58 protein-coding genes, 3 pseudogenes and 1 riboswitch (1 of these 62 cut by a window edge) are annotated in these 57,292 nt (G+C 40.0%); of the genes and pseudogenes, 47 read left to right on the forward strand and 14 right to left on the reverse strand.

The window, feature by feature from the left end; all coding sequences use genetic code 11:
• Window positions 1–286: the start of a GntR family transcriptional regulator gene (locus tag ACQKNS_RS10365; protein ID WP_427642633.1), read on the reverse strand. It extends 380 nt beyond the left edge of the window; the window shows 286 of its 666 coding nt (coding positions 1–286); it begins with the start codon at window positions 284–286; its stop codon lies off the left edge, out of view.
• Window positions 287–857: 571 nt separating this feature from the next.
• Between ACQKNS_RS10365 and ACQKNS_RS10370 the strand changes: the two genes are divergently transcribed.
• The 9 genes from ACQKNS_RS10370 to ACQKNS_RS10410 all read left to right on the forward strand — a co-directional run bounded on the left by ACQKNS_RS10370 (window position 858) and on the right by ACQKNS_RS10410 (window position 10,733).
• Window positions 858–2,300, forward strand: coding sequence for an aldehyde dehydrogenase family protein (locus ACQKNS_RS10370; RefSeq protein WP_427642635.1), 1,443 nt, complete (start codon window positions 858–860; stop codon window positions 2,298–2,300).
• An 18-nt stretch (window positions 2,301–2,318) separates the two neighbouring features.
• Complete coding sequence (locus tag ACQKNS_RS10375; RefSeq protein WP_427642637.1) at window positions 2,319–3,524, forward strand: hydroxyacid-oxoacid transhydrogenase; 1,206 nt, start codon at window positions 2,319–2,321, stop codon at window positions 3,522–3,524.
• Between the two features lie 98 nt (window positions 3,525–3,622).
• A complete protein-coding gene (locus tag ACQKNS_RS10380) occupies window positions 3,623–4,867 on the forward strand; it encodes an iron-containing alcohol dehydrogenase (protein ID WP_427642639.1) in 1,245 nt (414 codons plus the stop codon).
• Between the two features lie 126 nt (window positions 4,868–4,993).
• Entirely contained in the window at window positions 4,994–6,289 is a 1,296-nt protein-coding gene (locus tag ACQKNS_RS10385) for an MFS transporter (protein ID WP_427642641.1), read from the forward strand.
• Between the two features lie 58 nt (window positions 6,290–6,347).
• Window positions 6,348–7,811, forward strand: coding sequence for an NAD-dependent succinate-semialdehyde dehydrogenase (locus ACQKNS_RS10390; protein ID WP_427642643.1), 1,464 nt, complete (start codon window positions 6,348–6,350; stop codon window positions 7,809–7,811).
• A 199-nt stretch (window positions 7,812–8,010) separates the two neighbouring features.
• Window positions 8,011–8,469: an SRPBCC family protein gene (locus ACQKNS_RS10395; protein ID WP_427642645.1), complete on the forward strand. Its 459-nt coding sequence runs from the start codon at window positions 8,011–8,013 to the stop codon at window positions 8,467–8,469.
• 668 nt (window positions 8,470–9,137) lie between these two features.
• The gene (locus ACQKNS_RS10400) at window positions 9,138–9,635 is read left to right on the forward strand and encodes a matrixin family metalloprotease (protein WP_427642647.1); all 498 of its coding nucleotides are present in this window, start codon (window positions 9,138–9,140) and stop codon (window positions 9,633–9,635) included.
• A gap of 19 nt (window positions 9,636–9,654) precedes the next feature.
• On the forward strand, window positions 9,655–10,332 hold the full coding sequence (locus tag ACQKNS_RS10405; protein ID WP_427642649.1) for a cell surface protein: 678 nt from the start codon (window positions 9,655–9,657) through the stop codon (window positions 10,330–10,332).
• A 62-nt stretch (window positions 10,333–10,394) separates the two neighbouring features.
• Complete coding sequence (locus ACQKNS_RS10410) at window positions 10,395–10,733, forward strand: hypothetical protein (RefSeq protein ID WP_427642651.1); 339 nt, start codon at window positions 10,395–10,397, stop codon at window positions 10,731–10,733.
• 163 nt (window positions 10,734–10,896) lie between these two features.
• On the opposite strand, the gene ACQKNS_RS10415 is transcribed toward ACQKNS_RS10410, so the two are convergent.
• Together ACQKNS_RS10415 and ACQKNS_RS10420 are read right to left on the reverse strand one after the other, a co-directional pair.
• On the reverse strand, window positions 10,897–11,880 hold the full coding sequence (locus tag ACQKNS_RS10415; RefSeq protein ID WP_427642653.1) for an ornithine cyclodeaminase family protein: 984 nt from the start codon (window positions 11,878–11,880) through the stop codon (window positions 10,897–10,899).
• Window positions 11,881–11,912: 32 nt separating this feature from the next.
• Complete coding sequence (locus ACQKNS_RS10420) at window positions 11,913–13,211, reverse strand: MFS transporter (protein WP_427642655.1); 1,299 nt, start codon at window positions 13,209–13,211, stop codon at window positions 11,913–11,915.
• 172 nt (window positions 13,212–13,383) lie between these two features.
• Between ACQKNS_RS10420 and ACQKNS_RS10425 the strand changes: the two genes are divergently transcribed.
• From ACQKNS_RS10425 to ACQKNS_RS10480, 12 genes and pseudogenes are all read left to right on the forward strand, one after another.
• Window positions 13,384–13,896 (forward strand): helix-turn-helix domain-containing protein, encoded by a 513-nt coding sequence (locus ACQKNS_RS10425; RefSeq protein WP_427642656.1) that lies wholly within the window; start codon window positions 13,384–13,386, stop codon window positions 13,894–13,896.
• Window positions 13,897–14,131: 235 nt separating this feature from the next.
• Complete coding sequence (locus ACQKNS_RS10430) at window positions 14,132–14,881, forward strand: methionine ABC transporter ATP-binding protein (RefSeq protein WP_427642658.1); 750 nt, start codon at window positions 14,132–14,134, stop codon at window positions 14,879–14,881.
• Window positions 14,874–15,536, forward strand: a complete 663-nt coding sequence (locus ACQKNS_RS10435; protein WP_427642660.1) for a methionine ABC transporter permease — start codon at window positions 14,874–14,876, stop codon at window positions 15,534–15,536. The genes ACQKNS_RS10430 and ACQKNS_RS10435 overlap by 8 nt, the downstream gene beginning before the upstream one ends.
• A gap of 18 nt (window positions 15,537–15,554) precedes the next feature.
• The gene (locus ACQKNS_RS10440; RefSeq protein WP_427642662.1) at window positions 15,555–16,382 is read left to right on the forward strand and encodes a MetQ/NlpA family ABC transporter substrate-binding protein; all 828 of its coding nucleotides are present in this window, start codon (window positions 15,555–15,557) and stop codon (window positions 16,380–16,382) included.
• Between the two features lie 763 nt (window positions 16,383–17,145).
• Window positions 17,146–17,385, forward strand: a complete 240-nt coding sequence (locus ACQKNS_RS10445; protein WP_427642664.1) for a hypothetical protein — start codon at window positions 17,146–17,148, stop codon at window positions 17,383–17,385.
• 114 nt (window positions 17,386–17,499) lie between these two features.
• Window positions 17,500–17,922: a hypothetical protein gene (locus tag ACQKNS_RS10450; RefSeq protein ID WP_427642666.1), complete on the forward strand. Its 423-nt coding sequence runs from the start codon at window positions 17,500–17,502 to the stop codon at window positions 17,920–17,922.
• Between the two features lie 129 nt (window positions 17,923–18,051).
• On the forward strand, window positions 18,052–18,447 hold the full coding sequence (locus ACQKNS_RS10455; RefSeq protein WP_427642668.1) for a DUF4367 domain-containing protein: 396 nt from the start codon (window positions 18,052–18,054) through the stop codon (window positions 18,445–18,447).
• Window positions 18,448–19,103: 656 nt separating this feature from the next.
• Window positions 19,104–20,984 carry a ribonuclease YeeF family protein gene (locus ACQKNS_RS10460; protein WP_427642669.1) on the forward strand — a complete coding sequence of 627 codons (1,881 nt, stop codon included), beginning with the start codon at window positions 19,104–19,106 and terminating at the stop codon, window positions 20,982–20,984.
• Between the two features lie 11 nt (window positions 20,985–20,995).
• A complete protein-coding gene (locus ACQKNS_RS10465) occupies window positions 20,996–21,385 on the forward strand; it encodes an immunity 22 family protein (RefSeq protein ID WP_427642671.1) in 390 nt (129 codons plus the stop codon).
• Window positions 21,386–21,824: 439 nt separating this feature from the next.
• A pseudogene (locus tag ACQKNS_RS10470) lies at window positions 21,825–22,010 on the forward strand (ankyrin repeat domain-containing protein); the annotation flags it as partial.
• 68 nt (window positions 22,011–22,078) lie between these two features.
• On the forward strand, window positions 22,079–22,510 hold the full coding sequence (locus ACQKNS_RS10475; RefSeq protein ID WP_427642673.1) for an SMI1/KNR4 family protein: 432 nt from the start codon (window positions 22,079–22,081) through the stop codon (window positions 22,508–22,510).
• 48 nt (window positions 22,511–22,558) lie between these two features.
• Window positions 22,559–23,019, forward strand: a pseudogene (locus tag ACQKNS_RS10480) (YrhA family protein).
• A 193-nt stretch (window positions 23,020–23,212) separates the two neighbouring features.
• On the opposite strand, the gene ACQKNS_RS10485 reads toward ACQKNS_RS10480, so the two are convergent.
• The gene (locus tag ACQKNS_RS10485; protein ID WP_427642675.1) at window positions 23,213–23,548 is read right to left on the reverse strand and encodes a DUF5655 domain-containing protein; all 336 of its coding nucleotides are present in this window, start codon (window positions 23,546–23,548) and stop codon (window positions 23,213–23,215) included.
• Window positions 23,549–24,330: 782 nt separating this feature from the next.
• Here ACQKNS_RS10485 and ACQKNS_RS10490 point away from each other — a divergent pair.
• Both ACQKNS_RS10490 and ACQKNS_RS10495 read left to right on the forward strand, forming a co-directional pair.
• Window positions 24,331–26,061 (forward strand): MrcB family domain-containing protein, encoded by a 1,731-nt coding sequence (locus ACQKNS_RS10490; RefSeq protein WP_427642677.1) that lies wholly within the window; start codon window positions 24,331–24,333, stop codon window positions 26,059–26,061.
• Entirely contained in the window at window positions 26,033–28,486 is a 2,454-nt protein-coding gene (locus ACQKNS_RS10495; RefSeq protein ID WP_427644159.1) for a DUF2357 domain-containing protein, read from the forward strand. The genes ACQKNS_RS10490 and ACQKNS_RS10495 overlap by 29 nt, the downstream gene beginning before the upstream one ends.
• A gap of 98 nt (window positions 28,487–28,584) precedes the next feature.
• Here ACQKNS_RS10495 and ACQKNS_RS10500 read toward each other — a convergent pair whose 3' ends face one another.
• Window positions 28,585–30,543: an FAD-dependent oxidoreductase gene (locus tag ACQKNS_RS10500; protein ID WP_427642679.1), complete on the reverse strand. Its 1,959-nt coding sequence runs from the start codon at window positions 30,541–30,543 to the stop codon at window positions 28,585–28,587.
• A gap of 333 nt (window positions 30,544–30,876) precedes the next feature.
• On the opposite strand from ACQKNS_RS10500, the gene ACQKNS_RS10505 reads away from it, so the two are divergent.
• The 3 genes from ACQKNS_RS10505 to ACQKNS_RS10515 all read left to right on the forward strand — a co-directional run bounded on the left by ACQKNS_RS10505 (window position 30,877) and on the right by ACQKNS_RS10515 (window position 34,482).
• A complete protein-coding gene (locus ACQKNS_RS10505; protein WP_427642681.1) occupies window positions 30,877–32,643 on the forward strand; it encodes a sigma-54 interaction domain-containing protein in 1,767 nt (588 codons plus the stop codon).
• Window positions 32,644–32,739: 96 nt separating this feature from the next.
• The gene (locus ACQKNS_RS10510) at window positions 32,740–32,880 is read left to right on the forward strand and encodes a hypothetical protein (protein WP_214793556.1); all 141 of its coding nucleotides are present in this window, start codon (window positions 32,740–32,742) and stop codon (window positions 32,878–32,880) included.
• On the forward strand, window positions 32,881–34,482 hold the full coding sequence (locus tag ACQKNS_RS10515; RefSeq protein ID WP_427642682.1) for a sodium:solute symporter family protein: 1,602 nt from the start codon (window positions 32,881–32,883) through the stop codon (window positions 34,480–34,482).
• A 114-nt stretch (window positions 34,483–34,596) separates the two neighbouring features.
• Here the strand turns inward: ACQKNS_RS10515 and ACQKNS_RS10520 are convergent, their stop codons facing one another.
• Together ACQKNS_RS10520 and ACQKNS_RS10525 are read right to left on the reverse strand one after the other, a co-directional pair.
• Entirely contained in the window at window positions 34,597–34,824 is a 228-nt protein-coding gene (locus tag ACQKNS_RS10520) for an SMI1/KNR4 family protein (RefSeq protein ID WP_427642684.1), read from the reverse strand.
• A 246-nt stretch (window positions 34,825–35,070) separates the two neighbouring features.
• Entirely contained in the window at window positions 35,071–35,229 is a 159-nt protein-coding gene (locus tag ACQKNS_RS10525) for a hypothetical protein (protein WP_427642686.1), read from the reverse strand.
• Window positions 35,230–35,821: 592 nt separating this feature from the next.
• Here ACQKNS_RS10525 and ACQKNS_RS10530 point away from each other — a divergent pair.
• The gene (locus ACQKNS_RS10530; protein ID WP_427642687.1) at window positions 35,822–37,276 is read left to right on the forward strand and encodes an Msr family ABC-F type ribosomal protection protein; all 1,455 of its coding nucleotides are present in this window, start codon (window positions 35,822–35,824) and stop codon (window positions 37,274–37,276) included.
• A gap of 62 nt (window positions 37,277–37,338) precedes the next feature.
• Here ACQKNS_RS10530 and ACQKNS_RS10535 read toward each other — a convergent pair whose 3' ends face one another.
• Complete coding sequence (locus ACQKNS_RS10535) at window positions 37,339–37,833, reverse strand: L,D-transpeptidase family protein (RefSeq protein ID WP_427644161.1); 495 nt, start codon at window positions 37,831–37,833, stop codon at window positions 37,339–37,341.
• A gap of 198 nt (window positions 37,834–38,031) precedes the next feature.
• On the opposite strand from ACQKNS_RS10535, the gene ACQKNS_RS10540 reads away from it, so the two are divergent.
• From ACQKNS_RS10540 to ACQKNS_RS10550, 3 genes are all read left to right on the forward strand, one after another.
• Entirely contained in the window at window positions 38,032–38,370 is a 339-nt protein-coding gene (locus tag ACQKNS_RS10540) for a hypothetical protein (RefSeq protein ID WP_427642689.1), read from the forward strand.
• 166 nt (window positions 38,371–38,536) lie between these two features.
• Entirely contained in the window at window positions 38,537–39,262 is a 726-nt protein-coding gene (locus tag ACQKNS_RS10545; protein WP_427642690.1) for a ZIP family metal transporter, read from the forward strand.
• A 186-nt stretch (window positions 39,263–39,448) separates the two neighbouring features.
• A complete protein-coding gene (locus ACQKNS_RS10550) occupies window positions 39,449–39,829 on the forward strand; it encodes a hypothetical protein (protein ID WP_427642691.1) in 381 nt (126 codons plus the stop codon).
• 78 nt (window positions 39,830–39,907) lie between these two features.
• Here the strand turns inward: ACQKNS_RS10550 and ACQKNS_RS10555 are convergent, their stop codons facing one another.
• Window positions 39,908–40,789 (reverse strand): 5'-methylthioadenosine/S-adenosylhomocysteine nucleosidase, encoded by an 882-nt coding sequence (locus ACQKNS_RS10555; RefSeq protein ID WP_427642693.1) that lies wholly within the window; start codon window positions 40,787–40,789, stop codon window positions 39,908–39,910.
• A 174-nt stretch (window positions 40,790–40,963) separates the two neighbouring features.
• A riboswitch (purine riboswitch) is annotated at window positions 40,964–41,066 on the reverse strand.
• Window positions 41,067–41,625: 559 nt separating this feature from the next.
• The gene (locus tag ACQKNS_RS10560; RefSeq protein WP_427642694.1) at window positions 41,626–42,552 is read right to left on the reverse strand and encodes an NAD(P)-dependent alcohol dehydrogenase; all 927 of its coding nucleotides are present in this window, start codon (window positions 42,550–42,552) and stop codon (window positions 41,626–41,628) included.
• A gap of 193 nt (window positions 42,553–42,745) precedes the next feature.
• Here ACQKNS_RS10560 and ACQKNS_RS10565 point away from each other — a divergent pair, with 193 nt between their 5' ends.
• From ACQKNS_RS10565 to ACQKNS_RS10580, 4 genes are all read left to right on the forward strand, one after another.
• Window positions 42,746–43,315 (forward strand): dihydrofolate reductase family protein, encoded by a 570-nt coding sequence (locus ACQKNS_RS10565; RefSeq protein ID WP_427642695.1) that lies wholly within the window; start codon window positions 42,746–42,748, stop codon window positions 43,313–43,315.
• Window positions 43,316–43,598: 283 nt separating this feature from the next.
• Window positions 43,599–44,108 (forward strand): DUF6773 family protein, encoded by a 510-nt coding sequence (locus ACQKNS_RS10570; RefSeq protein ID WP_427642697.1) that lies wholly within the window; start codon window positions 43,599–43,601, stop codon window positions 44,106–44,108.
• Between the two features lie 10 nt (window positions 44,109–44,118).
• Window positions 44,119–44,316, forward strand: coding sequence for a helix-turn-helix transcriptional regulator (locus ACQKNS_RS10575; RefSeq protein WP_427642699.1), 198 nt, complete (start codon window positions 44,119–44,121; stop codon window positions 44,314–44,316).
• Window positions 44,317–44,425: 109 nt separating this feature from the next.
• A complete protein-coding gene (locus ACQKNS_RS10580) occupies window positions 44,426–44,680 on the forward strand; it encodes a sigma-G-dependent sporulation-specific acid-soluble spore protein CsgA (RefSeq protein ID WP_427642701.1) in 255 nt (84 codons plus the stop codon).
• Between the two features lie 46 nt (window positions 44,681–44,726).
• Here ACQKNS_RS10580 and ACQKNS_RS10585 read toward each other — a convergent pair whose 3' ends face one another.
• Window positions 44,727–45,374, reverse strand: coding sequence for a hypothetical protein (locus tag ACQKNS_RS10585; protein ID WP_427642703.1), 648 nt, complete (start codon window positions 45,372–45,374; stop codon window positions 44,727–44,729).
• A 658-nt stretch (window positions 45,375–46,032) separates the two neighbouring features.
• Here ACQKNS_RS10585 and ACQKNS_RS10590 point away from each other — a divergent pair.
• From ACQKNS_RS10590 to ACQKNS_RS10620, 7 genes and pseudogenes are all read left to right on the forward strand, one after another.
• Window positions 46,033–46,203: a hypothetical protein gene (locus ACQKNS_RS10590; RefSeq protein ID WP_427644162.1), complete on the forward strand. Its 171-nt coding sequence runs from the start codon at window positions 46,033–46,035 to the stop codon at window positions 46,201–46,203.
• A 172-nt stretch (window positions 46,204–46,375) separates the two neighbouring features.
• Complete coding sequence (locus ACQKNS_RS10595; protein ID WP_427642705.1) at window positions 46,376–46,594, forward strand: DUF1659 domain-containing protein; 219 nt, start codon at window positions 46,376–46,378, stop codon at window positions 46,592–46,594.
• Window positions 46,595–46,631: 37 nt separating this feature from the next.
• Window positions 46,632–46,850: a DUF2922 domain-containing protein gene (locus ACQKNS_RS10600; RefSeq protein ID WP_427642707.1), complete on the forward strand. Its 219-nt coding sequence runs from the start codon at window positions 46,632–46,634 to the stop codon at window positions 46,848–46,850.
• A 51-nt stretch (window positions 46,851–46,901) separates the two neighbouring features.
• On the forward strand, window positions 46,902–47,051 hold the full coding sequence (locus ACQKNS_RS10605; protein WP_144528260.1) for a YvrJ family protein: 150 nt from the start codon (window positions 46,902–46,904) through the stop codon (window positions 47,049–47,051).
• Between the two features lie 152 nt (window positions 47,052–47,203).
• Window positions 47,204–47,401: pseudogene (locus ACQKNS_RS10610) on the forward strand (KGG domain-containing protein); the annotation flags it as partial.
• 164 nt (window positions 47,402–47,565) lie between these two features.
• Window positions 47,566–48,030 (forward strand): KGG domain-containing protein, encoded by a 465-nt coding sequence (locus ACQKNS_RS10615; RefSeq protein WP_427642709.1) that lies wholly within the window; start codon window positions 47,566–47,568, stop codon window positions 48,028–48,030.
• 123 nt (window positions 48,031–48,153) lie between these two features.
• Window positions 48,154–49,536, forward strand: coding sequence for a DUF3238 domain-containing protein (locus tag ACQKNS_RS10620; protein ID WP_427642711.1), 1,383 nt, complete (start codon window positions 48,154–48,156; stop codon window positions 49,534–49,536).
• 83 nt (window positions 49,537–49,619) lie between these two features.
• On the opposite strand, the gene ACQKNS_RS10625 is transcribed toward ACQKNS_RS10620, so the two are convergent.
• A complete protein-coding gene (locus tag ACQKNS_RS10625; RefSeq protein ID WP_137020835.1) occupies window positions 49,620–50,012 on the reverse strand; it encodes a thiol-disulfide oxidoreductase DCC family protein in 393 nt (130 codons plus the stop codon).
• A 345-nt stretch (window positions 50,013–50,357) separates the two neighbouring features.
• Between ACQKNS_RS10625 and ACQKNS_RS10630 the strand changes: the two genes are divergently transcribed.
• From ACQKNS_RS10630 to ACQKNS_RS10645, 4 genes are all read left to right on the forward strand, one after another.
• Window positions 50,358–51,329 carry an acyltransferase family protein gene (locus tag ACQKNS_RS10630; RefSeq protein ID WP_427642714.1) on the forward strand — a complete coding sequence of 324 codons (972 nt, stop codon included), beginning with the start codon at window positions 50,358–50,360 and terminating at the stop codon, window positions 51,327–51,329.
• A 184-nt stretch (window positions 51,330–51,513) separates the two neighbouring features.
• The gene (locus ACQKNS_RS10635; protein ID WP_427642716.1) at window positions 51,514–51,672 is read left to right on the forward strand and encodes a hypothetical protein; all 159 of its coding nucleotides are present in this window, start codon (window positions 51,514–51,516) and stop codon (window positions 51,670–51,672) included.
• Window positions 51,673–52,008: 336 nt separating this feature from the next.
• The gene (locus ACQKNS_RS10640; RefSeq protein WP_427642718.1) at window positions 52,009–53,121 is read left to right on the forward strand and encodes a D-alanyl-D-alanine carboxypeptidase family protein; all 1,113 of its coding nucleotides are present in this window, start codon (window positions 52,009–52,011) and stop codon (window positions 53,119–53,121) included.
• A 231-nt stretch (window positions 53,122–53,352) separates the two neighbouring features.
• A complete protein-coding gene (locus ACQKNS_RS10645; RefSeq protein WP_427644163.1) occupies window positions 53,353–53,865 on the forward strand; it encodes a DUF3189 family protein in 513 nt (170 codons plus the stop codon).
• Between the two features lie 662 nt (window positions 53,866–54,527).
• Here ACQKNS_RS10645 and ACQKNS_RS10650 read toward each other — a convergent pair.
• Window positions 54,528–54,707 (reverse strand): small acid-soluble spore protein H, encoded by a 180-nt coding sequence (locus ACQKNS_RS10650; protein WP_076364174.1) that lies wholly within the window; start codon window positions 54,705–54,707, stop codon window positions 54,528–54,530.
• Between the two features lie 244 nt (window positions 54,708–54,951).
• Between ACQKNS_RS10650 and ACQKNS_RS10655 the strand changes: the two genes are divergently transcribed.
• Window positions 54,952–55,398: a GNAT family N-acetyltransferase gene (locus tag ACQKNS_RS10655; RefSeq protein ID WP_427642720.1), complete on the forward strand. Its 447-nt coding sequence runs from the start codon at window positions 54,952–54,954 to the stop codon at window positions 55,396–55,398.
• A 120-nt stretch (window positions 55,399–55,518) separates the two neighbouring features.
• Window positions 55,519–56,391 carry an AraC family transcriptional regulator gene (locus tag ACQKNS_RS10660; protein WP_427642723.1) on the forward strand — a complete coding sequence of 291 codons (873 nt, stop codon included), beginning with the start codon at window positions 55,519–55,521 and terminating at the stop codon, window positions 56,389–56,391.
• 603 nt (window positions 56,392–56,994) lie between these two features.
• Here ACQKNS_RS10660 and ACQKNS_RS10665 read toward each other — a convergent pair.
• On the reverse strand, window positions 56,995–57,292 hold a 298-nt coding region (locus ACQKNS_RS10665; RefSeq protein ID WP_427642725.1), incomplete at its 5' end, for a hypothetical protein.

The following is a 57,292-nucleotide window of genomic DNA, read 5'->3' on the forward strand; positions in this document are numbered from 1 at the left end:
CCGCATGCGTCTCCAGTAAAATCCGGGCCTCTAACATTTTTGCCATATTTTCAGCATCTAATATGTCACTGACACGATACCCCTTATTCGGTTCCGAAACGACCAAGTTCTCGGAATGAAGACGAGACAATGCTTCTCTGAGAGGTATGGCGCTAATGTTGATTTCCCGGGTTAAATGGCTGATATTGATTTTTTGGCCCGGCGATAAATCCCATTCAAAAATCTTTTCCTTTAATAAATTGTATACATATTCCGTTGTCTCTCCGCGTTCTTTTTCCTTTATCATCGAAATGCCCCTAACTTAAAAAATTCTATGAGAAAAAGTGTTATTGCATATTGATGTAACAACTTAAATATTTGCCCTATCAATAAGATAAGGTGAATCCATATTGATATCAAGAATAGATGGTAATGAGACCGAATCGTCTGCTGGAAAGCTGCAAAAATATATCTTCCTTACTGATAATTATATATGATTGTCGATGGATTTTGGAGAAATTATATATAAAATTATTCAAATAATTATGAAATTTTTAATCTTTATATATGAATTATTGTCAAAAACACTGTAGTATCAATGTTTTTTGATTAGTTGACTGAATCTTTCTAATTTTAAATATTTACAAAATTGTATATTATGTGATATATTTTCGGAAACGATTACATATGATTTTTGGAATGCGATTCTATAAAATAAACAGTTTGCTAAAGAGCATTGATAGGCAGACAAAATCATGAGCATTAAATGAAAGCGCTTTATCTAAAGCGTTTTCCTGATTGGATGTATTCCATCTATTAGCAGAAAAAACTGTGAAATGAAAAAATGTGATCGTAATTTTTCAAAGGAGGAATCTTCAATGAGCACATCTCTTAGCAGGAAAAATGCATTTTATGGCCATTTCATAAATGGGCAATGGATATCCGATCAACATACGATCGCTGTCATGAACAAATATAACAAAGAAGAAATTGCCCAGATTGGAAGGGCATCCCGCGAAATTGTTTCTGAAGCGGTGACCAATGCCTTGGAAACTTTTAATACGAGAAAGCTAGATTCGGATCAACGCTACGAGATTTTAATGCGTGCAGCGGAAATCGCGAAAGAAAGAAAAGAAGAGCTGGCGATGATTCTGGTTCAGGAAGTCGGTAAAGTATTGAAGGATGCCAGAGGGGAAATCGATAGGGGAATACAAACGATGATTGCATCAGCGGAAGAAGCAAAACGGATTGCCGGTACGGGTGTTCCTTTGGGGCAGTCTGGAAACGACAATAAGATGGCTTTCACCATCCGGGTTCCTGTTGGAGTTATCGGTGCGATCACCCCGTTTAACTTCCCGTTCAATCTCACCATCCACAAGGTGGCTCCTGCGTTGGCAGCGGGAAATACAATCGTGTTGAAGCCGGCTGAAATGACGCCGCTCATTGCATGCAAAATAGCGGAAATCTTTTCCGAGGCTGGATTGCCCGCAGGTTTCCTCAATGTGGTCAACGGGTTTGGGCAGGAAACAGGTCAATACCTTTTGGAGGATGAACGAATTGCGATGTTCACTTTTACAGGGAGTCCCGGCGTGGGCAGGCACATTAAGAGCAGTACGGGAATTCGTAAGGTTACCTTGGAATTAGGGAATAACTCCCCAAATATCATCCATAAGGATGTCCCTGATTTAGACAGAGCAGTTGAGCTCTGTGTCACGCGGGGGTATGTGAATGCAGGGCAAGCCTGCATCTCTGTGCAGCGCATCTACGTTCATAGAGATATCTGCGATGTGTTTGTGGAGAAGGCAGTCAAGGTGGCGCAGGGCTTGAAGGTCGGAAATCCTGCAGATCCTTCCACGGACATTGGTCCCATGATTTCCGAGAAGGAAGCAATGCGTGCGGAAGAATGGATTCAGGAAGCTGAGCGTCTAGGGGCCAAAGTGGTATATGGAGGGAAAAGGAGGGAATCGATCCTGGAACCTACTATATTAATAGATGTGAAACCGGAAATGAAGGTAGTCTGCCAGGAAGTGTTCGCACCGGTGATCAGCATCATTCCTTTCGATAGCATCGAGGAAGCTTTCTGTCAGGCCAATGATACTAAGTTCGGCTTACAAGTTGGTTTATTTACATCCGATATCACTTTAGCCATGCGGGCAACACAGGAACTTCATTTTGGCGGAGTGATCATCAATGATGTTTCTACATACCGTGCCGACATCATGCCGTATGGCGGCGTGAAGGACAGCGGAATTGGCAAAGAAGGACCGCATTATGCCATGCAAGAGATGACAGACGAAAAACTTGTCGTCATCAATCTATAGATTTTGGAGGTAAGGGATATGAGAAACACATGGGATTTTTATTCTACCGAAAGAATCGTATTTGGAAACGGGGCGATCGGGCAATTGGATTCAATCCTGCAAAGGGTAAAGGCGAAAAACATTTTGCTCGTTACTGACCCAGGGATCAAAAACGCTGGTATCGTGGACAGAATTTCATCGTTGTTGGAGCAAGCGAATTACGAAACAGTTATCTATGACCAGGTCGTACCGGAGCCGCCTGTAGATTCGGCGATGGACTGTTATAAGTTTGCGCAATCTCAAATGGATATTGATGCAGTAATTGGCCTTGGCGGAGGAAGCAGCATTGATATGGCCAAGATCGTCGCCTTGTTGGTCGCCCATGGAGGACATCCCCTGGACTATTATGGCGGGGAAAACCAGGTTCCCGGACCAATCGCCCCTCTTGTAGCGATTCCTACGACGGCTGGAACCGGTTCGGAAGTGACATCAGTAGCGGTATTGACCGATGTGGAAAATAACCTGAAAGTTGGTATCTCGGATAACTATCTAAGACCAACCGTTGCTCTGCTTGATCCAGAATTAACGTTAGGGCTTCCCGCTTATGTAACAGCTTGTTCCGGAATTGATGCTCTGTCACATGCGATAGAGGCATACACAGCCAAACCTTCTGCGTATATCCAGGCAGAAGGAAACATTTTATTCCAAGGTTCAATCCCCATAAGCGATGCACTCGCCTACAGAGCTATTGAATTGATTGCAAAAAACCTGCCGCTTGCTGTACAGCAAGGAAGCAATCTCGAGGCCCGTTCCAATATGCTAATGGGCAGCCTGCTTGCCGGAATGTCCTTTTCAAATGCAGGTACAGCAGCAGCCCATGCATTGGCTTATCCAATCGGAGGGCTTGTGAAGTCACCGCATGGAGAGGTGACAGGGCTCTTGCTTCCATATGTCATGGAATATAATGCAGCTGTAGAAACAGAAAAAATGGTGAGGATTTCACAGGCATTCAATGTGAACTCGGATGGCCTCTCCGATAAGGAAGCCGCTTTGGCTGCTTCAAAAGCTGTGCTTACCCTGCTTGGGGAAATCGGACTGCCTACAAAGCTGACGGAGATTGGGATCAAAGAAGAGGATATTCCCGAAATTGCTGAGAAGACCCTCCAAATCGATCGCCTGGTTCGGAATAACCCTAGGGTGCCAACCCAGCACAGTTTAGAAGAATTACTTAGAAAAGCTTTATAGATTGCTTGAAGGAATGGTGTTATGCATCATTCATGATGGATCTGCTGAATGGGGCGGAAAGGGTGCCACTATTTAATAGAATATAAATGGAGAGGAAGATGAAAATGTCTCTTATGCCTTTTACATATAGTATGCCGACACGGGTGGAAAGCGGTAACGGAATATCTGAAAAAACGGGGGAACTAATTAAGGATTTAGGTGTATCGAGTGTGCTGATCGTAACAGATAAAGGGGTTAGGGGAGCCGGTCTCTTGCAAGGCATTGAAAAATCCCTTTCTTCAGCAAACCTTTATTTTGAGATTTACGATGAGGTGGAGCCTAATCCATCAGCTCAAACAATCCAACAGGGGACAGTGTATCTTAAGCAACAAAAGATGGAGGCGGTTCTGGCTGTAGGCGGAGGCAGCAGCATTGACACAGCCAAGGGCATCGCGGCAATGGCGACTAATCCCGGCCATATCCTGGATTATGAAGGAGTCGGAAAGATATCCAATCCCCCGCTCCCGATCATAGCAATCCCGACTACGGCTGGAACTGGCAGTGAAGCTACCAATTCGACAGTGGTAACGAATAAGGACACCTCTTTTAAATTAGGAGTACTTAGTTCACTTCTGTTTCCAAAGCTAGCTATATTGGATCCTGCCCTTACATTGAATTTGCCTCAAGAGATTACTGCAGCTACCGGTATGGATGCTCTGACTCATGCAATTGAATCTTACACATCCAAATCTGCCAACCCCATCAGCAAGGCTTTCGCGATGCAGGCGATTAAGATGATCGGTGAACATTTAACACGATCGTACTTTGTGGGAACGGACATGGAAAGCAGGGAAAACATGCTTGTAGCCTCCTTGTTAGCTGGTGCAGCCTTTTCACAATCCCGACTGGGTAATGTACACGCCATTTCCCATACATTTGGAGGGGTCTTTAATATCCCGCATGGCATCGCAAATGCAGCACTATTGCCATTCGTCATGAGATTCAACCTGCCGGCATGTGAGGATCAGTATAGAGATATTGCAATAGCTTTAGGAATGGATGTAAGCGGTTTATCCAAAGCACAAGCAGCCGAAAAAGCAATCGAAACCATCATCGAAATGAATCGGAGCATGAATATTCCGCTTAATATTAAAGAGCTTGGAGTATCATTGGACGTTTTGCCGAAATTAGTGGAAGATTCCATGCGAAGCGGTAACGTGGTCGTTAATCCAAGGCTGACGAAGGCATCGGATATCCAACTGATTATAGAGAAGGCTTATGAGGGGGATTTTGAAGGTTTTAATAATGGTAATCGAAATGCAAGCAGTGCAAAAAATTCAGAAACGGCCATCGTGAATGTATAAAAACCATTCAATTTGAAAATGAATTTCAGGGGATTTCGAATCAATTTTCCCTTTTCAACTTTATCGGGCATATGGATTTCCCGCAGCATTTTTCTACCTGAATATAATTATCTAATGAGGTGACGTATGAAAAAGACCAATGGAAGATGGCTTGTAGTGGTACTCCTTTTCGTCGCAACAACAATCAATTATATGGATAGGGCAATTCTTGGCATTGCAGGACCCTCGATGATGAAGGATCTTTCGCTTTCGGCAGTAGAATTCGGGATATTGGGGTCAGCGTTCTTTTGGTCGTATGCCCTAATGCAAATCCCGGTCGGGGTAATCGTTGATAAATTGGGTGCACGCTTAACATATTCGATAGCCATCGTATGGTGGTCGCTCTGTACGGTGTTTACTGGAATGGGACGTTCGCTTGGCGGATTGATCGGTATCCGCGTTTTAATGGGAATCGGGGAGGCGCCGGCGTTTCCAACCAACACGCGCGTTATTTCTGACTGGCTGCCGTCACACGAACGGGGCATTGCAAACGGGATATTTAATTCTGGTACAGCTATCGGGATTGGGATAACGACCCCCATTTTAGCATGGATCATCCAGACTTGGGGATGGCAAGCATCCTTTGTGGTCATTGGATCCATCGGTTTTGTATGGCTGGCATTCTGGTTATTCTTTTTCAAAAACCATCCAGAGCAAAGTAAGATTGCAAACGAGGCAGAAGTAGCCTATATCAAAGAGGAGCAAACTCAAACCGAAAAGGCGGCGACACTAAACATCTCGCCATTTAAATTCTTCAAATTCAAAAGTGTTTACCCTATGTTATATGGCTTGTTTGCCCATAACTATCTTACTTATTTAATGATGACCTGGCTTCCTACTTACCTTGTAGTCGAAAGGCAAATGACTCTTTTAAAAGCCGGATTCTTCACGATGCTGCCTTGGATCATGTCCTTTCTGGGAAATATTCTAGGCGGGGTGCTGTCGGATTTCTTGATTAAAAGAGGCTGGAATTCCATCAAAGCAAGAAAGACTGTTTTAACTATCGGCATGCTTTTTCCATTAGCCATAATACCGACGATCTATACAGACAGCGCCATAATGGCACTTACGTATATCTCCATAGCAATCGGCGGTGAAGGATTGGCTGCGGGCATTCTCTGGGCCACTGTTTCGGATGTTGCTCCAAAGGGTGCGGAAGGAAAGCTTGCCGGGCTGCAAAACTTCGTGGGGAACCTCGCTGGCTGGATTGCTCCAGTCGCAACAGGGATCTTAATAGCGAAGTTCAATAATTTCAATATAGCCCTGATCATACCTGTAGTCATTTGCCTAATTGCTGCTGTGGGGTATACCTTCGTTCTTAAAAATGAAAGGATTTCCATTAACACGGACATTGACGGGGGAACTAAAGTTTCAGGGCTCTAATCTTTTTGTGTATATAATGAAGCGCTTTGCAAATCCAACAAAAAAAGGAGACATATTCATGCTGAAAACTAGTGGATTAATCAATTTATCTGAACTGAAAATGTATGTAAACGGTGAATGGACTGCAGCACATAACGGAGAAACTTTACCAGTAACAAATCCATCAACAGGGAAAGTGGTGGCAAGGATTCCAAATGGAGGACGCCAAGAAACGCATGCGGCCATTGCAGCTGCTGAGGAAGCGTTCAAATCCTGGTCAAAACTGACGGCACAGGAACGCAGTAAATATCTAAAGAAATTGCATGACCTTATGCATGAATATAAAGATGAATTAGCAGAAATCATGAGTATGGAGATGGGCAAGCCCTTAACGGAAGCCCGGGGTGAAGTGGATTTTGCTGCAAGCTACCTGGAATGGTTTGCTGAGGAAGGCCGAAGGATTTATGGGGAAACGATACCAGCTTCTGCTGCAAATAAACGGCTATCGGTGATTCGCCAGCCGATTGGAGTGGTCGCTTCCATTACCCCTTGGAATTTCCCGTTGGCGATGATGACGCGGAAAGTAGGACCTGCCATGGCGGCTGGATGTACAGTCATTGTCAAGCCTGCAAAACAATCTCCTATTAGTGCGTTAGCGTTTGGTAAATTGGTGGAAATGGCGGGAGTGCCTGCTGGTGTGGTCAGTATCGTAACAGGGAGTGCCGGACCTATCTCGGATGAAATATTTGAAAACCCGGTAGTAAGGAAAATTTCTTTTACCGGATCTACTGAAGTAGGCAAATTGCTGGTTACCAAGTCAGCCCCGCAGCTTAAGAGACTTTCCCTGGAGCTTGGAGGGCACGCGCCGTTCATCGTCTTTGAGGATGCTGATTTGGAAGCCGCAGCAGCTGGTGCCGTTGCAAGCAAATTCAGGAACACCGGACAAACGTGCGTATGCGCCAATCGCATTTACGTCCACCGTTCTGTCATCGATAAATTCTCTGCACTCTTTGTTGAAAAGGTACAAGCTCTAAAAGTCGGAAATAGCATTGATCCAACCGTTGAAGTCGGGCCTCTTGTCAGCAGTGATGGCCTGGAAAAGGTAGAGGAACATGTACAAGATGCCTTGGAAAAAGGTGCCAGCCTTCTTTGTGGCGGACAAAGAGTTGAAGGGGAATTGGCTGATGGATTATTCTATGAACCGACCGTTCTGGGCGGAGTGAACAAAGATATGCTCATCACATACCAGGAAACATTTGGACCGGTCGCACCAATCATCCCTTTTGATACGGAAGAAGAGGTGATCGAGCTTGCCAACAATACAGAGTACGGACTGGCCGCTTATTTTTACACACAGAATATAAGCAGGGGAGTCAGAGTATCCGAAGCTCTGGAGTTCGGCATCATCGGCTACAACGACGCCATTCCCACTGTTGCACAAGCCCCATTTGGCGGCATGAAAGAAAGCGGCATGGGGAGGGAAGGCGGCCATCAAGGCCTTGAAGAATATTTAGAAGAAAAATATATATCGATGGGTTTTTAAAATAGGGCAAGAAAAGGCTTAAGGTGAAGTCGAATCCTTAAGCCTTTCTTTTTTACCAAAGGAAAAATCTTAATTCTTCACACGCCCTTGATAAACAAACCTCTGTTACCAAAATTAACTCCGTACGCATAGACCCTAGGTTGTTAATATTTGGTTTTTTGTTGTAAAGTAACTATTATTATAACTAGAGGTGATTGCATTGAAAAAATGGACAAGAGCAATAGAAATAAACGCCCCGATTGAACAGGTTTGGAAGTTTCTTGATGGTTCTGTAGAAAATATGCAGCAAATCATGCCTCAAGTAGTTGAACACAAGCCCGTTAAAATAACCGAAGAAGTGGTCGGGAGTGTATATCGCCAAAAATATCGAGAAGGAAAACGAACAGAAGAGTATGATATAGAAACATTGGAATATTTGAATGAAACGAATGAGAAAAAGCTAAAAGTGGGCTTTATACTTGCTAAAATGTTTGATATTACAGCTTTTTATGAACTAAATAAAATCAATGACAATCAGACTTCCTTTACATATACAGTCACCAGTCGCCCGTTAAAGTGGTTTTTGAAATTACTTTTATTATTTGCCACCGATAAAGTGGTAGTTGAATTTTTAGAACGTGTCAAAAGGGTAGCTGAAGCAGAAACAAGTGGATCGTGAATGAATGAAGTCAATCTTCCGCATTATAGGGGGCATACAACTTGCCCATGTTGGAGGGGGGCTTTGATCGTTTCATTCCACTGCAGGCACTCGCTTTCCGCGGGCGGTCTTTGCGCCTGTGGCGTCACCCTTGGACACGCTTTTCTAAGCAGGGGCCTCGCACACCCGCTCCAATCAACTCTGCATGAAAACTAAATCGGCACAGCACATATAAGAAAAGAATCCATCTTTATTGAAGGTGGATTCTTTTTATTTGTGGGAAAAAGGCATCACATAAGAGGGGTAACGGGTTCACAGCTTTTTATCCCTCTTACTAATTTAATGGAGTAATTAATTTTTAAACCCTTTTTCGGTGAATCACAGAAACGATTCCATATGTGAAATTCCTGAATTCAATTTTGAGACCTATCAATCTGAATTTATGGTTATTATGCCATTATAGGAATGGAAAACCAAAAATAGGAGGAGGAAAAAAGAAAAAACAGTTGATGATTGTAGGTAGTTTATGTTTTTTGAACAATTGAATGCTGTATTTGCTGAGACAAATTATAAGTGAAGATGTAAAAAGTAGTATGGAAGCATAACTTTTTTTGCAAAAACGTTAATGTTCATTTGATTTTCCTAATATTCAATACTATTAAAATATATAACCTTTGGGGGACTATTTATTGAAGAAGAAAATGGGAATAATAGTAACAGCAGCATCTTTAGTTTTCATGTTTACGATACCAATGAGTGCATCAGCTGCCACAGCTAAAACATTATCTTGGAATCTTGTAGACTCTGGGAAACATATGGATTGGGATGGTAGTACAAAATATCAAACTCAATTTAATGCAGGAGTTAAAACATGGAATGGCTTTAAAAGTGGAGTAATTAGAAAAGATTCGGCAAAGGTAATACAAGATGTTGCGATTTCTGATTATAGTGAAAAATCAGGTGTTGCAGGAGTAACTTCATCTCAAGGGTCTATAAGTTTTAATAAATATGTAATGGATACTTTAAGTGCTACAAAAAAACAAAATGTGGCAACACATGAATTAGGACATGCATTAGGGTTGGCACATAATACATCAAGTGATGTCATGTATAAATATGTTTCTACAAAGACATCATTAAGTGCAAATGATAAAGCTTCTTATACCGCTGCTTATAAGAAATACTAACAGGAAGAGGAGGGGGGAAATGGGTAAGAAAAAAGTTCAGTTGATTGCTTCACTATTATTTATGGTCAGTCTTTCTTTGATCGTTTCAGCTTGTTCTAATTCCAAGAAAGATCTAAGTTCGGAGGATAAAAAAAATCTAAAGGTAATTCAAATGGATGGTACTTTTGCTGTAGATGTGGATGATTCAAAAGAAACTGTAGGTGATGCAGATTACGTTTTTATAGGCCGCGTTGATGAAGATGTTGACACTGTATACAAAAATCCTGTAACAATTGAAACTAGTGACGGTACGAAAGAGGTTTCAACACCGTATACAAATTACAAAGTTACCGTCCTGCAAAATATAAAGGGTGATCTAGTTACAGATACTTCCATACCTATTCAAAAGGCTGGAGGGGTAAATGAAGATGGCTCTTCTGTTGTTTTGTATGAAGATGATACATTACCGGAAGAAGGAAAATCCTATGTGTTTTTAGCGTATGCACAAGATGATGGTTCATTATTAGTATCAGGTCCAAATTCGAATGAATACGTTGAAGGTATTAAGCAAGATGTGACTAGTGAAAAAATGGAAAAAGGTAAAGTTTCTTTGAACGAGGAAGCCACAGAGGTAGTTTCTGAGTATGAAAATGCATATGAAAATGAAATACCTACAGATAGAGACCGTTCAGAATCTGAATTCGATGCTGAGCAATAAAAATTTAAAGAAAAAAGAGTCGTTTTATAGGCTCTTCAGACTGTCGATAGAAGGGGCATAAGATGCTAATTGATAGTATGAGTGATTTTTTTTATGAGCCAGTATACATCCCTATTTTATTGATACTGCTTGGATTAGTTTATTTAGGCATTTTAGTATATAGTTTTACAAAAATTAAGTTTAATATCATAGGATATTTTTTAATAGGGATATCTATAACAACATATCTCCTTGTTGGATTGTATATGACCGGAAAAGGATATTATTTAGACGGACACGCTCAGGAAATGTTGCTATTTGGAAGCTTGGGTTTTTTAGAGCTTACTTTATTAACTTATCCTTATATATTCCTTACTTTGGCGGTAGCACTTGGAAAAAAGGAGAATAATTCAGGTGAATAAATCAAAGGTTTTTGCACTATATGATGCCAATAAAAAAAGCGACCGTGATAAAGACAGGACCGCTTGTGAAAGATAAGGATTATTCAAAAGACCCTTCCTAAAGAAGGGTCTCTTTTTTTAATTGTTATTACATTCAGCGATAGCAACATGTACGAGCTTCTTTTTATACCTCAATCTCCATCCCGATGTTCCGTTCTTTCGATTGGCGGTAAACACCTTTTGCGACAGCGAGGTCAAAGTAAGCAGCACCGACCGATTTAAAGAAGGTAATTTCCTCTTCATTTTCCCTGCCTGTTTTGGTCAGCATTACAAGTTCATAAAGCTCCCCATGAATATCATTAAACGACCAATTTCCCTGATTGGCTGCATATATGAGTTCTCCTGCTTCATTCTTCACGCCAGCCAAATCGTCGACGATAATTTTAGCGGCGCGTGAAACCGTGGTATGATCCACTTCTTTCATATCCGGCAAATAAGACCCGACCCCGTTAATGTGTGTGCCAGGCTTTACATCCTGCCCATTGAATACAGGTTCGTTCGAGCGGGTTGCACAGCAAATGATATCTGCTTGACGAACGGCGGCTGATACATCCTCGTAAACTTCAAAAGGAACGGTTACTCCAAATGCGCGCAGCTTTTCACCAAATTTCTCCGCTTTCTCTCGTGTGCGATTGACTAATAAAATGCGTTCAATGTCCCTTACGGCTAATACTCCGATTGCTTGTTCAAATCCCATGGCTCCCGTTCCGATGATCGTGAGCACCCGGGCGTCTTTACGAGCAAGAAAGTCTGTCGCAATGCCGCTCAATGCCCCCGTTCTGAGACGTGTTAAATAGGAGGCGTTCAGCAATGCTAAATGTTCGCCATTTTCTGCATCAGACAGCAAGATGACCCCTTGTGTTGTGGCCATCCCCCTTGAAGGATTCTTCGGGAAAATGGTCACGACTTTGACCGCCGAAACTTCTTCAGATAAATCAGCGCTTGGCATGTAAAGTGCCGATGCCTCGTGTTGAAGGAAAGCAAGAACGGTGCGATGGGGGTTGTCAATTTTTCTGGCACCATGTGCATGCAATACGGCCTTTACATCCGATATTGCGTCCTTCATTCCATATGATTGTTGAATTTCCTTCTCGTTTATAACCAACATTCCATTGTCCTCCTTGAAGTAAAAACCATGGATTACATGGCACTACTATTATGCGTTTCGTCTAATTTCTGATTGCTGCGATCCTTGACTGCCCAAATCGCTGCTAGTGACAGGACAGATGCAAAAATAATATAAATGGCGACAGGAACATAGGAGTTGTTAAACCTATCAAGTAAAGCCGTTGCAACTAGCGGCGCTGTTCCTCCAGCAAGAGCTGCCCCGATTTGATATCCAAGCGTGATGCCGGTATAACGGATCTTTGCATCGAAAATTTCCGAGAACATCGTTCCAAGAACAGCTGTGATGGGAGCCCAAATAACCCCTAAACCTATTACTGTTGCAACGATTAATAGCAGGACCGATTTTTGCTGCAGCAGCCAGAAGTATGGGAATGCAAACAGTGCCATCCCAATCGTTCCCCCTATGAACAGCTTTTTGCGGCCGATTGTATCAGATAAATTCCCCATGATTGGTATTAAAATCGTCGTTATAATGGTTGCAATCATGACTGCAGTTAATGTAGCAGTCCGAGAGAAACCGAGATTTGCAGTAGCATATGATACGACAAATGTGCTGAAAATATAAAATGGCGCTGTTTCTACCACTTTGGCTCCCACGGCGATAAGCACTTCACGCCAATAATTCTTAAGCGTTTCAACAATCGGCAGTTTTGGAACTTCCCCGGATTCCTTTACTTTTTTGAAAGACGGAGTTTCATCAATTCCTTTACGAATCCATAGGCCAAAAAATACAAGCAAAGCACTAAAAATGAATGGTATACGCCATCCCCAAGTCATGAATGCGTTTTCAGGAAGCAGTGTCATAATAGATAAGGCAACGGTTCCAAGCAGCATCCCTATAGTGACACCCATCTGAGGGATAGCCCCGAACAAGCCACGTTTCTCAGCGGGGGCATATTCGACGGCCAATAAAAGCGCGCCTCCCCATTCACCGCCAATTCCCAGACCTTGAACTAAGCGCAACGTGATTAATAAAATCGGCGCCCAAATACCAACGGCTTGATATGTAGGAAGAAGCCCCATCCCAAATGTTGCGATCCCCATCAAACTAAGTGTTAAAACTAGTGTTTTCTTTCTCCCGATACGATCGCCGATATGGCTAAAGATCACACCGCCAAAAGGGCGGATGAAGAATGCTAACGCAAAGGATGCATAGGAAAGCAACAGCCCTATTGTCGGATCCTCATTCACGAAGAATAGCTGGTTAAACACGAGAGCTGAAACAGTCCCATATAAAAAATAGTCGAACCACTCAATCGAACTTCCGACTAAACTCGCGACTAATATTCGCCGCATTTGTTTCTTCTCCATCTTGAGCCACCCCTTTAAAATTGAAGTATCACTTCAATTTATGATTTCTTTCATTTTAAATAATTACAAATTTTCTGTCAATATCTTTTACTAAGCTATTAATGACGGAACATTCATCAAAACTTGTACTGTATAATGTAGCTAGATACTATGTAAAAAAGGGGGCATCTGTATGCCTTTTGATTCCATCGGGAAAAAAATGAAATTATTGAGGAAAGAGCGAAAACTAACTTTAAAGAGCCTGGCTGAACAAACAGGCGTTTCGATCAGTTTTTTATCACAAGTAGAACGGGGAAAATCAAGCGTCACATTAGAGTCATTAAAAAAGATCGCTGATACATTAGATGTCAACCCAAGCTTCTTTTTTTCTGAGGACCGTTCCCAAGAAAATTCAGATTATAATCATGAACAATTTCATTATCAGAATTTATCCAGCGGCATTCGTGATGCTGTTTTTTCGCCCATTCTTGTCACCTTAAAGCCAGGGGAAAATAAAGGAAGCGCTTTTTCCCATAGCGGGCACGAATTCCTATTCATTATCGAAGGGAAGTTAACCGTGGAAATAGAGGGAGAGAGAACAGAACTCCATGAACAGCAGTCATACATGTTCGATGCTAGAAAAGCCCATTACTGGTTTAACTTCTCGGATCAAGTTGTCCGGTTTTTGGTGGTGTCATCGAAATAACGGAAGTACAGGATCAATGGAATTTTCAAGTAAACCCGTTAACGAAAAATGTCGTAGAAAAGGATAGGTGAAAACAGGGATTCCTCACTGTTCATCTATCCTTTCTAACTGTTAATTTGTGTCTTTGCATTAGATCCCCATTAGTTGATAAAATGATTTATTAGCTGTGTTTCTTTAATGAAACGATAATGAGGAGCGATATGCTTATCTTTCAACAAATAGAAAGTGGGATTTTATGATTAACCTGCATCAAGTGAGTAAAAAATTTTCACAGTTTCAGGCAATTAAGTCTGTTTCTTTAACAATACCTAAAGGTGAAATCCATGGAATAATCGGAGCGAGCGGAGCAGGGAAATCAACGTTGCTCCGGCTAATGAATTTGGTGGAGACCCCAGATGCGGGCGAAGTGGAGGTAAACGGCCAAAGATTGACAATATTGAACAATAAAGCACTTCGAGGGGCACGGAAGTCGATTGGCATGATCTTTCAGCATTTTAATCTTGTGGCGAATAAAACGGTTCATGACAATGTGGCAGCCTCTTTAGAGCTGGCAAATTATCCAAGGAAAGAACGTCGCAACCGTGTTGTAGAGTGTCTTCAATTTGTCGGATTGGAGGGTGAGATGGAGAAATATCCTGCACAATTAAGCGGGGGACAAAAGCAGCGTGTTGCCATTGCAAGAGCATTGGCGAATAACCCGCAAGTGTTATTATGTGATGAACCGACCTCTTCCCTTGATCCAAATACAACAGCTGAACTATTAGACGTGCTGGAGAACATAAACAAACGCTTCGGTGTGACGATTGTCATTGTCAGTCATGAGCTGGATGTCATTAAAAGTATATGCAATCGTGTATCGATCATGGCAGATGGAGAGATTTATGATACGGTCTTAATCGAACCAACCGGGATTCAAAAAAGGGATAATCGTCCAGAATACTTTATCGAGCAATTAGCAGAGAATGGTGGGCGAGGTCATGCCTGAGATTTTAATTCAATATGAGGCAGAAATTTGGCAGTCGATTGGAGAAACCATTACCATGGTTGGTGTGTCCATTTTAGCTGCGATCTTGATTGGATTGCCTGTCGGGACTCTGCTATTCCTTTGCAGGAAGGGGCATTTGCTTGATAATCCGTGGGCTTTCTCGATTTTGAATTTATTTGTCAATATTATTCGTTCTTTCCCATTTTTGTTGTTGGTTGTTTTTTTAATCCCGTTTACAAGACTCATAATCGGTACAGCCATTGGTACAGCAGCCGCTTGCGTTCCATTAGCGATCATTGCCATTGCCCATTATTCGCGATTGGTCGAGCAATCATTATTGGACGTGCCAAAGGGTGTAATCGAGGCAGCCATTTCCATGGGGGCTTCTGTAAAGGATGTCATCTTTAAATTTCTATACGTGGAGGCTCGTTCAGGACTTGTCCTCGGACTAACAACATCGATTATCAGCTTTATTTCCTATTCAACGATCATGGGAGTGGTCGGGGGCGGCGGTATCGGCGACTTTGCCATCAGGTATGGCTATCAGCAATTTAAAACAGAGTTAATGATATATATGATCATCATTATGATCATTCTAGTACAGCTTATCCAATTCATTGGCACGGCTGTAGCCAGAATGATTGATAAAAGATAAATAATGGAGGGAACCATCATGAAAAAAATACTCTTTCTCATGACAGCAATCATGTTGCTTTTAGTCGGATGCGGAAAGGCGAATGAAGAAAAAGAGAAAGAAAATGCGCAGAATCAGGAGAAGGAAGAGGTAACATTGAAAGTGGCCTCACTCATTCCCCCGATGACGGAAATTCTTGAGCTTGTTAAACCAAAGCTGGCAGAGGAGGGCATTAACCTGGAAATGGTGGTATTTGGTGATAATGTGCAGCCTAACACCGCACTGGCGGCAGGAGAAGTGGATGTGAACTTCTTCCAACACGTTCCATATATGGAGGAATTCAATCGAAACAAAAATGCCGACCTTGTACCAGTGAAACCCATTTATTTTGCCAATTATGGGGTGTATTCCAAAGAATACGATTCAATGGATAAATTGCCAGAGGGTGCCGTTATTGCCATTGCAAATGATGTGTCGAATATCGATCGTTCATTGGCATTGCTGGCACAGCATAAAGTCATTACTTTAAAGGAAAAAAAGGGTCCATACTATACAATGTCTGATATTACTGAGAACCCTAAAAACTATAAGTTTAAAGAAGTGGATTTATTAATGCTTGCGAGAACGTATGATGAAGCAGATGCGATCGTGATAACACCTGCTTACGCTGCACCGCTTGGTTTAACACCAAAAAATGACGCCCTTCTCACAGAAGGCGTTGAAAATGACTTTGCGATTACATTAGTGGCACGCAAGGATAACGTCGATTCCGAGCCAGTCCAAAAGTTGGCCAAGGCCATGACAAGCCCGGAAGTACGCAAATTTTTAGAAGAGAAATATAGTGAAACGGCCATCCCGGCATTTTAATTCTGACACAAAGAAAGGGCTATTCCTTCAACGGGAATAGTCCTTATTTGTGTATCAGTTTTAATTCTGTTATCAACAATTTTGTGGCTCCTGGACAGCACATTTTTGTTCGATATTACAAAGATTAAAGAAATAAAAATCTATTAGCCCCCATACCGTAATAACCGATATATCACGAGTAAGCCACTTACTAACCTGGACAACTGAAGAACTCGCATTGAGGTCAATAAAATTGTTTTGAAAAACAAATGTTTAATTACCCTTCCATGGGAAAGTGCCCATTATATATAAATATATTAATCTTCAACCTTTGGTACTTTTAGTGTCAGGGGTTTTTAATTTGCGGGGAAAAAGGTATCACAGAGAGGAGTAACAGGTTCCCAGCTTTTTTACTTATCTAATTTGTGAGTGGACGAAAGAAAGGCAAGTTTTCCATATATGAAAATTATGAATTCAATTTTGGAATATATTAATCTGGATTTTTGGATATTATTACATAAAGGAAAAGCAGGAATAAATATAAGTGAAGATATAAAAAAGGTATAAAAGTAAACGATAATATGGATGATTTGCCTATATTTACTCGAGGAACTTGGAAGGTATTGACACCTTTTAAGAGAACCATATTGAAGTAGAGTTTGAACAATTTTAGAGTAGCACTTGTAATAAATAGGGATTTTAGTAATGAAGATAGAGACTTTGGATAATCTGAATTAAGTTTCAGTCTCACTCATATTTACTTAAGAGTTAGGGGGACACCATATTGAAAAAGTTTTTATTATCATTATTAGGTGGAGTCATAATTGGAGGAATTATTTGTTACGTTTTTATGGATTATGAGACTTCAAACTATATTATTCAAAATTATAATGGACTTGATGAGAAAGAAATTAAAGAATGGGATTTTTCTTATATCACACAAGCAGGCTTCATAATTTTGATAACCACTCTATTGATTTATTTTTCTTGGGTCGTATTAGAAAAGCGTGCGAATAAGAATTAAAAATGTGAAAATTATTAACATTTATAATATATTGACATTAAATGAAATGTGTTATCGTTACTTTAGGCCTACTTTTAATAGGTCTAAAATAACGAAAGATTGGAGCTGTAAAGCATGAAGGTCTTTAAGAAGCTACTATTATCATGTTTAGTAGTAATTTTGCTTTCATCACTAATGATTACGGACGCATATGCGGGAGGGCAGAGAAATAATTATGTTTACAAGATTGGTAATTCTGGTTCATCAGGTTTATTTTCTAAAGTGCAAAAAATCAGGTCAGGTCTCTATTTCACGACATGTGGTAAGGTAACATACGACCTCGAACACATTGTTAGATTCGGTAAATGGGATACCAAGAACTTCAGATGGAATACTTCCTCATTTAAACTTTCCAATCTTAAAGGTAGAATGACTGGTGGTGTTGCATTGACAGGAAACTACGAGAATACAAAATACAATAAGCTAGATCATAAATATTCTGGTGTAGAACTAAAAAGTGGCACATTCAATTATACTTGGAATCGTACAATGCCTTAAGGTCCAAAAAACAAAAATGCTCATTATGATTTAACGACTAAATCTGGTTGGGCAACACCATCAATCAATTGTAATAATGAGGTTAACGTTGTCCTAGACGTAGGAGGTAGCGGTAGATCTCTTGCTTATTTGGATGAGTCAGCAAGTTATGAAACTTATGCAAATGAAGATATCCCAACAGAATTCACAGAAAAGGCGGAGAGTCTATCTGATGCTTTAGGTGGGGATTTTGACGGAGAGGTTGAACCATTAGGTGAAGATGTAGTTGTGAGCCACTTCGATAATGCCAAAGAAGATACCATCATTCTAACCCAACAAAATGATAATCCCATCAGCGTTAATGATGTAGAGGATAAGGACTTTTCTAAAGTTGTGATAGACGACGTTGAATATGAAATAGGCAATTTTAATAATGCTGCAGATGAAGAAATGAATGTCATAAAGTTTGAAAAAGACGGCATGTTTATGGCCTTAGTTACAAACAAAACGAACGAAGAAGCTCTTAAACTTGCTGAAGAACTGTAAAAAAAATACTGAGGGTGGACTTTCCCCTGTCAAGTAGAACAGACATAAAAAGACTATACAGCCATAGTTTATAGTAGTATACGATGTAACTCCAAAAACACATCAATCCAGTGGAAGTCCCTCTGCATGAACAAAACTTGCTTATGGAGCCGAAATTTATTTCTTTCTGTTTCTAACAACATTAAAATTTCCCCTTAAAGTTAGTTTATTTGCTCTCCCTGTTTTAAAGCTAAAGTCTTCCTTACCTATCGTTACGCTTTATTACTAGAAAGTTTTAAATCCTGTACAGTTATAATAGAAATGGAATAGACTATGAGGTACCTGGTCTTCCTGTATTTACTAATTGTTTTAATCAAACCCCGCTTCCTTGGCAATAGCAGTTTTTGTTCTCCTTTTTAATGTGATTTTCTAATCATAAAAAATTCCCTAGTCTTCAGCATCGTCTCAAATACTCCAACTCTTTTATTTGATGAGCCGATGAGCATGTATCGTTTACCTTTCAAAAAAAACAATTGTTTAGTGAAATCCCCTTCAATTCTTGAATAAATGCTGAAACTCTTCTAAAATATATTTAGTCCATAATTTTACAGTGAATAAAAATATTACATATAAATGAAATATAGTTATATTAAAAGAAGTTGAAAGGACTTTCCATAATGTCGATGATTTACGAATCTCAAAGACTAGTTTCTGCCATGCAAACGCGTGTCGGACAATATAATGACCTGAAAGAACAGCTCAATGAATTAAAAAAAGGATTTGAGAGTATCGTTCATTTGGATGATGAGCTGCAGGGTCAAGGCGCAGAGGCCATCAAAGGATTTTACAAAGCACAGATCGATGTCGTGGATTCTTGGCTGCGTCTGATCAATCGGCATGTTGCCTTTTTAAGTGGAATTCAAGGAGATACAATCGAAGCGAACTTGAGTGAAACTGTGGTTACGGTCCCTTTTTTAGAGGAAGAGCTGGAAAGCGCCAGTCGAAATTCCAAGGAAATGGTCACAGCCCAAAAAAATGATCTGAAAAAAATATTGGCTGGAATTGATGATATCATTCAGTTAGAACCATTTTCCGATGATGCGTTCTTTGAGAATATGGAGAAAGCTGAAAGGAAACGGAACCAAACGATAGACAAAGTAAACGAGATCGATCATAAGTGGACGGCTGAATATGCTAAATCCGAAGCGGACCAAGCGGCAGTTACGGCACTCATGGAGCAATTGAAAGTATGCAGCACAAGAGGAGGAGTAGTGTCCCCTCTCTATTTTAATGCAACAGCCTATAAAAATAGTGAAGCCTATAAAAACCTGGAAGTTAGGAAAAAAGAAACCGCGCAATATCTGAAGGTTAAGAAAGAGGAAGCCGAGAATCGCCGGATCAAAGACTTGAAGGCACAACTCGATCATGTAACAGATCCAGATGAGTTCCTCAAAATCGCCAAGCAGATCGGGTATGAAAACTTAGCGCCCACCCAGCAGCAATATGTCATGCAGCTAGAAGCGGCTAAGCAAACGACAGACATCGCAAAAGGAATCGGCGTAGGCCTTTATGATGTAGGTAAAGACTTTGTGACAGGAGTTTGGGACTTCGTCACAGATCCCGGGGAAACAGTTGAAGGGGTAGCAAACTCAATCATGCACCCGATAAAAACCTATAAATATATATCCAAATCCATCTCCGATTCATACGAACGGGATATGGTAAATGGCGATGCCTATTCGCGGTCTCATTGGGTAACCTATGCCCTCGGAACAGTCGTCACATCAGTAGTAGGAACAAAAGGCGCAGGAGCCGTAGCGAAAACTGGAGTAGCGACAACAAAAGCAGCTGCCGTCAAAGGCGTTACGAAAGCAAAAGAACTGGCCACTATCCCTAACCTATTGCCATACAATCCTAAAAACCAACTGTCGTTGGCAGGGGGAGTACCTTATAATGTGGTTAATGGTGCTGGATTAAAAGAACAGTTAATTTCGATGGCGAAAGTGGAGTCTGAGGTTAGTGGTATGGGTACGGGTAAGGGTGAAACTACAGTAAAAAGACAAACTCCGAATCAAAGAAAATCAGAAGTTATCCAAAATAATTTTGTTAAAATCACTTCTCGTACTAATATCTTTAACCCTGAAGATATCCCAAGTGTCAGAGATGGTGGGTTTATTAAATGGTATGATAATATAACCTTAGATGAATTAGAAATAGCGTGGGCTAATCCGGAAGTTAGAAAAGTAATTTCTTCAAGATTGAGATCGCCTGGAAAATTACATGAATGGTTAATGATTGCAAGAGCACCTACTTTCAAAAGGTGGGGTATAAGTGCTGAACAAATCCAAGAATTGAGAACACCAACAAAAGATGTAGAGTTTATTAATCCACCAGGTAGACATCATCGTGCTCCTGGTTCTAAGAGAGCGCATAATGAGATATTAGAGATAATAGACACATCCCTTGACTATGATACATTTGTAAGACGGTTACAGATGTGGTCTCATTATAGATACAAGGGTGGAGTAGAGGGTTTACCAGGTAATCTAAAAAAATGAGGAGTGAAATTATGGAATATAGTGGTGTGGTTTCAGTGTGGTTTGGCGTTTCTAAATCGTTTGAAAATCTTGAAGAATATGTTGATATAGAGTATACGGAAGATGGGGATTCAATAGACTCAAAGTTTGGTACAAACTTTGAATTTGGTTATTATGATGAAGATAACATTGAAATTTGTTTCTATGAAGAGCCAAAAAATAATATAGACGACATTTTAAATGATTTTTCTTATAGCGAAGTAATTATTCCGAATATAAAAGAGTTAGTAAATGGTGATAATTTAGCATACTGGATTAATTCTGTTATTGTACTCTATGATTTTCAATACGATGAAGCAAAAAGTGGAGCTGAAACGGAAAATATAGAAATTAAATTTATTGGTACTGTACCATACAAGTAGAACTAATTAGTAATAGTTTAAATAAGCTATAAATACTTAGGTATTAAATTAAGAACGATATAGGCGTAATGAAATTTTAAACCTAAGAAGTAGAACAAAACCATAAACTTAGGAAATTAAACAAGATTGTTGTTTTAAGGTGAGATTTGTAAGTGAATAACTTTATATAGCTAACCATTAAGCACTTGGTTGCCCTTTAGGCAACTGGTGTTTTTGTTTTTTGTGAGAAATTTTAACTTTTGACGATATAGATGATGCTTTACTGAAATTCATAGCTCATGATGGCTATACCTCATGGAGAAATGATTTTATGCTTGATTCGTGTGAAAAGTATGGTAAACCGGCGAGATGACATTTTACATGGCAAGGGTTGGTGATGTTCTTGAAGATTTGGGGAAAATAGCTAGTACAAGATAGTAGAAATACAGGAGGTAATGTTATGGATGAAAAAAGTCTAAATAAAACTATAAGAAATGCAATTAAGCTTGGGAATATTAATGAAGTAAAGCGTTTAATAGGCGATAATCCAGAATCTTTACATACAATGACCCCATTTGGTACGTGGTTACATGTTGCAGCAAAGAAAGGGAATTTTGGAATAGTAGAATATTTGATCCATAAAGGAAAGCATCAGGCAGGCATTCAGGGTAAAGGATCTCCATCAAATAAATTGTTTCCAAGGAGTAATTGATGGTGGCTAAATTTGATTATATTAAAAATAGTAATCATAAGTTTTTTCCATTAAAAGAAAAAGACATTATAAAAGCAGAGGAAAGACTCGGATTAAACTTTCCCCCTGAACTAAGGGAGTTTTACTTAGAAGTTGGTTATGGTTTTTTTAAAGGCAATAATGAGAATTCAATAAGTAGATTAATGGATCCTGATACTATTGCAGATATTACACTAAGGGAAGGTATCTATGAGTATGACCCTGACTTAGAGGGGATATATGAAGAAGCAGACAAACTTGTTTTTTATGAAGTAAACGAGGGTGTATATTTAACACTTGATTTAAATGATACTCAAAGGACCTCTGTACACTTCTTTGACAATAAAATAGCTGATTCATTAGAGAGTTTTATAAAAAAAGTTGATGAAGAGAATGAATATTTTTTTGATATTTGAGGATGATGTTTACCCTTCAAAACGGCTTTAAAGAAAGGAAGAGTAGATATGCCCCAGTGGAAAGAATTATTGATAGAAGTAGAAAAAATAGAAATTAAATATGATAGTTCACTTAGGAATCCTGTATCAAATTCAGAAATTATTAAAATGAAACAAACCATTCAGAAGAGACTAGGAAACATTATTATTCCTGAGTCGTATATTGATTTTCTAAAGAATGTAAATGGATTAGACTTTAATGGATTAGTAATCTATGGTGTTGATGAAACGCTACTTGATACGAAGTAGATGAAGGGGTTCAGGGGTTTATTGAAACAAACGAGATTTGGTATGAAAATGATTGGCAAAAGCAATACATATTTTTGGGAGATTCTGATACAGCATGGTTTTGTTATGACTTAAATAAGAGAGTATATGTAGAACTCGATAAACCCTCTGGAACTTTAATTCAGTCATTTCATAGTTTCGATTCTATGTTGAGTGATGCACTTAAAGCAAGCCTTCTGTGACTGAAATTCTATACGCTGTTTTTATTATTAGGTTCATATAATGCTAGAGTTGGGTGACAAGAACAAAGAAAAGCACTTGATTGTCTAATATAAGCAACAAGTGCCATCACAGGTGCAACAGGCGGAATGTAATACTTAATGTCTGTTAAATTGATACCACATAAAATAAACGGGCTTGCATAATGCTTGCCCGTTAACTTGCGTCATAACTCATATTAATAAAATGCTTTGCCTTTTCGATATCTTCATCGCTAGCTATTACAACCTCTAAATCCCCTGTACCGTAATGCCCGATATTACTTACATCACGAGTAAAGCCACTTTCTAACGTAATACTTTGCGGATTAACTTTTAAGTAAAGTAGTAATTTGCCCGTTTGGGGGTGTATTTCTACGCACGCAAAGTTTTTAATCCGTTTAAACGCTATGTAATGTTTTAATATCTTTACTTGTACATCATCACCTAAAGCTAACATATACGCTTTTACAGTTTCAAATCTATCTGTTAATTGCGTATTAGCTTGCTCCAAATAATCCGACACCGTTTTTGCTTTTGTATTTCTGTTAGCATAAGTAGTTGGTGAACTTTATCTTAAAGGTCTGATTGAAGATGAATATTGGAAAAATTTCGACTCTTTATATGGAGAGTATCGGTGGTTTCAAAAAACATTGACCTCTAATTTTTTCGTTAGAATATGGTATGAATTAATTCACTTATTATTTCAAGCTACTCAATTTAGCAGTATAGTGTGTTTTCTTTTTGTTTATTTTTCTTTTTGGGATTATTTCTCTGTTGGAAGATTCCCAAGGGAAACAATTTTACTAGCAGTTATTTTATTATTTGTAACTATTTCAATTTATGGATTGTTACTAATAGTGGGAGTAAATATTAATGGATTAAAACGCCAAAGGAATTCTTGGCCAAGAACATTAGGATTACGCTTTGTTCCAAAATCATTAAACTTTTGGGATAATAAAGTTATTAGATCTAGAAAAAATATAGAAATACCCAAAATGTATAATCAACGTAAAAACCTTTGAGTTGTAGACCACCCATCTTACTAAAATGCCATTTCATTTTCAGGAATGGCTTTTAACTCGTGACAAAAGATATTTGTGAATATTGTCTGTATGAAAGCAAAAAAGAAATAATATTCATAAGAAGTCCTGCTTAGATATTGTGAAATGTATCGTACTATGAGAATAGGATAGTAATGTGATGGATTTATTGATGTGGAATAAGAAGTAACTATGATAAAGTTCTAATCAAAATACACATATTAAGAGCACATACAATGAGGAGTTGCAAAAAGTGGACAGTAAACTGCGAGAGTACTTTCTGAAAATATCGAGTGAATATCTAACAGCAAAAAGCGGGGGTTTTGGTGGAAATGCTTTTGCTAGCTTTATAAGGCACGATGTACCAAAGGAGATGAGTAAGTTATCGTTTCTTGATCGTGAAAAATATTCAGTTGCTGGTTCTGCTGGTAAAGGGAATTGGGCAACGGTTCCTTGGATTTCAATTTTAAATCGTGCGGTAACGAATTCTACACAAAGAGGGTATTACCTGGTGTACCTATTTAGTGAAGATATGAAGCGTCTTTATTTGTCTTTCAGTCAGGGAGTTACGGAAACTTCTAAAGAAGATATGTTGAGGATAAAAAAGGATATTCGTGGACATATCACAATGGATTCTTCAGTGAAAAAAGATGATAACATGTTTATAGGAGATAGTAATAAAGCAAAACAATATGCAGAATCGACTGCTGCGTATATTGGATATAATCTTGATGACCTACCTTCGGAAACGGAGCTTGTTGAAGATCTTAAAATGATGGTCGGTTATTACGAAGAGTATATAGCATTTAAAAGTAATCCTCTTATAGATCCTTTATATAGTCCAGCTCCAGGTAATGAGATTACATATGAAAAAGAAAAATGGTTAGCGAGTAACAAAGACCTAATCAACCACATCCATTCTTACATTACAGCAAAAGGTTTTCTCTACACCAAAGAAGAAGTCACAAATTTGTTCCTTTCTCTGAAAACAAAGCCATTTGTAATCCTTTCTGGTATTTCTGGTACAGGGAAGACGAAGATTGTTCAGTGGTTTGCGGAGAGTGTGGGGGCTACTGAGGAGAATGGACAGTTTACATTGATACCGATTCGTCCGGATTGGAATGATGGGTCGGATTTGCTGGGGTATGTGGATATTAAAGGAGACTTTAAGCCAGGTCCGTTTACGACCGTGATTGAAAAAGCGGAACAGAATCCGGATGATCCTTATTTTGTCTTGTTGGATGAGATGAATTTAGCACGGGTGGAGCATTATTTTAGCGATGTGTTGAGCGTGATGGAGAGTCGTAAATGGGAGGATGGGAAGATGGTTACGTCTGCTCTTATTTTTGAGGAAGTGGCTAAGCGGGATATTAGGCTGCCTGTGAACCTTTATGTTATTGGGACAGTCAATATGGATGAAACGACACATCCTTTTAGTAAAAAGGTGCTCGACCGGGCAAATACGATAGAGTTCAACCGGGTGGAATTATCGAATCTTGCATTTCTGGAAGAGCAGGTGGAAGTGGAACCGAAATTGGTTCAGGATCATATGTTCAGGTCCAAATATTTGCACTTGAAGGATCTTTATTTGGGGAATCAGGAGCTTGTTAAAAAGGTTACCGCTGAATTGGAAGATATCAATAAATCGTTGCAGCTAACCAATGCCCATATCGGTTATCGGGTTCGGGATGAGATATGTTTTTATCTTGCATATAATGAAGATAGTGAATTGTTGAGTTTTGAGAATGCATTTGATCATTGTATTTTACAAAAGATCCTGCCGCGCATTTCAGGTAGTGATAAACGTGTAGAAAGGTTATTAGAGGGGTTATACCGTTTGTTTACTACAAAAGAATATATTGATAATGAGGAAAGTAATGAAATCAGTATACGTACAGCGAGATATCCGAAAAGTGCCGGTAAAATAGTAGAGATGCTTAGGAGGTTACGAGATGATGGCTTCACATCCTTCTGGATCTCCTGATGATGTCGACTTGGTCAAAATAGAGGCAGCGGCATTTTCATTGGTGATTAAGGGAAAGCCGTATCATCACCGGTATGAGGGGTTAAAGCAATATCGTAAGATGGATTATCATGATGTCATGCAATTTTCTGTTTCAGGAGATGGCGTTCAAAGTGTTGAAGTCTATGATATCGAATCAGGAAAGTTAACTGATTCCCAGCAGGTGCGGCCGATTTTCTTTGAAAATGGGACATATCAAGTGCTTATCATTTCAAAACAAAATCAGGAACTGGACTTTTATCATGAACATCCTATATTACGGCAGGCAATATCTCGTATGGAATTGAGTGGAATGTCGCTTTTAACAGGGAATCTTCAATTTCAAAATGAGGTAGGGTATACAACTTTTGAAGTTCGTTCAGGTGCACAAACTTTATTGGAAGTCACACTTGAAATCTTTCCGGTTAAATTGGACTATCAGAAAGATTATCGACAGCTGCTTGAGGAAGTGAATGATGAGATTTACAACCTGGCTTTTCATTTTATCCGGAAAACGTATTTAGGGGCAAGCATCAAGCTTGAAGGCAAGCCAAGCAGGGCTGAATTCTATCGTTTGATGACGAAGCATTTTAAGCAGTTTATCCAGGCAGTAAACCGAATCGAGAGGCAACCCCATCATATATTAGAAACAACTTATGTAAAAGCGCGCGGCGATCAACTAAGCAAGACTGATTCTTATACACGGAAGTATTTGCAAAAACATAGTCAGTCTTTTATGGAAGTGGAGCATGGATTTAGAATTCATGGGAAAACGATGATGCCGCGAGAAGGGGTTAAGACCAAAAAAGAGCTGCGTTACGATACGATGGAAAATCGGTATGTGAAATGGATGATGGACAGGCTGATTCATAAGTTTGATGATTTGTTGGGCGCTTTAATGAAAAAGAATAAGCGCTGGAAGGAAGAACCTGATGCGGAGCTTCTGTTTCGGCTGAATCAAATGAAACAGCAGCTTGAGTCAAGGAAGAACAAAGTCTTTTGGCGATCGATTGGCAGACTTGATCGTTCGGTAATGAGTTTAGTCCTGCAAATGGCACCAGGTTATCGAGATGCCTTTCAAATCTATTTAACGGTCTCAAAAGGACTAATGCTGCAAGGAAAGCTTTATCAAATGTCTGTTAAGGATGTCGCCACTTTATATGAATACTGGACTTTTTTAAAGCTAGGACAAATTTTGAGCAGTAAGTATACCCTGTTGAGTCAGGATATTGTCAGCGTGAACCGAGAGGGGCTGTTCGTGAATTTAGAGGCAAACCGAACTGCGAAAAGAATCTTTGAGCACACAGTAACAAAGGAAAAGATTGAACTTATCTATCAAAAATATGAAGGAACTTTACCTACCATTCCGCAAAAGCCTGACTCCATGTTGACAATTGAGAAAAAAGGCAGGAATCACCGCTATAATTATGTGTTTGATGCCAAATACAGAATTGACTACGCTCAACCAGAAGGCTATTATCATTCCCGTTATAAAATGCCGGGTCCGGTAGAAGATGATATTAATACGATGCACCGTTATAGGGATTCACTCGTTTCGGAGAGTAATGGTCCTTATGAGCGGACAGCCTTTGGAGCGTATGTGTTATTTCCTTGGTCAGATGAGAAAAGTTATGAAGAACATCATTTTTATAAGAGTATTGATAAAGTCAATATTGGCGGTTTGCCATTTTTGCCAAACGCTACCGATATGGTCGAGCAATTCCTAGAGTGCCTCATTGAAAAAAGTCCTGAGGAAATTCAGCGTGAAGGGATTTTACCTAGGGGAACGAAAGAAGAATGGGAATCGACTTTAGAAGAAAAAGTACTTGTCGGAACGGTTTCCAATGAAGCTGTTTATCGAGACTTTATTCAGCAGGGCTACTATCAGATTCCAATTAATAGCCTAAAAATGGGCTGGCAAGAAGCAAAATATGTCGCACTTTATACGACTTCAGAACTTGGGGAGAATGGTGTTAGGGAGTATGGAGAAATCAAGCGAATCACCACTGAAGAGAATTATGTGCGTTTCTTTGTGGAAGTTTGGAAGAATACAAAGCAAGTAATCCGGCCTGTAAAATATGGCATAGCAACGTATATGATGACAACTCTTTCTTTACTAAACGAAGCCAAAGAGCTGCCAGAGCTGTACATGAAAAACAAACAGGAAACCACTCTTTGGAGGATGCTGAGAAGGGTTTCAGATCAGATTGAGATTAACCTGGATAACAAGGTTTTAGATGAAGCCTTAGGAGTTGGAACTTTCTCGTTTAAAGGAATCGAAATCCATTTGGACAAAGAGAAACAAACCTTATCCATTAGGAATGATAGTCAGGAACGAATATTGGGTGCAGATTTATTAATCCATCACCCTTCTAAAGTATTTAGAGAAGTGCTTGGTTTGCTTTGAACCACTATACTTTTGTATGGTGGTTTTTTTATGTTTTTGAACTAGGGTTTCTATTTATGAGAAAGAGACATCCCCCCAAGGAATGTCTCTTTTTTTCCCTATAAACTAATAGCACTCATCATCCCTTCATGCGTAGCTTCTTCTATCGTACGCGGGCCAAGGCAGTCTCCTATCTGCTTCACAATCGGCGCATGGCCTTTCATTTCCTCGAATAGTTCTGTGTTGGGTATGCGGCCAAGGGAGAGGACGATGGAGTCCCAGTTTGTTAGTTCTTCTTTTTGTTGGGTGAATAGGTTCCGGATGATGACGTGATTTTCTTTGATTGCCCCGATGTCGTAGTGGGGAAGGAGTTTGACGTTTAAGTTGTATAGTTTTTTTAGGTATTCATTCCTGAGATATTGGTGGACGGTTTCACCGATGTGCAGTCGTGATGATATGAGTGTGACTCCATGTCCTTTTTCGGCTAGGTAGATGGCTGCTTCCATGCCGGGCCAGTCGCCGCCAAAGTCGAAGACGAGTACGTTGTCCCCCACTTTTTTTGTTGAGCTGTATAGGTCATCACTCATGATGATCCGTGGGTCATCGATTCCTTCGATGGCTGGTGTAAAGGGACGTGAGCCGGTTGCACAGATGATGGCGTCCGGGTTCGCTTCGGCTATTTCTTGGGCGGTGGCAGTTTTACCTAATTGCACATTTATATTGCTTCTCATTAGCTTACGGGAGTAGTTATCGAGCATCGATTCCGCCAGTTCATGCCGCATCGGTGCTTTGCGCATGGTGCGGAGCAGGCCGCCGATTGATTTGCTTTGATCGATCAGTGTAACGGAATGTCCTAGGTAGTCAGCGGTTATGGCTGCTTGTAATCCGCCAGGTCCGGCCCCGATGACCAGGACATTCTGTTTGTTTCGAGTTTTCTTTAATTCTGGTAATATCCATGCTTCTTTACCGGTTGTCGGGTTTTGGACACAGCCGATCGGCAGTCCTTTATGATAGTGACCGATACAGGCTTGTAAACAGCCGATGCATGCATCGATTGCTTGCAGGTCGCCATTTTTTGCTTTGTTGGGCATGTCAGGGTCGACGATTAAGGCCCTGGTCATTCCGACGACATCGGCTTTTCCGGTTGATACGATCTGTTCCGCTTCAACGGGATCGACGATTCGATTGCCGACAAAGACCGGTACGGCTCCTGCCATCCTGATTTTGAATCCATGTGGTGATAGGTATGCGTGCTTTATCGGTGATGGCGGCACGATATGTGTTGATCCCTCGAAGGTACTTGAATCGCCGGCTGTGACGTTGATGAAATCCAATCGGACTTTTTCCGCGAGATATTCGACGATTTGCACGGCATCCTTCATCGTGGTCCCGTCCATCGTCAGTTCATCCGAACTCATGCGAATGCCGACGGTAAAGTCTTCTCCGACTTTTTCCCATACTTTCTCCATTATTTCCACGATGAATCGCATCCGATTTTCAAAAGACCCGCCATAGAGATCGGTGCGTTTATTTGTATGCACCGACCAAAACTGGGCAGGAAGATATCCGTGTGAACAGCAAATTTCGACTCCATCAAGTCCGCCTTCCTTTGCCAGCTGTGCTGAATGGGCGAACCCTTCAATCACTCCTTCAATATCTTCTACACTCATTGGTTTTGGCATGACGCCGAAGCGCAGGCTTGGAACGGCGGATGGCGCCCATGCTGCATTCCGGTAGTCGCTCGATACAACTTCCCTTCCGCCATGAAATAGTTGGGAGAAAACCCTCGTTCCATACTTATGGACCGTATCGGAAATCTCTTTGTAGGCATCGACGATTCTTTGGTCGTATCCTGCGATCGTTTTGGATGTAAGCATGCCGGATGGATGTACGGATGCCGCTTCAAGGATGATCAATCCGACGCCACCTTTAGCACGGGCTTCATGATAGGCGACCATATCCGAAGTGGGGATTCCGTCCGTGACATGATTTGTTTGATGTGCTGTACTTAAGATCCGGTTTTTTAATTCAGTAGAACCGATCGTTAACTGGGTAAACAGATTCTTGAATTGAGCCATGATCAGACCACTCCCTAATTTTAGATAGAATGAGAGTATAGAGGGCAATTGCCTCTACCTATCTCTATACAGGTTCAATATGCAATAATCATGCCGATGGGGAATTTGGGTTCATCATCGTTTTTTTATTTTTATAAGGAGGGTATGGCCCATGAATCGAGTATTTTATATATAGATAACTGAACCATTTTTGAAAAGTGGTGATTCATAATAGGTTCGGCATTAAATTGGTTGATAGATGGACATTCGTTGCTAATGAGAGGGGCGCTTATTTCTTTGCCGCACCAAAAAGTGTAACAAAATCGGTTCGAAATCAAAATATGGGGTGATTGTGTGGACACGGAATTAAATAAAGAATCATTAATTGTATTTTCCGATATTTCTATTTTGGATGTGAAATCCTTACTGAAAATCAATTCCTCTCCCTTTATTGTCATGAAAAATCACTTGGAAATCCTCGGCATATTAGAGGAAGGCTTCTTTTTGAAGAGATTGGATGGCGAGGGTCAAAATCAGGAAATCACGGCTTATCTTAATACATCGTTTGTCGTTGTGGAGAATTTAGATAGGCTAAGTGAAGAGGATATGAGCAGCTATGATTTTGTGATTCAACATAGCGATAACCAATATAGATGCTATCCGATCACTGAAGTCAGGGAAATTCAGCTTAAACAGAAGATTAAGAGCTTAATAAGCCTAAATGAATCACTGCATGAAGAGCTGGAGGTGACAAGAAAGAAGGTCAAAGAGCTGACACAAATCCTGGATTCCAGCTATGATGAAATTTTCGTGACGGATGCCAATGGGAACACATTATTCGTGAGTGAAGCGTGCAAGAAGCTTACAGGGCTGCCGCCGGAAGCCTTTATTAATAAGAACATTAATGAGTTAGTGGAAAAGGGGCTGATCGTCAATTCGGTTACATTAAAAACGATGAAGACGAAAGCGATCCATTCAGCGGAACAAACCTATCCGCATGGGTTGACTGTATTCTGCACGGCAAAACCGATTTTTGATGAGGAGGGGAACCTATATAGAATCGTTTCGAATTCCAGGGATATTACGGAATTGGTTGAGATGAAGAGTCAATTGAACAGAGTGAACCTTCGGAATCAGCGGGCCCAGCATGAGAATTCGAGAACCGTTTCATTCAATAACTTTATTACAAATTCCGATAAGATGATCAAGGTTTTGGAATTAGCTGAAAAAGTCGCACCGATGGATTCATCAATCTTCATCCATGGAGAAACCGGAGTCGGAAAAGGCGTATTAGCAAGGGTCATTCATGATCTCAGCAGCAGAAAGGATAAGAAATTCATTCAAGTGAATTGCGGCGCAATTCCTTCGGCATTAATTGAGTCTGAGCTGTTTGGCTACGAAAGCGGGGCATTCACGGGAGCTAATAAGCACGGGAAAAAGGGGCTTGTTGAGAGTGCGGATGGCGGTACGTTGTTTCTTGATGAAATCGGGGAAATGCCGCTCGACATTCAAGTGAAAATCCTGCATCTGGTCCAGGAAAGAACATTCATGAAGGTGGGAGGAACGAAGGAGAAAAAGGTGAATATTCGCATAATCTCAGCTACGAATAAAGACTTGAAGCAAATGATCAAAAATAATCAGTTTCGCGAAGATCTCTATTATCGGTTGCATGTCGTTCCGATGGAAATACCGCAGCTGCGTGAGCGAAAAGAAGATATTCTATTATTAACCGATTATTTTCTGAAGAAATTCAATGAAAAGTACGGTCAATCCATCACGATCGATGATCATTCGAAGTTAATTCTGCAGCTGCAGGATTACCCGGGCAATGTTCGCGAATTGGAAAATGTAATAGAACAGATTGTTGTGACGGCTAGAAAACCTATCGTAACGATAGAGGATTTGCCTTCCGATTTAACCTACAAAGATACGGCGCTAGTCAATTTAACAGGAATCATTCCCTTGAAAAAAGCGTTGGAGGAAACGGAAAAGCAATTATTGTCACAAGCCCTTTCCACCTATAAATCTACCAGAAAAATGGCCAAAGCCCTGGAAGTCAGCCAAACCACGATCATGCGCAAACTAGGCAAATACCAATTTAGCTATCATGACGATAAATAAAATTAACCTCCTTTAAAATCTGAATATTCAAAAACTTGGTATGGATATTGCATATTTCATTATTGATTATTTCTATTTTGATAAGGGGGGCAAGAAATGGGCGAATTGATTTTCTCTCTAAGCTATGGGGGGTCCTTAATTGTCATGGGGTGGATCACGAAGGTGTTCTTAGTGAAAATGAAAAAGAATCAAGAAGAAATAAAAGCAAAAGATCCGATTGAAAAGGTGGGGATGTAAGTGGCCTTTCTGCTTGGTATTATCATATCTTTTTGTGTGTATGTCTCGATCGGCATCTTCTTATTCAGGAAAGTGAAAAGCTCAGAGGAGTATTATGTTTCCGGACGGAGCGGAAACACATTGATGATTACCGGTACGCTTGTTGCCTCTTTCCTAAGTACCGTATCCTTCATGGGAGAAGCGGGATTTTCCTATGAAGGGTATCCGATCCTGCTGCTGATCCTCGTTATTTTTAATGCAAGCGGCTATATTTTCGGGGTGTTCCTGTTTGGCAGGTATTTAAGAAGAAGCGAATCCTTGACCGTTCCTGAATTTTTTGGTAATCGCTTTCATTCTAAGAAGGTAAGACTGGCGGCTGCGATCACGACGATTCTCGGAATCGCAGCCTACTTAGTTGCCGTTACTCAAGGGGCAGCTGTTTTATTGGCCGAGGTTTCCGGTGTTTCCTATCCAATGGCCCTGGTGATCATGTGGGTCGTGTATTCATCCTTTACCATTCTCTCAGGTGCGAAGGGCGTCATGGTGAATGATACGGTGATGTTCTTTTTATTCTCGATCGCAACATATATTAGCTTTCCTTATATCATCAAATCCGCAGGCGGTTTCCCTGATGCAGTTACGAAAGCGGCAAACCTGGCTGAACGTCCTGATTTATTAAGCTGGCATGGCATTACCGGACCTGCCGCAACGATGGGCACACCTTGGGAAGCATTGGCCTGGGCCGTCATCATGGGCTTGGTCTGGGGCATTGTTATTGCAGTCAGTCCATGGCAAAGCAGCCGATATTTAATGGCAAAAAATGAACACGTAGCCATCAGGGCCGGCGTCTGGGCAACGATATCCATTTTGACCGTCTATTTGTTTCTTCATATCAGCATATCGACAATCACCACCATTAAAGCCGATATCGCCCCGACGGAAAAGGTATTCATTTGGGCAGCGATGAATATTGTCCCGACATGGCTTGGAGTCATCATCGTCAGCGGTATCATGGCTGCGGCATTATCTTCCTGTTCGAGCTTCCTTCAGATTATAGGAAGCAGCATAACACGGGATATCATGGAACAATCACGTAAAAAGGAATACACAGATCAACATCTATTACGGGCCAGCCGCATTTCAATGGTTGTGATCAGCTTGATCATTCTCTTGATTGGATTGTTCCAGCCGCCTGCCGTCATGTGGATCGGCTACTTTGCGGCAACATTATTTGCGGCATCATGGGGACCGATTGCCATATCAAGCGTATTTTCAAAGAAGGTAACGAAAGAAGGGGCATTTTGGAGCATCGTATTCGGCTTCTTTGGCGTGATTCTCGGAGAAAGCCTCGGCATGTTCGGGATAAGCCTTCCCGTTTACCTCAATCCTGTCATCATTGGTTTAATCTTAAGCATAGGTGCAATGATCATTGGCTCCAAGTATGGAACGATCACCAACGAAGAAAGGGAGTTTCAAGCAAATATCCTTCAAACTCCAATTGAAATAGACGAGCAAAAAGAAATGAACATCACCCGAAGATACCCAGCCTATTTAATGATCAGCGGTGTCATGATCATCATGGTCACACTAGTGTTTTATTATTGGCCGATCAATATGAATTGATAGAAATGGCAGGGGAGATCCCTGTCATTTTTTTCTGTACCTAGCTAAAATTCAAACTATGTATCACCAAGACTATTTTCCCTTAGCTCCATGAGCAATGCCAAAATGATTTGTTTATATCAGTCTTTCAACTAAATGGAGGGTTAAAAAGGCCTTGTAGTCTTCAGGAAGCTTGATATCGCATTCACTTTCAAACATTTCAATTTCATTTGTCTTTATTGGAGCGTTAAAAGAACACGAAACGTTATAGACTTCGCCTTCCTCTACTACTGACTTCATTTGCTCTTTGTTATTTAACAATTCCTTTAGTCCCGATAATGTATTTTGTATAAAATGACTCAATTCATTAATCCCTCCATTATGTATGGTTTGGCAAAACATTCTAAATACCTTTTTTTTCAAATTAATACTTTTTGGTAGCTTTGGAATTATAGTCTTTGTGCCAATTCCTAAAGACCAGTTCAGTGTCTGAATATTTACATTAAAATTCGGGTATGATATCCTTATATGAACATAAACTAAAAACAGCCCCATGCTGGAACATGAGGCTGATAACTAGCAAGAGTGGTTGGTCACAACTAATAACTCTTAATCAGAAGAATCAGAAGAAGAACCATTTCCATCTTGGAGGGATGAGTGGTTCTTTTTCCGTTTCTTGGCGAACACAGACAGGAGAATATTTGTTGCTACTGCAACAAATATTTCTTTACCCATATCTATAATTATGTTCAATAAGAAATGTATCATGCGGTCACCTCCTTTCCCATCTATCATTAGATGGAAAAAGCAAAACTGTGACCTCCCACTCTATCCTCAGTTGTCCCTCTGTTTTATCATATCTCTCCATTATAGTAATTATTTGCTATTATTAATCATTCAATAGATAAAACAAAAATAATTGACGATTGGAAATATCTTGGTTAGAATAGGGGCAAGATTTGAAAGGAGCGATAAGCGTGGCTTTTCTACAACTATACTGATATACACACATACTATGGAAAAAACCACTTTTTATAAGGGGTTATTTGCTGTGTGTATAGGATGGATATGTTGTAGGAGTTTTGTCGTTCTACCGGATATCTATGCCGATTTTTTCCGTACACAGAGCCTTCTGTGTACTTTTTTGTTTTGGAGGGATTTTTACATGATGATGTTACTTTTCTATTGATACGAGTTTGGTAGATAAGCTCATTTCGATTACATGGTCATTCAGCGGTGACTATGAAGATGGGGGAATGAAAATTGCAGTTTTTATTATTCTTTTGATGCGGGCTTGAAATAGAAGCTCGTATCGATCCAAGCTATCGATACGAAATCACACATTTCGGAGGTAGCGAATATGGAACAAATATGTTTTGAATTGGAAAATGTCGAAGTGGCATATTTAGATAAAGAGATATTGAAGATTGAACGATTGGCTGTACATCAATTTGACCGCATCGGCATCGTCGGGAAAAATGGTGCAGGGAAAAGTACGTTACTGAAGTTACTTGCTGGAGAAATTCAACCGACAAGCGGAAAAGTAAAGGGGTACGTTGAGGGTGGCTATTTTGAGCAAGTGGAATTGCCTGCTGTTGCTGAAGCTGATCCAGCGTTACTGGGAAAATTAGCGGTTCCGCGAAATTCAGAATCGTTAAGCGGCGGTGAGCAAACAAGGCTGAAGCTTGCCCAATTGTTTACCCACTATTTTGAAGCGTTACTTATCGATGAGCCGACAACCAACTTGGACCAAGGCGGCATTTCGTTTTTACTTGATGAATTACGCTATTACTATGGTGCGCTTGTATTAATTAGTCATGACCGGGCTGTATTGGATGAACTTGTGACAACGATTTGGGAAGTGCATGAAGGCAAGGTACACGTATATTCCGGAAATTACAGCGAGTACATGGTACAGAAGCAGTTGCAACGTGAACAACAGAGACAGGCTCATGAACAATTCATAAAAGAAAGAAGCCGGCTTGAAAAAGCGGCGCAGGAAAAAATGAAAAAAGCTGAAAAAATCGCTCAAGCTGGAAGGTTGTCAAAAAAAGAGGCGAATGCCAAACCGAATAAGACGTTCATGACGAAATCGAAGGGCACAAGCCAAAAAGCCGCACAACGAGCAGCGAAGGCAATTGAGCAGCGAGCGGAAAAGCTTCAGGAAGTCGATGCTGTACAAGAGGAAAGGCAAATCGTGTTTCGCCAGTCAATGCGATTGGAATTGCATAATAAGTTCCCGATCATGGCGGACCGATTGACTCTTCAAGTGATGGAAAAAGTATTATTGGATGAAGTGAGCTTCCAGCTGCCGCTTGGTAAAAAAATAGCCATTACAGGAAGCAATGGAAGCGGTAAAAGTACTTTGCTTCACCACATTGCAAATGATGGTGCAGGCTTGACGCTTTCTCCAAAAGCGAAAATAGGTTACTTCCATCAAATGAGCTATCGATTTGCAAGAGATGAAACGGTTTTGCAATTTTTGGGAAACCGTTCTGAATATGATGAAGGATTTTTAAGAAGCGTCCTGCATTCGATGCAGTTTGTCGGGACGGATATACTGAAAAGTGTTCAAGCATTAAGTGGCGGCGAAGCGATTCGCCTCCAACTTTGTCAGTTGTTCTTAGGGGAATACAACATTCTGCTGTTAGATGAACCGACCAATTTCCTGGATATTACGGCGATTGAAGCGTTAGAACGATTTATCTTGGCATATGATGGGACGATCATATTTGTATCCCATGATCAATCGTTCATCAATCATGTAGCCGATCTTCAATATAAAATTCAGGCGAAGAAATTGGTTCAAGTCTAATGTATAAGTGAATGCCAAAATAAGCCGATAAGACAATCTCGTCGGCTTATTTGTAATCATCATTAAGGATGAATCGTAACAGGCGTCCCGATAGGAACAGTCCTTGATAATTCCTCCACGTCCCGATTATGCATGCGAATACAGCCTTTTGAGACGGCTTTACCGATCGAGCTGGGGTCATTCGTTCCATGAATGCCATAGTGCTCCTTGGATAGACTCATCCACATTGTCCCGAATGGGCCTCCGGGGTTCGGGGCTTTATTAACGATGATGAATTGTCCTACTGGTGTACCGAACAGCATTCTTCCGACAGCGATCGGATATTGTTTTTGCAGGACTCCATTTTTCAGCAGCTTCAGCTTACGATTGTTAACGGACACATCGATCTGATATGGAATGGTATCAGGAGGGGGGAAACCAGGGATCATGATGGGTTGACCAGGATAAATGACATTCGGATTGATGTTCGGGTTAGCAGCGATGATTGCCGATAGCGGTCTCCTGTAGTCCCTCGAAATCTGTGTCAGTGTTTCACCTGGTTTTACTGTATGAATCAGTCTGAACACCTCCATAAGTTATAGTTTTCATGTTACATTCTATGTGTTTTTTCAAAAGTGTTTCGTAACTCGCTGTTATCTGTTTTTAATGAAACGTATTTGTTAAGTAACTTAGCCGAAAAGAAACCGAAATGAACTTTTGATAGAATAAGTTTTTATCGAGATGGATTTTTTGTTAGTTAAAGAGGGGGAATCAGGGTGGAGGAACATGTGAAAAAGGCTTTAGTTGAATGGAATGAAGAAATCAGTGATGTGTTACATGGGATAGAAAAAGAGTATGAAGAAGTTAAGCGTGATCTTCAGGTTTATTCCTATAAATTCAATATCACCAAACAAGTTGTACAATCCACAATAAATGATGAAATCATTCGAAACATCCGTGAGCTCTATCATAAACCTTTTGAACAAAAATTGAACGAATTGAAAGAATCAATAAAAGAGCTGGAAGAAAAGAGAAAGGTTTTTCAAATGTTTGTCGATAAAATTGAAAAGGTTAGTGAAAGAGAAGAAGGAAAACCGCAAATATCAGTCATATAAGGCAGCGAAGGCTAGGATGATCATGCCGAATCTACTATTCTATACACAACCACCATGGCAGCGAATATAACTGCTTTTTTTTGCTGGAATTTGCCGAAAGCGGCCCCTTGTTTACCCAGACATCTACCAGGGTACACTATCCTATAAAAGGAAATGGGGGGATTCTATGTGGAATGCGGTCTTTTGGGGAGGGGTTTCGGGTTCTGCTGTCCTCCTTGGCGCACTAGCCGCCATCTTCATTCCGATAAAGAAAAACATCATTGGCTATATTATGGCTTTTGGTACGGGTGTATTGATTGGTGCAGCGGCATATGAGCTGCTGGCTGATTCAGTGAGTGATGGAGGAATCTGGGCGACGGCGATCGGATTCATAACAGGGGCCGCCGTATTTACCGCCTTGGATTTTCTTATTTCCAAAAAAGGTGCGGATAAAAGGAAACGGTCCAATAATAACTCCTCGAAGGAAGCGGGGCTGGCCATTTTCATCGGGACCGTGATGGATGCCATACCGGAGTCGATCATGATTGGCGCCAGCTTAATAAGCGGTGGCTCGGTAAGCTGGCTATTGGTCATTGCCATCTTCATCAGTAATATTCCGGAGGGGCTCTCAAGTACAACTGGTCTGCTCAAAAGTGATTATTCGAAGAAGAAAATCATGCTGCTGTGGTTTTCCGTATTGCTCATTTCGGCACTATCCTCGATGTCGGGCTATCTATTCCTCGATCATGCCCCGGACTATATCCTGGCAGCGATGGCCGCATTTGCAGGAGGCGGAATTATCGCCATGATTGCCTCGACGATGATGCCTGAAGCATATGAAGACGGGGGACCGATGACGGGCATATTCACCGCCGCCGGCCTGCTTATCTCTTTGGTTCTGGATTCGATGTGATAACGAAAAAGTGAGATTGTCCCCTTGGAAGGAAAGGGGGCAATTTTTTTTATAAAATCTATCATAGTAGGAATTGCATAGGCGAAATAAGGAAACCTATCTTAAAAGAATAATTGCAGGTGTTAAAATATCATTTCAAATCATACACTCTTCATATAGATTTTAGTCATTGAGGAGATGTTAGAAATGAACTTCGGGATGCAAATAGCGAATATGCTGGCCGATAATATACATGGCTTCATTACATTCGTCCGGGAAAATCATGAAAATGAAAATAACTGCTTTTGTTTAAATAGAGATAAATTGTATCAATTGAAGCTTCTTGTCGAGGAGTTCAAGTTTCAAGTATTGGCAGATGAACTTAAACGAATCAATCGGTTTACATGGGATGAAAATTACACCCATTTATTAGTTGGTAGATTCAGGAAAGGGATGGGAATCATTGAAGAATACGTTGAAAACAACTACAGTGATTTATTCATTTTTACCGCTAGACTCTATACGCTGAATAACCTCAGCTTATTATTTTCCAAGGAGGAAGAATCGGGTACAGTCCTAAGCGAATAAAAGAAGAGCACCTATTATCGTATATCATAGGTGCTCTTCTTTATTTCATTATTGGGATAGTATGCTTCCGGGCCGGGCCTATTTGCTTGGCATCGTAGAGATATATTTTTTGACCACTTCATAAACATATTCTTGATTGGCTGCTGCTGTATTGGGGTTATATTTACCGCCATTCACTTTATTATTGGATAGTACTCGTATACCTAAGAAAGGAACATCGTAAGCTTTGGCGATTTGGGCAGCCGCAGCTCCTTCCATTTCTTCAACAGATGTACCATATTTCGTATGGAACCACTTAATCCGATCCATTTCATTATTCCAAACGTCTGCAGAACCGATAGTGCCATCGACAACCTTACCTTTTGTGTAAGTATCTTTAACTGCATGAGCAGCTGCGAGTAAATCCTTATCTCCCTCGTAGAAGCGTGGTTTTTCAGCGTTAGGATCTTCTCCTGCACTTCCTTCAGAAGCCATTAGGTCCATCGGTTTCCATATGGTTGGATCGATTCCTTGGTTTTCAGCTTTATCAGCCGTTTTTAATGAACCTAGGTTTACCGTTCTTTTTCCTAAAACAATATCAAAAACGTTTAAGCTTGGATCATGTCCGCCTGATGTTCCTTGATTGATGATGGCGATAGGGTTATATCTTTCAATGGCCAATGCTGTTGCGGCAGCTGTATTTTCCATCCCTTTACCTGTTTTTGCAACGATTACAGGATAATTGTCTAACGTTCCAATGTAAAATACAAAATCTCCTGATTTTTCTTCTTTAACATTTTTTAATCTTTTCGCGAAATTTTCAGCTTCGATTGGCATTGGACCTTGGATCATTATAGGCCTTTGAGTCTTTTTTTCGACCGTTTCATTTTTGGAAGCGGAACTGCATGCTGCAATCACCGACACGAAAAGTAACGTGATGATTCCTAATATCGTGTACTTTTTGAACATGTTTTTTCTCATATAAATTCTCCTTAAAACATATTATTCGATTGTTTGATACACTCGCAGTTCGGTCAAAGAAAAAGGTCCAGAACGGCAGAGTGATTACTGCCTTCTAGACCTACGATAGTCAAAGTAATGGTGATTAAGCAAAATCATTATAGTGCTAAATCATTAGCTGCTCAAGAATGCAAGCAGCCGAATACTTTAACCCGTAGTCTAGTTCTTCACCGGGAACCAGGTAGAAACGCTCAGACCATATTTCCGAGCATATACGAGTAAATGACGATTATTACTTTGCTAATATAACAAACAAATAATAGATAATCAATAAAAAATGAACATTAAAATACAAATTTAATTTAATGTTCGTGTTTAATGAGGTCTATTTCGTTAAAATTGCTGATTTATTAAAAGGTAAATAAGGTTTTAGTGAGGTTTGGATACGATCATTATGTGGATAATTTTCGAATAGTATAATTTAAAGGCCGAGTCAAAGATAGAGAATTCGGATGTGTCTCATCCCGAACCATAATTTTAAAACAAGACTATGGTTTTTTAGTATTATGAAAACCTCATTGGATGGAAGAAATTTGCGGCACTCCTGCCGAATGACTGGCTAGCCGAGGAGGCTTGGCAGACAATCGGCGGAAAGGGAGCGGGTTTCTGAAATCAAACGGGAACATTTTTTAGAAAAAACTGTAGGCAAGCCCGCTTTCTCCGGTTTTGTCTACAGTCTGAAACAGGTAGAATAATCTGCTTAATTATTGGCTTAATCGATTTCGTAGAATCCAATTACGGTATTACGGATCTTTCAAAGGGGTATTTTCATGTCCAAGCATTTGAAATAGGCTTTGTCAGGGTCTATCATGATCTGCCAAAGTTATGACGACATTTCCCTTTTTATGTCCTTGTTCTACATATCTATGAGCTTCGGGAATCTGTTCCAGCGGGTAGCGTTTATCAATGACCGATTTTATTGTTCCAGTTTCGATAAGCTCCTTGAGGAGCATTAAATCTTCCGTAAGTATCTTTGCTATTCCTTGCCCTTCGACGGACACATATCGCCCGTTCGGGGTCAGTGCTTTCTTGCAGGCGGCTTTCGAGCTTTTCCCTACTGCATCAAAGATGATGTCATATCGCTCTTGTCTTTCCGTGAAATCCTCCTCCGTATAATCAATTACCTCATCGGCTCCCAATGATTTCACCAATTCAAAATTAGCGGCACTGCATACTCCGGTAACGTCTGTTCCAAAGTATTTGGCAAGCTGTACGGCTGAAGTTCCTACTGAACCGGATGCTCCGTAGATGAGGACTTTTTGTCCGTCCTGAATCTTGGCTTTTCTGAAAAAATGAAGGGCTGTCGTTCCCCCAAAAGAAACGGCGGCCGCTTCCTCATAGCTCACATTGGCAGGCATCATCGCCATGGTTCCGTCTTCAGGTAAACATGTGTATTCGGCATGAGCCCCGAAATTCATTCCAGTCATGGCAAAAACCTGGTCGCCTTTTTTGAATTTTTTCACATTCCTGCCCGTTTCCTCTATTTCCCCGGCCAGCTCCACTCCGAGTATCGATTTTCGCGGTTTTCTAAGCCCCAAGAAGATCCGCATTGGCAGCCATAATAAGAGGGGGCTCTTGAAACTCCGCACTCTTATGTCCCCTGAAGCCACTGTTGCCGCATGAACCTTTACGAGAACTTCGTTGTCCTTGGGTATTGGTTTTGCCACCTCTTGGAGTTCCAGTACATCGGGTGAACCGTATTTTGTGCATATCATTGCTTTCATCGCGAGTCTCCTTAGTTTTTGATACAATCTTTTAATACTATGTTTGAAGCTGTAATATAAAACTACATGTAAGCGAAATGGAAAAATGAATGCTTAAAAGCAGCAGGTATTTGTCCGGCATCGCTCAGGGGCAAGTGCTCGCTGAGCGGTCGAAACCTTATGGGACATTCTATAAGACAAAGGAGCTAAAAGTATGGTCATTAATGAAAGACCGAGAAGAATAATTTTAGATTTAGCAGTTACTTTAGATGGATTTATTGAAGGGTCGAAAGGGGAAGTGGACTGGTGCATTATGGACCCTGAAATGGGATTCACGGATTTCTTAAAGGATATTGATACCATTTTTTATGGAAGAAAAAGCTATGATTTATGGGGCCAATATACCCCAGAGAATGAGGTATCCGATACTGAAAAAGAAATGTGGAAATTGGTGCATGGCAAAGAAAAATTCATGTTTTCCAAAACAAAAAAAAGCACTGATGATCAAGTGACAATCATAAATGATCATATTGTTGAAGAAGTAAATAAATTAAAGAAAAAGCCTGGTAAAGACATCTGGCTTTATGGCGGGGCCAGTCTTATTACATCTTTTATAAGGTTTGGGCTGGTTGATGAATTTAGGTTATCTGTCCACCCTGTTGTTTTAGGGGAAGGGAAACCTTTGTTTATTGACATGAAGGAGAGATTGAATCTAAAACTGGTTGATACAAAAAGATTTTCCTCTGGCGTTGTTCAACTTTGCTATCATCTTAATGAATTGTAATGTAAATGATCAAAATTTTTTTATGAAAAATTCATATTTATATCCATTTTTTAAAAATGATGAATTCACGATATCGACAAAAACTGCAGGTATATCTCCGAAAATGGAGATATACGAGGAAATCCATAAATAAGGCTAGTAAGGTATCCATACATGAAGTGTGGGTGCCTTTTTTATTTGATTTGCAATTTATAAATTATAAAATGCAATATATATGTTGCGAAAAGTAAAATAAATCATATAATGGGAGTAACCGATGGAATTAAATGGAGGTCGATGGAAGATGGATTTATTTAAACGAACGAAAAAGATCACGGATGAGCGGGTGGAGCATGTAAGAAATAAAATTTATAAAGAAATGTCTTACGTCATCTTGGCCATTTGCCTGGTAAGTGCACTTTTTAAACTATATAAATATGGTGCAGGCAGCGGGGAGCTATATCTGGAAGGCGTGATCCTTGCTGCAGGAGGGCTGTATTACTTAGCCCGTTCCATTTTTTTGGGTGTATTATGGGATGAAGTGGAAATGCATGACCGCACAAGCAAAACACCGATGAGCAAGAAGACGATTCTGGGTACGGTTGCTTTAGCACTCATCATCGCTATATTCATGGGGGTGAATAGTGCCGTAAATTATGCGGATGGCAGTTCCCAGGGCATATGGTATTTTGTATTGGTATCGTTTGTATCCGTTATGATCTATTTACCGATTTTACTTTTGTTTTTTGGCGGTATATACTTGCTTGCGAAGAAAGTCGGAATGAAAAATAGTGAAGATAATAAGAAATTGTAGGTGCCTTCCGTTGAAAAATATGAAACTGAAGCTTGCGAGAGTAGAAAAGGACTTGTCACAAGATGAACTGGCCAAGATTGTCGGCGTTTCCAGGCAAACGATTGGATTGATTGAATCTGGAAAGTATAATCCCTCCTTAAGTTTGTGTGTCGGAATTTGTAAAGCATTATCGCGTACATTGGACGATTTGTTTTGGGAGGAAGACTGATTAGGGGTATCCATTGACTTGGATATCTTTTTTTTAGGAATTTATCAGCAAAGAATGGGGGAAGGTATAGCATGTAAGCAAAAATCTAACATTCGAGAGGGATGGTTTGATGGATCGTACGATTGGTTACTTACGTGAGATATTATCTAACTATACGGACCAATATCCTGAAGCGCAGGAAATTTATAATAAAATCAAAAGCGGGCATTTTCATTCTGAAGAAGAACTCGTCAATAAGCTATCCGGCAGAGAATCCAGCCTCCTTAACCATATTCTTCCTAAGGAAATCAAGCATGCGAAGGAAGCGAGTGATACGGAACGGGTCACGCAATTATCAGAGGTATATGAACTGATTATAATATGATGAAACCTTGTCCATGAAGTTCATGGACAAGGTTTTGTTGGTTTTTTTATTCCATTTCACTAAGTGAATCCATATGACTGGCGATCATGGCGATGATCGTGCTTGCTTCTTCCTTGCTGAAAATGAAATTCGTTTCATCCTTTATCAAGTCATCATCCGCTGTCCGAATCCGGTTGATCCGTTTCAGCACACCATCACCTGTTTCCTGAACGATACCGAATTGGTAGGTGACCTCCACTTCATTATCCTGGATATAGGCGGTCACTTCAGGCGTTTCCCAATCTACATCGATTTCGTATATATCGGAATCTCCGCCGTCTGGATCATACAAATCATCATTTTCATCTTCCATATCCATATCATATTCGTAATCGGCATCATCCTCTTCCAAATAATTATGGAAGCTCTCATGGACGGCATCGACGATATCTTCAATGTCTGAAAGGATGACCTTGCTAATCTGCCCTAAATCCGGCTCAAACGATTCCATATAAAATTCTTCATTATATGGATCAAAAAACAGCGTGGAAAAATAATCCCGCTCATTGTCATCCAGCTCTGTATAAAACTCGATCCGTGGATGCTTCGACCCGCGCTCCACGATCATACTGCCATTACGGTCGTATTTCTCACAAATCGATTGAAGATGATCCTGCAATTCCCCGCTAACTCTGTCAAACCACTCTAATGACATCAACATCCACATCCTTTCGTGATTATTATTTCCCAGAAAACACGAACATGACGTGCCATTTAAAGCCAAATGCCATTTGTTCTCGCACAAATAAAACCAGTTATAAAAAAATAATTCAAAGGGAAAATAAGACGACTAACATAAACGGTATTTGGATTTATTTTATGAAAAACTCCCTACAGAATATAAGGATCTTTTAGCAATTTGTGAATGAAGCAGAAGGAAGGTCTACTGGCATTACGGCCAGCATATCATCTTCCTGCAGGGGTATCGTAGTTAAATAAAAGGTCCAATTCGAATAAGGCCGCTTTGCCATTTCTTTGTGCTTTTCAGTCCCAGATATAAGTATAGCCAAGTTCTTCGGCAGCTTTTGTGAAACTGCCTGTTATTATGGTTTTGATAAAAGCATAATACGAATTCAACCCCACTAACCCCTTTTCATTTGTTATTCTGATAAAGCTATTATAAAAATGGTTTTACTAATGTAAATGGAAGAAATAAAATATAGTAGTGAAGAATTATTAGGTCAGGAGTTGAAGTACGAAATAATGAGTATTAACGTTAAATACCGAAATATTATTCAAGCGTTTTTTATGGCTTTTAGTATGTCCTTTTTATTTCATTTATATTAGTCTCAATAAATAGTGGGTATGATCATATATTTTTATCTACTTGGATAAAAACTTGGTCACAGGCTTTTATCTGTGCTTTCTTTGGAGCTTACTTTTTTCCGAGGGTAATACAACGAATAATGAGAAAAATTAATTTTGTAGAAACGCCAATAATCGAGAAAGATTTTTTAGTAAGAAAAGAAGACAGTAAGAATTAAAATTTGGTGAAATATTGTTTTGAAGAGGTTTCCTGAAAATGGTAATAATATGTATTTTATAGAGCTGCCCACATGATGGGGAGCTTTTTATGTGTTTCCCCTGAAAAATTTTAAGGCCATGCTACTTTCATCCTGAAAAAGTTTATATAGAGTGTGAAAGGGGGTGAGTGATATGGCAAGTCAGATTCCAGTATCAAGTACGTTGCGGATCGATTTTGAGACGGGTTTAAATGAAAAAGGGGCTCTCGTTTTCAAGCGGAGGGCATTTTCGAACATCAAGGTCGAGGCGACGGCGGATCAGTTATTTTCGGCAGCTATTGCGATTGCAAGTGTGCAGAATTATCCAATGGGTGAAGTGACCCGGGTGGATACGCATTCATTGATTGGCTAATCGGTTTTGTGGCCGTTCGAGGGGGAGGTGATTTGAAATGGCTAAAGTACTGGAATTGATTTTCGTTACGGAGGAAGGGAAGTCGGCGACGATTTCCGTTGATAACCCGAAGGAGCCGGTCCAGGTAAATACGATTAAACTGGCAATGGAAAAAATCATTGCGGGGAATGTGTTCGTTACATCTTCCGGGGATTTCATCGATTTGAAGGCGGCCCGCCTTGTCGAGCGGAATGTCGAGGAAGTGGAACTTGTCTGACGGACGGGAGAGTCATCTTGTTGGACAAACATGAATTGAGGTGAATAAAAAGTGGATCAAATCCTGCCATTTGTCAGTGATATCGGGTTCCCGATCATTGTTACCCTTTATTTGCTTCATAGGATTGAAACGAAATTGGATACTTTGAATGAAACCCTTGTAGAGCTGCCGGATCGCTTGCGAGAAGGGATTCCCAAGTAGGTTAGGAAGCATCATGAGTGATACCATTCATGGTGCTTTTTCCTTTTGAAATGGAAAAGTTTTAATAGATGCTAGTTTCATATCAAAACTATCGGGTATACATAAGACTGTAGCTAGTTCATAAAAATCCCAAACAATAAGGAGGAGTTTTAATGACTAACAACAATGAAAAAATGAGCAGGGAAGAAGCTGGCCGCAAAGGCGGGGAAGCGACAGCGAAAAATCATGATAAGGAATTTTTCCAAGAGATTGGACAAAAAGGCGGAGAGGCCACTTCCAAAAATCATGATAAGGATTTCTATCAGGAAATTGGCAAAAAGGGCGGAGAGGCTCGAGCCGATCAACGTGATGGGTCCGATGATTGAAAAATGAGCAAGGAAGAAACAGGTGTCGCCGCTAAATAAAAGAAGCGACCTGAAGCATTTAGCTGATTCTAACTTTATAGCTGTTCAAGCGGGTACATGACATATGTAGCTAGTTCACTGAAAATCCAAATAATAAGGAGGAATTTTTAATGACTAACAACAATGATAAAATGAGTCGTGAAGAAGCAGGCCGTAAGGGTGGAGAAACAACAGCGAAAAATCATGATAAGGAATTCTATCAAGAGATTGGCCAAAAAGGCGGAGAAGCAACATCCGAAAATCATGATAAGGAATTCTATCAGGAAATCGGCCAAAAAGGCGGAGAAGCAACATCCGAAAATCATGATAAGGAATTCTATCAGGAGATTGGCCAAAAAGGCGGAGAAGCAACATCCGAAAATCATGATAAGGAATTCTATCAGAAGATTGGCCAAAAAGGCGGAGAAGCGACATCCGAAAATCATGATAAGGAATTCTATCAGGAAATCGGCCAAAAAGGCGGAGAGTCAAGGGCCAATCAACGAGATGGTGACGGCAGCTCTGACGGTTCCGGTGATGGGAAAATGAGCCGTGAAGAAGCAGGACGAAAAGGCGGGGAAAAAAGCCGCCGTTAACATATAATCCATGAAACACATAAAAAACCGAGGGAGTGCATTCCCTCGGTTTTTTATGCCCTCAGCAAATGTCCCGCTTTAATTCCCTTCACAGCACATTACAAAGTGTGCTTGGAGATTAAAGTGGGTAAAGAAAAAACATCCAGAAAAGAAAGAGGTGATATGAAGTTGATTGTCCATTATTCATTTCCCCGTTTAAAAGTAGGCGGAATTACATTCACTGCACGGCATTCATTGCTTGCTCTTGGTCTTGCGGGCCTCGCTTATCTCATTTCCAATAAGAGGAAGCACCAAGCGGTATTCAACACGGCTTCCTTGATGTGTAAGATCGAACGGAAAGAAGATACCATTAAGCTTATGTGGCCTGATGAAGGTGGTTTCTATCGGGTATTCAGGGGGCAAGAGCAGATTTACAGCGGCCCGGAGCCAAGGGTGGCAGATCGGGGACTGACTCCAGGAACCATCTATACGTACACGATAGATGGCTTGAATGAAAAAGAACAGGCAGTGAACAGGATGAAAATACAGACATCAACGACCGCCGCGAATAAAAAAGAGGATAATATCCTTTTGGATTTGGTATTCACGACGATTGTCGCGAAAGGCCAAGCCAGCCTGGAATGGGAGCCCATCAAAGGTATAAAAGAGTATCGGATTTACCGAAACGGCGTGGATATTGGGAAAGTGGGCGGATGTTCCTTCAGTGACCGGAGCATTAGTGAGGATCAGGAATACACATATACCATTAAAGCCAAGCGGCCCCTTCCGCGTTCAGAGCAGGAGTCTTATGCCGTGAAATCCCTTGTGGCGAGTATTGTCGGAGCCGTAAAAAAAGGTTCATCACAAGAACAGGCAGCGATCGAGGAAATTACGAATACAAAAAAGATAGGACCTGTAAAACAGCTATTGCAGCCAGTCGAAAACGACGTGGATGCTAAAAAGAAAAGAAATTGGCAGCTGCGCTATTCCACCTTTTTACCGGAAGAGTGGCTGAAAAACCCCAATCTTGCTTCAAAGGTTCCCTATTTTAAAGGAGACAACCGCGGGTTCGATCCTGAATCACCCCGATACAGGACTAGGGTCGATGTGTACATTCACGAAAAGGAAAGTGAAGCCGAAATTGAATGTACCAAAGCAGTCGGGAAAAGTGAGGGCTACAATCATGATGGGGATTTCCTCGAAGAAGGAGTGGCATCGGATGAAGACATTGCAGTGAAGCATGTATCATCCAATCATGAAAAAACGACGATTCAGCTGACACACTCTGTAGGCAACCCAATCATCATTTCTCCTTCCGTGGACTATAAAGTGATCGGGACCTTTTACCGAAATGGCGAAGTCAATATAGCCGGGTATCATGATCAGGCACCGCATCACGAAGTCTACCTAAAGGAGGCAGATGAACAAAACTGGGCCCCCCTGCACCTAGCGGAAAACAAAGGGCTCGAAATGATGGCTCATCCAACGGCCAACCATTTATGGAGATACTCCACATTTACACATTGAAAAGACGAAAAGCATTCTAATACAAAAAAACAAAAAGGACCTCGAATGCTTGAAGTCATTTTTGCCTGTTAATGAGGTCTTTTTTATAAAAATCGCTTTCGAACACTTGGCGACGGCAGCATACAGCTTTCTTCTTTCTTTCCGAACCATTTGTAACGGTTCCTGGCAATGAAATCATAAACGAAGTTCCGGATGAAGCTAGGAACGATGATGAAACCGTAAAGTAATTTCCATGCCCCTTGTAAGCGGCGGCAAATCCTCAAGGCTGCAGACGATTTATAGTAGGCCTTATCCCTTTCGATCAGCACCATACTATCTATATCTGCAGGAACATCATACTTCTTCAGCAACTCTTGTCCCGCCTCACTTTGAAGTGAAGCGTAATGAAAAAGCCCCTGCGGGTCCCGCTTTATGATGAACTGGACACTCGAATCGCAAAAGTTGCATTCACCATCAAATAAAATGACCGGATTCATGAACATTCCTCCTATAGAGAGACGTTATCATACTCATGCTTCTATATTACACTACCCGTTTTGGTAAGGCGAAAACGTGATTTGAAATTTCCGGCAAGTCACTAAACGGGGGCGTTTGCATGGCGCAATTGGCGGTTGGACCTGTGATGCAGTTTTCTGTTATCAAACTGTTATTTTCCATTAACTATCCTGTAAACAAGCTATGATATGGTAGATACTCCACTGAATTTCCTTTAGTAAAAAAGCCGGCAATCCTTTTTTAGAGGAAAGCCGGTTTTTTCATTCAAAACATAATGAAGGATTAGGAGATATAATGAGCAGTGTCTTTATAGGAGGTAAGATTTAATGAAACGTGATCCTTATTTTGATAATGCGAAAGCTATTTTAATCGTACTAGTGGTTTTGGGACACACATTAGCTCGAATGGTAGAAGAAAATGAATGGATTTTAGCGATCTATTTGTTTGTTTTTTCATTCCATATGCCAGCTTTCATTTTAGTATCCGGCTATTTTTCAAGAAAGATAAAAAGTAAAAAGGACCTCTGGATGCTGATAAAAAAAATATTAATTCCCTATGTAATATTCCAGGTGATTTATACCTTCTATTACCAGAAGTTATTTGATGAACCAATTGAATTCACAATATTGACTCCAAGATGGGCCTTATGGTTCTTAATAAGCTTATTCTGTTGGAATTTATTGTTGTCAATATTTACCTCTAGGAAATATGGAATCGTTTTTTCGATCATTGTATCTCTAATAATTGGTTATATGGGTGAAGTAAATGAATGGTTAAGTTTGTCGAGAACGTTCTTTTTCTTTCCTTTCTTTTTAATTGGACATTTTTTAGAAAAAGATCATTTTGAATGGGTTAAAAAGAAAAGGAATGCCCTAATAGGCTGGGGTGTGCTAGGGTTAATCTTTACCGGCATTTATTTCTTTGGTGACATCACTTGGAGAGAATGGTTTTATGGTCGTTTAAGCTATAAGGAATTAATGGAGGGTTCCATTGCCCTCGGTTTTATATATAAGTTGATCGTGTATTTAATCATGGGAGCCGCAACGTATTGCTTTCTTTGTATTGTTCCTAGAAAGCAAACATTTTTTACTGAAATAGGATCCATTACATTAGTTATTTATCTTTTTCATATGTTTATTCTGGAATATGTTTATAACTCATTTATTTATGATTGGATCAAAGAAAGTGGTCAATATTATGTTTTATTAGCCATATCTGTAATGATTATATTTATATTATCAAGAAAGCCGATTGTAAAAGTGGAATGTATGTTAATAGGAATGAAAATGAAAACATAACGGAATTTTAATACCTATAAAGTAACCAGCCCTTCAGTTTGAAGGGGCCAGAATGTAGACAAATTTGATGAAATACAAGTTTGTCTACATTTTTATTTAGGATTATAAAACCTAGCTTTCCGAAGGCGGTCCGGAACGGTTTCATCTCGAGCCATGATTTTAATACAAGACTAGATTATCCTTCATGTTTTTTACTGTAATCCTTATTGGATTGAAGAAATTTGCGACACTCCTGCCGAATTACTGGCTAGCCGAGACACCGCAGCCGCTTGCGGCGAGGAGGCTTGGCAGACAGTCGGCGGAAAGGGAGCGGATTTCTGAAATCAACTGGAACGTTTTTTAAATAAAAAAACTGCAGTCAAACTCGCTTTTCTTAGAGTTTGTCTACGGTGTGAGCCCTTCAGTTTGAAGGGTTTTTTTCATGAAAAGAAATTGCCAAGATATTTGGCGATCTGCAAAAAAATCTATTTAAAGGGGATAAATGGAGGCTCCACTAAAAGGGTTACAACCCTTATAAAGTTATTTCAGGAAAGAAAATGAAGGACATTAACCGAAATGTTTCCAAAATTATTAAGGGGTAATTACTTTTGTATTTCACTTTCAATAAAACATCTTTTAACTTTCAGATTTATTTTATTATGACTATATAAGATTTTTACTATCATTAAAGGAGAGGCATATGAAAAAGTTTTTCTTCATCATCATGTTGGCTTTAATCCCCTTCGCCTCTACGACTGTAAGTGCAGAATCTGACTTACCTCTCAATAGTGAAGCAGGGATCATTATTGATGCGAAAAGTGGGAATGTATTATACGAAAAAAATATGAATAAAAGTATGTATCCAGCCAGTCTAACGAAAGTTGCCACGGCTATATATGCTATAGAACACGGGGATCAGAACGAACTGGTGACTATAAGCAAAAAAGCAGCGGAGGCAGACGGGTCTTCGGTATTTATTGAACCTGGGGAGAAAATAGAGCTTTCCAAATTAATTGCAGGAATGCTGATCAACTCCGGAAATGATGCAGCCATTGCAATTGCCGAGCATATGTCCGGCAGTGAAAAACTGTTCATGGAAGATTTGAATGAGTTTTTAATAAAAGAAGTGAACGTCACCGATACTCATTTTACGAACCCCCATGGATTATTTGACAAAGACCATGTAACGACAGCCAGTGACCTTGCGAAAATTACCCAGTATGCAATGAAAAATGAAACGTTCCGTGAGTACTTTGGGAAGAAGGCGTTACCATGGGAAGTTGAAACATGGGACACTACTCTAGTTACCCATCATAAAATGTTAAAGGGCGAACGCCCATATAAGGGAATAACCGGCGGGAAAACCGGTTTCGTCAGTAGATCCGGTTACACCCTGATCACTACTGCCACTAGAGAAGAACAGGAATTGATCGCTGTCACTCTAAAAGCTCCTTTAGACAAAGTCGCCTACTCTGATACCGAGCTTTTATTAAACTATGGCTTTGAAAACTTTAAATCAGGCAAAATCGATAAAAAAAGCAAACTTTATTCAGCGGACTACGCTCATTCCTACAAGCTGAACGAAGACTTATACTATACTCATTTAATCAGTGATCAACCTAGTCTGAAAACGAGTAATGATGGAATTCTTTCAATCATGAACCAAGAAGGGAAAGCAATCGAATCCTTTGACCTTAAAACGGTCGCTGATGTCAGGAACACAGTATTGCCTGCCCCAATTAAAAAAGAAACAATCAATGATAAGATAATAATAAAATTCTCTGTCCCATCTCTAGGTTTGGGAGGATTTTAGAACTCGTTACTAAAGAAACTCACTGACTGGCTATCAGGGGCATTACTGACTATACATACCCTGCTTTTAAATAATATAAACAATAAAAGAGTGCACGTCTCATGACAATGAGGTGTACTCTTTTTTATGATGATAACAGGACAGGAATATTCTTATAAAGATACCGCAACCGAATTGGAAATGGAGTATATGACCATAATAGTGTTAAATAAAACTATTAGGGATGATTTCATGATGTATATCTATAATGATTATGGGGGCACACATACCACATCTTTGGCTGCCGCATATCATTTAAAGCAATTACCTCAATCGGAAAGAAAATTAACTTCGGAAGAAATATTAAATGTGAAATATTTTAATAAATTAACGAAGGAAGATGCAGGAAAGCTGATTTTTCGCGGGATCGATGAAGAGGGCAACTCTGTTTATACAATTGGACATAGAAGCGACAAACTTGTGGTTCCTTCATTAAAAGAATTGACTTTACTACTGGAAGAGAAATTTCATTTTAACGAAGTAATCGTATTCTCCAATACTTCACCAACTGTACCTATTGCCATGTCCATAGGGGGATTTTTATCAAGGGCATTAAAAATCGATTTTTTAGGTGTGCCATTATTGCTTATAGGTGCCAAACAATGCTGTGATAATATTTTTCGGCTGGTTGAAAATACGAAACAAATCGGAAAAGCAGCGAATGGGGAAAAAGTGATTATATTGGAAAATGAAATATATAAATAACATTATTAAATGTTTGATCTCTGTGGATGCCGGAATTGAATGGGAAGTAATAGGATATACACTTTAATAACCTTGACTGTCGATTATAAGTCAACGATTGATGTTGGCTTTTTTGTTTCGCTTCAGGATGGACAAGGGTTGCTGTAAAAGACATCTTTACATGGAAATAACGGATGCGCTAGCTGAAGATCAGCGCTGTTTGCTTGATCTCAGAAAATTTCGATTTTACCCCCGAAAAAATAACCCCGAAAGATCGGGGTTATTTTTTATTTACTTGACGTCCGCTTTTTTTGGAGCTCTGTGAACTTGTGTTTCCTATTTGAAATTCATTACCTAGTTCAACATCATTTCTTTTATCCTGTTTCTCGATTTGCTTTCTCGTTTGATCCTTGTTTTGCATCCCTTGTTTAGACAATGCGTATCCATCTCGCTTTCAATGTTATTGTTTTTAATATGCGCAAGTATAAGGAAACTACGTATTATTATTTTAAAAATAATTCTTGGACTGAAAATCGGAGCTGTCTTTAAGGGCGGTTTTTTTGTGCAACTAACGGGGCAGGATCGTACAACAAGGGATGAATTTTTGAAGAGAATGGTAATTGAGATGAAACAAACAATAAACCGCCACCCGAAAGTGGAGGTTTATTATTGAATCGGGGAAATTACTGTTCTTTTAAGCTGGTTACAGAAACACTTTGTTTTTTATTCGGATCATCAAGGGGATGGATTGTAGCTATTCCATTCTGTTCATCCACATGTTCGATGTAGATACTTTCCTCATTATAGGTTACATTGACCATATTTGGTGAAGAAGCAATTTCTTCCGCTCGTTGTGCGTTCATTTTAGCCACCTCCTTTGAATTTGCAACATGTATAATATTTGTTCCGAATTACTTAGATATACTTGTTGTAATTAAAATTCTTCCAAGAATCCCTCCCTTACTTAACTAACTGGTGCGTCAGCAGAAGGTCGAGTTATATTTAAGGCAGCTTATAATCATTTAGAAGACCATGGCATAGTTCAAAAGATAAAAATCAGTGGTTTGATATAATTACAGAACATTTAAAAAACAAGGGAGTGTAAAAATGATGATTAAAGGATTTTCGATTTCTACTAATAAAAAGTATTTAGATGTAGATGTAATACATGGTTTTTTGAATCAAGAAGCTTACTGGTCAAAGGGAATACCAAAGGAAACAGTAATGAAGTCGATTGAAAATACGACCTTATGTTTTGGGGTTTATAAAGGTGTAGTAGGTAATGAAGGTAGTGAACAAGTTGGGTTTGCAAGGGTAATAACGGATTTAGCGACACATGCATACCTGTGCGATGTGTTTATAGTACCTGACTATCGTAAAATGGGATTATCAAAATGGTTAATGGAGGTCATCACCAACCATTCCGAACTGGAAGGGGTCCGCAGGTTTATGTTAGCTACTAATGATGCACATTCATTATATGAAAAATACGGTTTTAATCAGATCGACAATCCAGAGCTATTTATGCAAAAAGTTCGTAAATCTCCATATTAACAATAAGCTTATTTTCATTAAACGGGTGCGAAGGGGAGTAGAGCCTGCATAATAAGTGCACAGAATGTCGGATGGTTCGTTTAAATTCCTGCTATTCTTTTGATATAAGGAGGTCATTGAATGGATTTGCTGAAAAATATGAATGGTGCCATTGCATTCATAGAAGAAAATCTTACGAACGAAATTGACTTTAAAGAAGTTGCAAGGCTAGCTTATTGCTCGGAATATCATTTTAAAAGGATGTTTTCCTTCCTTGCAGGTATTTCACTATCCGAGTATATCCGCCGGAGACGACTTACACTTGCAGCGTTTGAGCTAAAGGATAACAACATTAAGGTCATTGATCTGGCGATAAAGTACGGATACAGTTCGCCTGACTCTTTTGCAAGAGCGTTTCACCATTTGCATGGGATCACACCATCAGAAGCGAGAAGTAATGGCCATTCACTTAAAGCCTATCCACCGATGTCCTTCCAATTATCCATTAAAGGAGGCAGTGAAATGAACTATCGAATTGAAGAGAAAGAAGCATTTCACATTATTGGAATTAAAAAAAGAGTTCCAATCATTTTTAACGGGGTTAATCCAGAGATTGCATCCATGTGGGAAAGCTTAGACGAGAAAACGATAAATGAACTTAAAAGCCTATCGAATGTCGAGCCATTGGGGCTGCTTAGTGCATCTGCGAATTTTTCCGAGGGCCGCATGGAGGAAAAAGGGGAGCTTGACCATTATATCGGCGCAGCGACAACGAGGGATTGTCCAGATCACTTAACACAGCTTGAAGTTGATGCATCTACATGGGCAGTATTCGAAGCGGTAGGTCCCTTTCCTGAAACACTGCAAAATGTATGGGGACGTATTTATTCCGAATGGTTTCCATCCTCTAACTATGAACAAAGGGAAGGACCGGAAATCCTTTGGAACGAAAATAAAGATATAGCCTCGCCAACATTTAGAAGTGAAATATGGATCCCCGTTTTGAAAAAGTGAGGATGGACGAAATATTTATTCGAAAAGCTGTCTTATGGCAGCTTTTTCTTATGTAACAAACAGGTCAGGATAGCAGTATTTGCTATAACAAGCTGCTTGCTATTGTTTTACAAAAACGACTAGATGGACTAAGTAAACCTATGGCGGGCAGATGGATGGGAACTAAAGATTGAATAATAGCTGTAATGTTATAAATTACCGGTAATTAATGAACGAACGGGTGCTTAGCTGAAGTTCGGAGCTGTCTTTATCACCGGCACCCTGAACGTTAGCAAATGGCTCGGCTCAGCGGTACAACCTTTTAAGGCCCGCGGATACAACCGACCTTTAATTATAATTACGGTCAAATCTCTTGCAGCGATTTGATCTTTTTATTTGTTTTTATAAGAATAACATAAGCAGAACAAATGTTCCAGTATAAAAGTGTAAAATTATTACTTTTTTTAAAAATTTCGTAAAGGGAATTGTTGATTCTCTTGAAGAATTAAAGGGCAGGGCAGTCGAATTCTTAAGATGGGAGGGAACAGCTTGCTTGAAAAAATTTGAAGGAGATTAACGATGGATAGGTATTTGTTTTCAGAGGTACTTGTGAAGTTGAATAATTCATCTTTTGGGAACTAAAAAAGTACTTTGATCAAGTACGGCATCAAAGTACTTTCTATTTAATAAACTACCAATTACCCCAAAAGTCCTCATCGCAGCGTTTTTTCTTACACCAATCGTGGTGCTCGTCCTCATCGCAGCGTTTTTTCTTCTTACAGCAATCATGATGTTCACTATCGCAGCGTTTTTTCTTCTTGCAGCAATCATGATGTTCATTATCGCAGCGTTTTTTCTTCTTGCAACAATCATGATGTTCATTATCGCAGTGTTTTTTCTTCTTGCAGCAATCATGATGTTA

The organism is Peribacillus sp. NPDC094092, from assembly GCF_050279365.1.
In the GTDB taxonomy this organism is placed as follows: Bacteria; Bacillota; Bacilli; order Bacillales; family DSM-1321; genus Peribacillus.

What these genes read in the sequence shown, in the direction of transcription:
- ACQKNS_RS10465 (WP_427642671.1), top strand. Translation starts at nt 20,996, where the DNA reads ATGGAATATAGTGGTGTGGTTTCAGTGTGGTTTGGCGTTTCTAAATCG.
- ACQKNS_RS10425 (WP_427642656.1), top strand. Translation starts at nt 13,384, where the DNA reads ATGCCTTTTGATTCCATCGGGAAAAAAATGAAATTATTGAGGAAAGAG.
- ACQKNS_RS10555 (WP_427642693.1), bottom strand. Translation starts at nt 40,789, where the DNA reads ATGAGAAAAAACATGTTCAAAAAGTACACGATATTAGGAATCATCACG.
- ACQKNS_RS10420 (WP_427642655.1), bottom strand. Translation starts at nt 13,211, where the DNA reads ATGGAGAAGAAACAAATGCGGCGAATATTAGTCGCGAGTTTAGTCGGA.
- ACQKNS_RS10625 (WP_137020835.1), bottom strand. Translation starts at nt 50,012, where the DNA reads ATGAATCCGGTCATTTTATTTGATGGTGAATGCAACTTTTGCGATTCG.
- ACQKNS_RS10645 (WP_427644163.1), top strand. Translation starts at nt 53,353, where the DNA reads ATGATGTATATCTATAATGATTATGGGGGCACACATACCACATCTTTG.
- ACQKNS_RS10410 (WP_427642651.1), top strand. Translation starts at nt 10,395, where the DNA reads ATGCTAATTGATAGTATGAGTGATTTTTTTTATGAGCCAGTATACATC.
- ACQKNS_RS10440 (WP_427642662.1), top strand. Translation starts at nt 15,555, where the DNA reads ATGAAAAAAATACTCTTTCTCATGACAGCAATCATGTTGCTTTTAGTC.
- ACQKNS_RS10630 (WP_427642714.1), top strand. Translation starts at nt 50,358, where the DNA reads ATGAAACGTGATCCTTATTTTGATAATGCGAAAGCTATTTTAATCGTA.
- ACQKNS_RS10570 (WP_427642697.1), top strand. Translation starts at nt 43,599, where the DNA reads ATGGATTTATTTAAACGAACGAAAAAGATCACGGATGAGCGGGTGGAG.
- ACQKNS_RS10525 (WP_427642686.1), bottom strand. Translation starts at nt 35,229, where the DNA reads ATGATACATTTCTTATTGAACATAATTATAGATATGGGTAAAGAAATA.
- ACQKNS_RS10615 (WP_427642709.1), top strand. Translation starts at nt 47,566, where the DNA reads ATGACTAACAACAATGATAAAATGAGTCGTGAAGAAGCAGGCCGTAAG.
- ACQKNS_RS10640 (WP_427642718.1), top strand. Translation starts at nt 52,009, where the DNA reads ATGAAAAAGTTTTTCTTCATCATCATGTTGGCTTTAATCCCCTTCGCC.
- ACQKNS_RS10460 (WP_427642669.1), top strand. Translation starts at nt 19,104, where the DNA reads ATGTCGATGATTTACGAATCTCAAAGACTAGTTTCTGCCATGCAAACG.
- ACQKNS_RS10655 (WP_427642720.1), top strand. Translation starts at nt 54,952, where the DNA reads ATGATGATTAAAGGATTTTCGATTTCTACTAATAAAAAGTATTTAGAT.
- ACQKNS_RS10405 (WP_427642649.1), top strand. Translation starts at nt 9,655, where the DNA reads ATGGGTAAGAAAAAAGTTCAGTTGATTGCTTCACTATTATTTATGGTC.
- ACQKNS_RS10380 (WP_427642639.1), top strand. Translation starts at nt 3,623, where the DNA reads ATGAAAATGTCTCTTATGCCTTTTACATATAGTATGCCGACACGGGTG.
- ACQKNS_RS10660 (WP_427642723.1), top strand. Translation starts at nt 55,519, where the DNA reads ATGGATTTGCTGAAAAATATGAATGGTGCCATTGCATTCATAGAAGAA.
- ACQKNS_RS10565 (WP_427642695.1), top strand. Translation starts at nt 42,746, where the DNA reads ATGGTCATTAATGAAAGACCGAGAAGAATAATTTTAGATTTAGCAGTT.
- ACQKNS_RS10435 (WP_427642660.1), top strand. Translation starts at nt 14,874, where the DNA reads ATGCCTGAGATTTTAATTCAATATGAGGCAGAAATTTGGCAGTCGATT.
- ACQKNS_RS10545 (WP_427642690.1), top strand. Translation starts at nt 38,537, where the DNA reads ATGTGGAATGCGGTCTTTTGGGGAGGGGTTTCGGGTTCTGCTGTCCTC.
- ACQKNS_RS10385 (WP_427642641.1), top strand. Translation starts at nt 4,994, where the DNA reads ATGAAAAAGACCAATGGAAGATGGCTTGTAGTGGTACTCCTTTTCGTC.
- ACQKNS_RS10375 (WP_427642637.1), top strand. Translation starts at nt 2,319, where the DNA reads ATGAGAAACACATGGGATTTTTATTCTACCGAAAGAATCGTATTTGGA.
- ACQKNS_RS10600 (WP_427642707.1), top strand. Translation starts at nt 46,632, where the DNA reads ATGGCTAAAGTACTGGAATTGATTTTCGTTACGGAGGAAGGGAAGTCG.
- ACQKNS_RS10585 (WP_427642703.1), bottom strand. Translation starts at nt 45,374, where the DNA reads ATGTCATTAGAGTGGTTTGACAGAGTTAGCGGGGAATTGCAGGATCAT.
- ACQKNS_RS10560 (WP_427642694.1), bottom strand. Translation starts at nt 42,552, where the DNA reads ATGAAAGCAATGATATGCACAAAATACGGTTCACCCGATGTACTGGAA.
- ACQKNS_RS10550 (WP_427642691.1), top strand. Translation starts at nt 39,449, where the DNA reads ATGAACTTCGGGATGCAAATAGCGAATATGCTGGCCGATAATATACAT.
- ACQKNS_RS10595 (WP_427642705.1), top strand. Translation starts at nt 46,376, where the DNA reads ATGGCAAGTCAGATTCCAGTATCAAGTACGTTGCGGATCGATTTTGAG.
- ACQKNS_RS10370 (WP_427642635.1), top strand. Translation starts at nt 858, where the DNA reads ATGAGCACATCTCTTAGCAGGAAAAATGCATTTTATGGCCATTTCATA.
- ACQKNS_RS10635 (WP_427642716.1), top strand. Translation starts at nt 51,514, where the DNA reads ATGTTTTTTACTGTAATCCTTATTGGATTGAAGAAATTTGCGACACTC.
- ACQKNS_RS10530 (WP_427642687.1), top strand. Translation starts at nt 35,822, where the DNA reads ATGGAACAAATATGTTTTGAATTGGAAAATGTCGAAGTGGCATATTTA.
- ACQKNS_RS10500 (WP_427642679.1), bottom strand. Translation starts at nt 30,543, where the DNA reads ATGGCTCAATTCAAGAATCTGTTTACCCAGTTAACGATCGGTTCTACT.
- ACQKNS_RS10415 (WP_427642653.1), bottom strand. Translation starts at nt 11,880, where the DNA reads ATGTTGGTTATAAACGAGAAGGAAATTCAACAATCATATGGAATGAAG.
- ACQKNS_RS10580 (WP_427642701.1), top strand. Translation starts at nt 44,426, where the DNA reads ATGGATCGTACGATTGGTTACTTACGTGAGATATTATCTAACTATACG.
- ACQKNS_RS10650 (WP_076364174.1), bottom strand. Translation starts at nt 54,707, where the DNA reads ATGAACGCACAACGAGCGGAAGAAATTGCTTCTTCACCAAATATGGTC.
- ACQKNS_RS10390 (WP_427642643.1), top strand. Translation starts at nt 6,348, where the DNA reads ATGCTGAAAACTAGTGGATTAATCAATTTATCTGAACTGAAAATGTAT.
- ACQKNS_RS10510 (WP_214793556.1), top strand. Translation starts at nt 32,740, where the DNA reads ATGGGCGAATTGATTTTCTCTCTAAGCTATGGGGGGTCCTTAATTGTC.
- ACQKNS_RS10450 (WP_427642666.1), top strand. Translation starts at nt 17,500, where the DNA reads ATGAAGGTCTTTAAGAAGCTACTATTATCATGTTTAGTAGTAATTTTG.
- ACQKNS_RS10430 (WP_427642658.1), top strand. Translation starts at nt 14,132, where the DNA reads ATGATTAACCTGCATCAAGTGAGTAAAAAATTTTCACAGTTTCAGGCA.
- ACQKNS_RS10495 (WP_427644159.1), top strand. Translation starts at nt 26,033, where the DNA reads ATGGCTTCACATCCTTCTGGATCTCCTGATGATGTCGACTTGGTCAAA.